The following is a 40,938-nucleotide window of genomic DNA, read 5'->3' on the forward strand; positions in this document are numbered from 1 at the left end:
ACCGCGGCGTCCCCGGCCAGGGAACCGGTGTGGGAGCTAGCGGATCGCTTCCCGACCGCGGATCGACCGCTCTTGCAAACGACGATCGGCGTTTCGGCCACGGTCTCTCGGGCCTCCTCGAGGAACGCTCTCCCGTCGGAGAACCCCTCGACGTAACAGATGATGGCGTCGGTGTCCGCCGTTCGCCGAAAGTACGGCAAGTACTCGTCGAACGAGAGGTCGGCTTCGTTTCCGACACCGACGTAGTGGCTGAACCCGACCGCCTCCCTGCTGGCTGCCTCGGTGAACAGCGCGATCGCGAGGTTCCCGCTCTGACACAGCAACGCGAGGTCCCCGGCCGGGACGTCCTCGGCGCCCACGAGATTCGCTCCCGCGGGAACGTTGATCATCCCCGACGTGTTCGGCCCGATCAATCGGACGTCGTGCTCCCGGGCGAGCGTGACGATCCGACGCTCGAGCGCCTCGCCGTCGTCGTCCGTCTCCGCGAAGCCGACGGCGATCACGATCGCCCCGGCGACGTCGACGTCCGCACAGTCCTCGAGCACCGACGGGACGACCGGGCCCGGAACGGCGATCAGCGCCAGGTCGATCGCCTCCGGGATCGCGCTCACGCTCGGATAGACCTCGAGCCCCCGGATCTCCTCCGCGGACGGATTGACCGGATACAGTCGACCGGCGAATCCGTTCGACTGGAGGGTCTCGATCGCCTGGTGGCCGCGCTTCGTCCGGTCGGTGGAGGCGCCGACGACGGCGATCGTCTCCGGTTCGAGGATGCGGTCGATGGTCGCTCGGTCGGGCACGGTCACCGCCCCTCGAAGACCGGCTCGCGTTCGTCCGCGAAGGCCTCGACGCCCTCGCGCCAATCGCGACTCTCCATGCACGTGAGGAGGGCTTCGACCTCGGCCGTCATCGCGAGCGAGGGGTCGACCGGCCAGCCGTTCAACAGCTCCTTCACCTGCGCGACGGAAATCGGGGCGTTCTCCGCGATCTCGGTCGCGAGCCGCACGACCGCCTCGTCCAGTTCGTCCGCGGGGACGACGTCGTCGACCAGACCCAGGTCCGCTGCCGTCTCGGCGTCGACCGTCGCCGCGGTCAACAGCAATCGCTTCGCCGTCGCTACACCGACTCGCTGTGGGAGCGTGTACGTCACGCCCCCGCCGACGAACGTACCGATGCTCGTCTCCGGGAAGCGGATCTCCGCGTCGGCAGCCATCACGACGAGATCAGCGCTCAGTGCGAGTTCGGCGCCGGCACCGATCGCGTACCCCTGCACTTTAGCGACCACCGGTTGCTCGTGGAGCTGGACGCGACGACACGCGTGTTGGGCCGCCCACGCGTAGCGACGCTTTTCCGCGGCCGTCCGGTCCGCCTCGTCGTGATTTTTCATGTCTGCGCCGACACAAAACGCGCGGCCCTCGCCCTCGAGGACGACGGCGCGCGCTTCGTCCGCGCTCGCGCTGGCGAGGGCCCCGCAGATTCCCCCGTACAGCTCCGCCGTTACCGCGTTGAGACGTTCGGGACGAGTGAGCGTAACGTACGCGAGCTGGTCGTCGAGGCGGTACTCGACTGCGTCGGTCTCGGTCGGTTCGATAGCGCCGACTCCGTGGATGTCCGTGTGTACCATATCTTCTCTCGGGATGTCCCCCGGCGGAGTGGAGGTGATCTGTGTGGCTATAATTTCTCCTACTGCACTTAGGTATTTCGGACAGATTTGCAAACATAGAGCTGGAATTTGTACTCAGGAGAAGATTTAAATATTCACTCCCCATACGGTTCAGCGGACCAATGCACAGGTGCAACATGGTAACACGCCGGAACGCGTTAGCGACGATCGGTGCGGGATCACTCGTCGGCGTCGCTGGCTGTCTCGGCTCGATATGGGGTTCCGGAGGGACCCTTCAGCACATCGACTTCGGCGGGAACACCCAGGATGCGCAGATGGAGATCATCGACCGGTGGGCCGAAGAATCCGATTACGACGTCGAGGCAACGGCCGGCGGCGGGACGACCGAGATGATCTCGATGATCAAGCAAAATCCCGGCGAATTCGACACCGTCGCCTTCAACGACACGGGGATCTCTCAGGCGAGACAGGAGGGGATTCTGGAGCCGATCGACCTCGGAGAGGTTCCGAACTACGAGGAGAACATTCGGGACCCCGCACGCGAGCTCGAGTTCCTCTTCGAAGACGGCGAGGTGATCGGTCTCATCCGCGAGAACGGCGGGACCGGATACGCGTACAACACCGAGCACGTCGACCGAGAGCTGACCTCCTGGCAAGACATCAAGGATCCCGAGTTCGAAGGGGAGCTCGCGCTGCTAGATCGTGCGATCGACCGGTTCGCTAACTGTGCGGTCGCCATCGACGTCGACATCAACGAGGCGGCCCAGGACGACGATCTCTTCGAGGAAGTCGTCGCGGAGGCCGAAGAGCAACACCAGAACACCTTCAGTTACTGGTCCGACGGTGCGACGTCGATACAGTACCTGCAACAGGAGAACGCGATGATCTGCGAGGCGTGGGGTGGTCGCGTCCTCGCGCTCCAGGAGGACGGATACGATCACATCGAGTACGTCATGCCCGAAGAAGGGACCATGGCGTGGACCGACACCCTCTCGATCGTCGAAGGGACCGAGAATCGCGAGGCCGTCCACGACCTGTTGAACTTCATCTACGAGCGAGAGAACCTGATCGATCTGTCCGATATGATGAACTACACGGTACAGATCAACGACCCTCCCGAGGAGATGCAAGCGCTGCCGGACTTCGCCCCGATCGAAGATCTCACGTTCTCCGACTGGGACGTCGTGTTGCCGAAACAGGACGAGTGGTCGGAACGATTCCAGGAAGTCAAACAGGGCTAACTCCACCCTGATCTTTCAACTCAACGATGCTCGAGGTCAACGGCCTTACAAAATACTACGGAGAACTGCTCGCCGTCGACGACGTCAGCTTTCGGATCGACGAAGGCGACTTCGTCACGCTGCTGGGCCCGTCGGGGTGTGGAAAGACCACGCTGTTGCACATGATCGCCGGGCTGCGAGAGCCCACCGAGGGGACGGTCGAACTTCGCGGCGAGGACGTCACCGAACTCCCGCCCGAGGACCGAAACATCGGGATGGCGTTCCAGTCCACGGCGCTATTCCCGCACATGACCGTCCGGGAGAACATCGGCTACGGGCTTCGAATGCACGGCTACGACGCCGAGGAGCGCGAATCCCGCGTGCAAGAGTTTCTCGAACTCGTCGACCTTCCGGACCACGGCGACCACCACCCGGACGAACTCTCCGGCGGTCAACAACAGCGCGTCTCGCTGGCACGGGCGCTCGCCTACGAGCCGGACATCCTGTTACTCGACGAGCCATTGACCGGACTCGATCGCGTCCTCCGCGAGGAGATGCGCGAGTGGTTGATGACGCTCCAGCGTGAGGTCGGGGTCACCTCCCTCTACGTAACGCACGACCAGGAGGACGCGCTGTCGATGTCCGACAGGGTGGTCGTTCTCGACGAGGGACGGACCCAACAGGCGGCTCACCCGCAGACCATCTACGAGCGCCCGGCCAACGAGTTCGTCGCGCAGTTCGTCGGAAAGTCGACACAGTTTTCCGGATCGGTGGCGCGCACCGAGCCACGCCCGGTCGTCGAGACCGGCGCGGTCGACGTCGCCATCACGGGCGAACACGAATCCGGCGAGGCGGTCTCGCTCTACGTCCGCCCGGAGGACATCACGGTCGAATCCGCCGCGGCGACCGCGGACGGCGGCGTGCAGGTGACCGGAGACGCGGAACCCGCGACACCGTCCGTGCCGGAGAACGCCTTCTCCGGAACCGTCGAGAAGATCGCCAACCTCGGCAACCGGACCGAGGTAACGGTCGCCCTCGAATCCGGAGAGATCGCCCTGGCGAACACCGACCGATTCCCGGACTTCGAGACGGGTGACGTGGTGACCGTCGCGTTCGAACCCGAGTCGGTGGTCGTCGTATGAGCGTCGTCGTCGAGCGCAGCCCCGTCCCGAGCTGGATAACCGAACGGGTGACGAATCGCCACCTCGCGGCCTTCGGCGTCGGCTGGGTGGCGTTCTTCTTCGTCGTCCCGATCCTGTTTCTCGTCGTCGAGAGCTTGAACTTCGGCGACGGGGGGCTCTTCGACGCGTACCGCCGGGCGACCCGCGGCGTTTACGTCGACGCCTTCGTTCGATCGTTCGTGTACGGCATCGTGACGACCGTTCTCACGCTCGTCCTGGCCTACGTCCTCTCGTACTACCTCGTCTTCTCGAGCAAGCGCGTTCGCCTCCTGATGACGCTCGTCATCGTCCCGCTGTGGATCGCGTACATCATCCGGTACTTCGGACTGTTGTTGTTCTTCTCGCCGACGGGGCCGATCACTCACCTGCTCGACGTTCGAATCGGGTTGTTGTTCACGTCGACGGCGGTGGTGATCGGTTTGACAAATGCGTTCCTTCCGTTCGCCGTGTTACCGATCTACAACTCGCTGAACGCGATCCACCACGAGACGATCGACGCCTCCCGTACCCTCGGGGCGAGCCAGTACCGGACCATTTACTCGGTCGTGTTGCCGCTGAGCCTCCCCGGAATCGTCGCCGCGGGCGTGATCGTGTTCATCCTCGCGACGGGTTCGTTCCTGGCTCCCGCCGTCCTCGGCGGGCCCGGACAGACGATGATCGCCAACGAGATCGCTCGTTCGTTCCTCGATGCGTTCAACATTCAGCTGGCCTCGGCGTTGGCGGTGATCTACACCGTGTTGCTGATCGGCTTCATCGCCGCGTTCAACTCGCTGTTCAACCTTCAGGAGGCACTGGGTAAGCTATGAGCGCTACCGGAACCTTCCGCGCCACGGGGTTGCTCCGACGGGGTAGCTTCCTTCTCGTGATCCTGGCGATCTACGTCTTCCTGCTCGTCCCGGTCGCGATCGTCATGATCACCTCCTTTACGGAACGATCGTTTCCGGCCATTCCGTACGACGGCATCAGTCTTCGCTGGTACGTCGAGCTGATGAGCGATAGCCGGTTACTCGGCGCGCTGGTGACCAGCCTCATCGTCGCGACCGGCGCCTCGATCCTGTCCGTCGCGTTCGGGACGGCCGCGGCGGTCGGCTTCGTTAGGGCCGAGTTCCCGTACAAGGAACAGATTTCGACGATCATGCTGTTACCGATGATCATCTCTCCGGTGATCACCGGTATCGCCATGATCCGATTCTTCGGGCTGGTCGACATCTCCAGCGGGTACCCCGCACTCGTCGTCGGCCACTCGATCATCACGATCCCGTACGTCTTCCTGCTGGTACGCTCGGAGCTGCTGACCTTCGACGAGGACCTCGAGCAGGCTTCGCGCGTCCTCGGGGCCGATCCGACCGTGACGTTTACGAACGTGACCGCGCCGCTGATCGCTCCGGCGCTGCTGGCCGGGTATTTCGTCGCGTTCGTCGTCTCCTTCGGCGAGTTCACGGCGACGCAGTTCCTCATCGCCCCCGGCACGAGCACCGTGCCGGTGGAGATCTACACGATGATGACGACCGGCCTCTCGCCGACGATCAACGCGCTCTCGACCGTGCTGGTGGTCATCATGATCGTCGGTGCGCTGCTCAGTCGGTACCTCGCCCGGTAACGGCGCCTCGATCGTCTCGAGGCGGCGTCGCCGCCGTTCGACGGGAACGACATCCTGAGGGGCGACCGCCTCCTTCGATGCTCCGCGAACCCGGCGTCGCGTCGAGGCGGGACTGGGTGGAAACCGACTCCGAGCCACGGATTCGGCCGATTCGTCGTTCCGATGACGCCGTTCGCGACGGTCCCCTCCGAGGCGATCCTCCGGCCAGCCCGGCGAACTGGCACGGACGCTCGCGGGCCCGAGTGACAACGTCGTCCACCCCAGATTAACGAACCAGGCCGACGTAGCGACGTCGCGAGACGACGTGACCGAGGACGAGAAACGCCGGTGGGAAGCGCGCGCCGAGCGCGACGGCTTCGACCCGTCCGCGGGGCCCGCCGACCTCGTCCGGGAGTCGGCGGCCGACCTCCCGTCGGGTCGCGCGCTCGACGTCGCCACGGGCGAGGGACGAAACGCGATCTTCCTCGCCGAGCGGGGCTTCACGGTCGACGCCGTCGACATCTCCCGGACGATGCTCGACCGAGCGCGCGGACGTGCCGCCGAGCGATCCGCGTCGGTCAACTGGATCCTGGCCGACGTCGACGACTACTGCTTCTCCGCGGCGGCGTACGACGTCGTGACGATCAGTTACTTCGACGCCCGTGACCGCCTCGACGCGGTCAAACGAGCGCTCGCACCGGGCGGCGTCCTCTGCTACGAACACCACCTCACGACCGACTCGGACGACGTCGCGGATCCGAGCGCCCGCTACCGATTCGAACCCGGCGAACTTCGGGAAGCCTGTTCGGACCTGACGATCGACCGCTACGAGGAGGATCGAGACGCGAAGCTGGTTCGGATGGTGGCGCGCAACGAATAGCGGTCCGGATCCCGGTCGGGACGGGACGGACTCAGGCCAGCCCGATCTGTTCGGTGTACGACCCGTACTGCTCCTCGAAGACCTCCATGATCTCGCCCATCGTCGCGTAGGCCTTGACGGCGTCGACGATGTAGGGGATGGTGTTCTCGTCGCGCTCGGTCGCCTCGGCGAGCGCCTCGAGAGCGTCCTCGACGGCGGCTTCGTCGCGCTCGGCTTTGGTCTCTGCGAGTCGGTTGAGCTGGCGTTCCTTGGTCGCCTCTTCGTCGATGTGGAGGATGTCGGGGCTGGTGTCCTCTTCGAGCGTGTACTTGTTGACGCCGACGACGACCTCCTCCTCGCGCTCGACGCGCTCCTGGTACTCGTAGGAGGCCTCCTGGATCTCCCGGAGGAAGAAGCCGTCGTCGATCCCCTGCAGGATGCCGTCGCGTACGGAGCCGTCGCCCATCTCGCGGATTTCGTCGATGTACGCCATCGTCTTTCGCTCGACCTCGTCGGTGAGCGCTTCGACGGCAAAGGATCCCCCGAGCGGGTCGATGATGTCCGCGGTGCCGGACTCGTCCGCGATGATCTGCTGGGTGCGCAAGGCGACGCGGACGGCTTCCTCGCCCGGCAGCGCCAGCGCCTCGTCGAAGCTGTTCGTGTGCAGCGACTGGGTCCCACCCATCACGCTCGCCAGCGCCTGGATCGTCACCCGGACGACGTTGTTCAGCGGCTGCTGGGCGGTCAGGCTCTGGCCGGCGGTCTGGGTGTGGAACTTCAACCGCTTGGATTCTGCCTTCTCGGCGTCGTACCACTCGTCCATGACGCGGGCGTAGATCCGACGGGCGGCGCGGAACTTCGCGACCTCCTCGAAGAAGGAGTTGTGGCAATTGAAGAAAAAGGACAGACGCGGCGCGAACTCGTCGACGTCGAGCCCGCGATCGATGGCGTCTTCGACGTAGCCGAAGCCGTCGGCGAGCGTGAACGCGAGTTCCTGGACGGCCGTCGAGCCGGCCTCGCGGATGTGGTACCCCGAGACCGAGATCGGGTGGAATTTGGGGGTCTCTTCGCTGGAGAACTCGACGACGTCGGTGACGAGTTTCAGCGACGGATCCGGCGGGATCACCCACTCTTTCTGCGCGATAAACTCCTTGAACATGTCGTTCTGAAGGGTCCCGCGGATCTCCTCGCGCGGAACGCCCTGCTGGTCGGCCAGCGCGACGTACATCGCGTAGATCACCGGCGCGGAGGGGTTGATCGTGAAACTGGTCGAGATCTCGGAGAGGTCGATGCCGTCGAAGAGGATCTCCATGTCCCGGAGCGTGTCGACGGCGACGCCCTCTTTGCCGACCTCGCCCTCGCTCATCCGGTGGTCGGAGTCTAAGCCCATCAGCGACGGCATGTCGAACGCCGTCGAGAGCCCGGTCTGGCCCTGCTCGATCAGGTAGTGAAAGCGCTCGTTGGTCTCCTCGGCGGTGCCGAAGCCGGCGAACTGGCGCATCGTCCAGGTCCGCCCGCGGTACATCGTCGGGTACGGCCCGCGGGTGTAGGGCTCCTCCCCCGGGAAGCCGAGGTCACCCTCGTAGTCGAGGTCGGCGACGTCGTCCGGGGTGTAGAGCCGGTCGACCTCGAGGTTCGAGACGGTCGCGAACCGATCGGCGCGCTCACTGTGGCGCTCCAGCACCGGCTCCAGCGTCTCCGCCTCCCACCGGGACTCGGCCTCGCGGATCTCCGAGAGGTCCTCCTCGTCGTACATGCTGGAAATTTTTGCCGACCGGCAACGTAAGGATTCCGGGACCGGCGAGATCGGTCCGCGACCCGCGCGGCGGCGCGACCGGGTGGCGCGTGCGAGGCGTGTCGCCGGCCGAAACGGGTCGATAGGCGGACGAGGGACGTCTAAACGGTGCGATAGGCGGACGAGCGACATCCGAAACCGTGCGATAGGCGGACGACTCTGAGAGGCGGCGGGGACCGGACGAGGTCCGGAACCGGCCGGCGGGAGCGGCGACGCGCCGCGAGGACGCGCCACCGAATCCGCCCGCTGGCGGCTACGCGTGCAGGAACTGCGGCTCGAGACCGACTCGCTCGGCGTTCCAGTCGACGTCCACGAGGCGCTGCGGACTCCCGCCCAGCCCGTCGCGACTGACGACCTCGAAGGTGCGGTTCCGGGCGTCCCGGGTGAAGGGGGCTGCGGCCATCAGGCAGGCCACGTCCGCGCGCGGGATCGACCCTGAGACGGAGTCGCCGCCCTCGCCGACGAGCACTTCGCCGCTGGGCGGGTCGTTCGTCAGCCGACCCGGCCGCAAGATCGTGTACGCGAGTCCGGACCGTCGGAGCGCGGTCTCGGCGTCACGCTTCGCCCGGAGGCTCCCGCGGATCGCCAGCCTGGCCGGCAGCGCCATTCCGGACTTCGAGCTGCCGACGCCGATGGCGCTCTCGAGGACGAAGTGTTCGACGTTCGTGGCGATGGCGGCGGTGATCAGGTTGATCACGCCCGTCCGATCGACGACTTTTCCCCCCAGAAAGTGCCGCGGGCTCGGCGGCGTTCCGAGCGTCGAGAAGACGACGTCGCAGCCGTCGACCGCCGCCACGGCGTCGGCCGACTCGAAGAAGTCCGCGACGACGACCTCGTCGGCGCCCTGTCGCTCGAGCCGGTCGGCCGCGGCGAACGATCTCGTCGTGGCGCGCACGCGGAGGTCGGTCGGCCGGAGGACCGACAGCAGTTCGCTTCCCGTTCTCCCAGACGCGCCGGCGATGAGCGCCCGCTGCGCTGTCGTTGTCATCGCCGAGGTTACCGCTCCGACCGAGTTAAGTCCGCGCAGCGGTCGGGTTTCTTGACGGTATCTCCCGGCGGGGAACGTCGATCGGAACGACGGCCTCGAGACGAGCGGCGAGCCATTTCGACGGCGCGCGACTGTCGGCTCGCCCGACACGAACGATGGAAGACGCTTTCAGCGCGGTCGCGTCCCATCACGGCGAGTGGCCGGGACGAGCCTACGCGCCGGTGGACCGCGAGGTAGTCCGCCCCGAGGTGGAACGGCAATGCGACGACGGCGCAGTTCCGGCCGTCCGGGCTGGTGACTCCGTTCACTCCCCGTCCGACTGCAGCCGCTTGGTCGTCTCCACCAGGGGGTGTCGGGCGTAGTCGACGACCTCGATGTCCTCGAGCGTGGAGAGCTCCTCCTTCTCGGCGGTCCGCATCATGCCGAGGTCGACCCGGCTCTCGGTGAGGATGACGTAGGCGTCCATCTCGTCGATTCCGAGCCGGTCGGCCGCGAGCGTCCGGTGGTGGCCGTCGGCCAGCAGCAGCGTGCCGGCGTTGTCGATCACGACCAGCGGCTCCGCCAGCCCGTGCTCCAGCTCGTACCGTCGCCCCTCCAGCTCGTCGGCGTAGACCCGGCCCTGGGTGGGGATGAGTTCGCGGAGCGGGACGGTCCGACGCTCCTGGTCGAGTTCGATCCCGTGGATGTTCTCCAGCGTGCGGATCAGCTTGCCCACCTTCTCGGGGGTCGCGCGCTCGATCTGGCTGCGGATGACGTCGGCGTTCGAGATGATGCCGACGAGGTTGCCGGCGTCGTCGACGACCGGCAGCTTCTGGATGCCCGACCGGAGGATCACCCGGGCGGCGTCGGTCACCTTCATCTCCGGGTGGGCGACGATGAGGTCGGTCGTCATCACCTTCCAGATCGGCTCCTCGGGTTCGGCCAGCAGCAGGTCGCGCGCCGTGACGAACCCCTCGACCCGCCGGCGCTCACAGACCGGGTAGCCGCTGTGGTCGTCGCTCTCGGCGATCCGGACCGCGACCGCCTCGACCGACGCTTCCGGCGAGACCGTCGCCACGTCGCGGGTCATGTACTCCGCGACCTGCGGTTTGCTCCCCCGCCAGGCCTCTTCCATGTCCGGGCGGTAGGTCGTCCCGGCGCAAAAACCCTCCCCACGGCGTCGGCCGCGGGCGACCCGATCGATCGGCACTCCGACGGTCTCGGCGCGGTCACTCCTCGTCTTCGAGCTCCGGGGCGAACAGCAGCTCGCTCTCGCGGCTGTGGGCGCCGACGGGCGTCCCCGGCTGACTCTCGACGGCCTCGAAAAAGCGGTTCTCGATCACCTCCTCGGCGGCCTCGACGATCGTGTCGACGTGACCCTCGTCTTCGATGCCGCCGAGGACGCCGATCTCGAGCTGGGCGCCCGCCATGTCGTTGTGACCGCCCGCGCTGCCGATCGGGCCGAAGGCGTCCCGGACCGCCCCGCCGAGGTCGAGGTCGCCGCCGCGCGAGCGCGCCGAGAGGTAGACCATCTCGTCCATGAACCCGTAGACGAGCGTCGTCGACACGCCCTCCATCGACAGCAGCTGCTCGGCCGCCTGCGGGAGCGCGTCCCGGTCGCGGATCGGGCCCGCGCTCGCGACCACGACGTTCCCGCGACGCGCGCGATTCTTGATCGCCCGCGCGATGGTGTCGACCGTCTCCCCGCCGACCGTCGGCGCTTCGATCTGCTCGAGGACGTCCTGGTCGGCGCGTTCGAGCAGCGTCGCCGCGGCCCGAAAGTCGAGCGCGGAGGTCTCCCGCGTGAAGTCCTTCGTGTCCACCCGGATGCCGTAGAGCAGCGCCGTCGCCGTCCGACGGTCGATCTCGACGTCGAACCGTCGGAGGTAGTCGGTCATGATCGTGCTCGTCGCGCCCGCCAACTCGCGCAGGTCGACGAACCGGCCCGCCACCGGCCCCCGCGGCGGGTGGTGGTCGATGACGACGTCGGGGACGAGCTCGGTCGGCAGCTGATCGTTCACGCCGGGTCGGGAGTGATCGACCAGGGCGAAGCCCCCGTACGCCGAGAGCGAGTCCTCGGGCGAGAGGTTCCGGAGCTCGATGTCGAGGAGGTTCACCATCGCGCGGTTCTCCTGGTGGGTGATCTCGCCGTAGTAGCAGGCGTCGGCCTCGACGCCGACGGCCCCGGCCAGGTCGACGAGGGCGATCGCGCTCGCGATGGCGTCCGGATCGGGATTGTCGTGGGTGAGGACGGCCAGCCGGCCGTCGATCTCGGCGAGGCGTCGACGGAGTCGGCGGGCGTTCTCCGCGCCCGGACTGACCGTCCCGTCGAGGACGGCGTCGGCGATCGCCCGGGCGGGGTCGATCGCGGCGTCGGCCGCGTCCGCGAGCCGCGTTAGCGCGTCCGGCGAGGGGTTCCCGCCGGCGTAGGCCAGCAGCCAGGCGTCGGGAAACCGCTCGCGGGCGCGCTCGGTCGCGAGCACGTTCCGGTCCGTCCGATCGCCGGCGACGACGACGAGCGCCGGCTCGTCGACGGTCGCCAGCCCGGCGATGTCCGTGGGATCGCGCGCCGTCGCCGGGATCGACTCCTCGCGGAGCGTCTCGATGATCGCGGGATCGTCGTCGACGACGAGCAGCCGGTCGGTCCGCCCGCCCATCCCGCCGACGATCCGCTGCCCGACCGCGCCACAACCGAGGACGAGCCGGGTCGCCATGCTCGCGGGTACCGAGCGGGACGGGTAAAAGCTACCGGGTCCCGACTACGGCAAGATCGCGTCGGCGGCGCCGATCGCCGCGTCGACGACCGGCCCGAAGCCGGGGAGGATCGCGACGGTCATCACGGCCGCGAAGACGATCGCCGCGTAGAGGCCGACCGGCTGGGAGAGCCGGTCGACCGAGAGCACCGGCTCCTCGATCCAGAGAGCCTTCACCAGTCGCGCGTAGTAGTACAGCGAGAGCGCGCTGTTGACGACGAGCGCGCCGGCGACGACCAGCATGGTCGTGGTGCCGACGCTGACCGCGCCGGTGAACAGGAAGTACTTGCTCCAGAAGCCGCCCAGCGGCGGGATGCCGGCGAGGCTGAACATGAAGATCGTCATCGCCAGGCAGGCGATCGGCGCCTGCTTCGAGAGGCCGTTGTAGTCGGCGAACGTTCGGCCGACGCCCCAGTACTCGGCGAGCGCGACGAAGAGGAATGCGCCGGTGTTCATGAACGCGTAGACGAACAGGTGCATCATCGCCGCGCCGAGCACCAGCTCGCCGGCGCCGGCGCCGGCGCCGGCCAGCCCGATCAGCGCGTAGCCGGCGTGGCCGATCGACGAGTACGCGAGCATCCGCTTGACGTTGTCCTGGACGGCCGCCGCGAAGTTGCCGACCGTCATCGTCGCGATCGCCAGGATCGCGAACGCGATCGTCCAGTCGAAGCCGATGACCGCGGCCGTCTCTCCGAGCGGGAACGCCTCGGCGAAGACGCGGAACGCGACGACGAAGCCGGCGGCCTTCGAGGCCGACGAGAGGAACGCCGAGACCGGCGCGGGCGCGCCCTCGTAGGCCTCCGGCGCCCAGAAGTGGAACGGGACGCTCGCGGTCTTGAACGCGAAGCCGCCGATCAGCATCAGGATGCCGACGCCGAGGATGCCGTCGTAATTGCCGATCTCGTGGCCCTCGACCGGCGTCTCCTCGCCGGCGACGACCTCCGCGATCGCCTCCAGCTGGAGGTGACCCGTCGCGCCGTAGACGAGGCTGATACCGAAGACGAAGATGGCCGAGGAGAGCGCCCCGAGCAGGAAGTACTTCAGTCCCGCCTCGACGCTCCCGCGGTTGTCCTTGAGGATGGCCACGAGGGCGTACGACGGCAGGCTGGCGAGCTCGAGGGCGATGAAGACGGTGACGAGGCTGTTGGCCGCCGCCATCGTCGCCATGCCGGTCGCCGCGAGCGCCACCAGCGTGTAGTACTCGGCCTGGTAGGCGTGGCCGTCCATGTAGTCGTAGCTCGCGATCGCGACCAGCGCGGTGACGACCGCGACGACGATCATGAAGAACAGCGCCAGCTGGTCGACGACGAGCTGGCCGCCGAAGACCGAAATCTCGCCGTGACCGTCGGGCGTCGGGGTGCCGACGCCGGCGAGCAGGAACCAGACGGCGACGCCGAGGCTCGCCAGCGCGCCGACGGCGGTCGTCCCCGCCAGCAGCGCCCGACTGCTCTTGCCCGGGTTGAGGCCGTCGATCAGGAACAGGACGCCGGCGGTCGCCGCCAGAATCAGCGCGGGCGCGAGCGCCGCGGCGTCCGGCAGTTGAACGGGTTCGATCATCACGCGTCACCTCCCTGGAGCTCGACGATCGGGTCGGCGGCGTCGGTGATCATCTCGAAGATGAGCTCCGGCGCGACGCCGAGCAGGACGATCAGCCCGAGCAGGACGAACATCGGCGCGACGTCGTGAACCGGCGCGGGGCCGACGTCGTAGTCGGTCTCCAGCCGGTACGGGCCGAAGAGGCTGCGCTGGATCGCGAACAGCAGGTAGCCCGCGACGATGACGATGCCGAACATCGCCAACGCCGTGAATATCGGCGCGTAGGCGAGCAGCTCCGAGCCGAACGCGCCGTAGAAGATGGCGAACTCGGCGTAGAAGCCGCTCATCAGCGGCAGGCCCATGTAGCCGAAGGCGCCGGCGATCAGGATCCAGACGGCGACGGGCATCTTCGAGGCGAGCCCGGACATGTCCGTGACCATCCGGGTGTGGGTCGCGTTGTAGATGACGCCGACCGCCATGAACATGAGCCCGGAGATCAGCCCGTGGCTGACCATCTGGAACGTCGCTCCGCCGACCCCGAACTGGGTGTACGCGACCAGCCCGAGGATGACGTAGCCCATCGAGGAGACCGACGAGTAGGCGACGATCCGCTTGAGATCGGTCTGGGCCAGCGCGAGCATCGCGCCGTAGATGACGCTGATCACCGCGATCGCGGCGATCGGGATCGCGAACGTCGACACCTCGTTCGGGAACATGGTGAAGTTGAACCGCAACAGGGCGTAGGTCCCCATCTTCAGCAGGACGCCAGCCAGCAGCACCGACGCGGGCGTCGGGGCCTCGACGTGGGCGTCCGGCAGCCAGGTGTGGAAGGGGACGACCGGCACCTTCACGGCGAAGCCGAGGAACAGCGCGACGAAGACGACCGACGCGAGCGTCGTTTCGCCCAGCCCGAAGACGGACTCCTGGAGCCCGTCGCCGTTGACCATCGCGTCGGCGATCTCGGGCAGCGCGAAGCTGGTCACCGCGTCGCCCAGCCCGAAGACGAACGCGATGAATGCGCCGAACATCACCAGCGAGGCGACGTTCGTGTAGACGAAGAACTTGATCGCGGCGTACTTCCGGCGCGGGCCGCCCCAGACGCCGATCAGCAGGTACATCGGGATGAGGACGGCCTCCCAGAAGATGAACCAGAGGAAGAAATCGAGCGCGACGAAGACGCCGATGAGGTTCGCCTCGATGAACAGGACGAGACCGTAGAACTGCGATTGGCGCTCGTCGATGGGCGTCCAGGAGCTGAGAATCGCCAGCGTCGTGAGGACGGTCGTCAGGACGACCAGCGGCAGGCTGATGCCGTCGACGCCGACGAACCAGGAGATCTCGTAGTCGGCGAGCTGGATCCACGCCGCCCGGGACTCGAACGCGAGATCGCCCTCGAGTAAGGCGTTGCCGCTGCCGTCGAACGCCGTGAACATCCAGAGGCTCAGCGCCGCCGGCACGAGGCTGATCGCGAAGGCCAGCCGGCCGGCGACCCGGTTCGGTGCGAGGAACGTGACGGCCGCGCCGACGAACGTGACCGCGAGTAGCAGCTCGATCATCATTGGAACCACCCTCCGTAGAGGCCGAGAACGACGAGGAGCGCGACGAACCCGAGCACGAGCAGCGCCGCGTAGTTGGTGACGAGTCCGGTCTGGAGGCGCTTGACGGCGTTACCGCCGAAGAGGCTCACGCGCCCGACGCCGTCGACGGCACCGTCGATCGCCGTCTGGTCGAACCGATCGGTCCGGCGGGCGAGCGGGAGCGTGAACCCGCGGGCGAGCCAGACCTGGAGCTCGTCCTGGTAGTAGTTGCTCCGCAGCACCGTGTACGCAGCGCCCAGGCGCTCGGTGTGGCGTTCGGGTTCGGGCACGTTGTACAGCTTCCAGGCGACCCCGGCGCCCGAGAACGCGAGTGCGAGCGAGAGCCCGGCCGCGATCAGGACGTCGAACGGCTCGAGGCCCGCGAGTTCGGTCGCGTAGACGTCGCCGATCATCTCGCTGTAGGCGACGTAGGTCGTCCCCTCGACGCCGCCCTCCAGCCACTGGTGGAGGAACTCGATGTCGGCACCGGTGAGCTTCGCGACCGGCGCGAGGTTGGCGACGCCGGCCACGACGGCGAGCGTGCCGAGGACGACCAGCGGCACCTTCGCCGGGAGGCCGATCCCGTGGGGCTGCTCGGCCGCCTCCGTTCGCGGCTCACCGTGGAAGGTCAGGAGGACCATCCGGAAGGTGTAGAAGCCGGTGAAGAAGACGGCGAGCAGACCCATGGCGTACGCCGCGAGGATCAGCGGCTCGTTGACGCCGACGACCATCGCGTCGTAGAGGATCTCGTCTTTCGACCAGAATCCCGAGAACGGGATGATGCCCGCGAGCGCGAGCGCGCCCGCCAGGAACGTCCAGTAGGTGACTGGCATCTTCTCCTTGAGCCCGCCCATCTTCCACATGTCCTGTTCGTGGTGCATGGCGATGATGACCGCGCCGGCCCCGAGGAACAACAGCGCCTTGAAGAAGGCGTGGTTCATCAGGTGGAAAACCCCGGCGACGTAGCCGCCGACGCCCAGCGCGAGCATCATGTAGCCGTACTGGCTGATCGTCGAGTACGCCAGCACCTGCTTGACGTCGTCTTTCACGCAACCCATGGTCGCCGCGAACAGCGCCGTGAAGCCGCCGACGAACGCGACGATCGCGAGCGCGGTCGGCGAGACGGCGTAGTAGCCGAACATCCGGGCGACGAGGTAGACCCCTGCCGCGACCATCGTCGCGGCGTGGATGAGCGCCGACACCGGCGTCGGGCCCTCCATGGCGTCGGGCAGCCAGGTGTGCAGCGGGAACTGGGCGGACTTGCCCAGGACGCCGCCGAGCACCAGCAGGCCGGTGATCGTCACCCAGGTCTCGGCGCCGAGGCCGCCGGGGACGTCGAGGTCGGTCTCGCCGGCGACCGCCGCCTCGGCGGCCGCGACGAACGACTCGTCGCCGGCGAACTGCAGCGTGCCGAACGTGGCCGCGATGGCCACGACCCCGACGAGGAAGAAGTAATCCCCGAAGCGGGTGACGAGGAACGCCTTCTTCGCGGCCGAGGGCGCCGACCGCGTCTCGAACCAGTGGCCGATCAGCAGGAACGAGCACAGGCCCACGAGTTCGAAGAAGATGAACGCCATCAGCAGGTTGTCGGCGACGACGAACGCCAGCATGCTGAAGGAAAACAGCGAGAGGCCGGCGTAGTACCGCGGGAGGCCGGGTTCGCCTTCGGCGTTCATGTAGCTCAGGCTGAACACGTGGACCAGGAACGCGATCAGCGAGACGATCACCAGCATCAGCGCCGACAGCTGGTCGATCAGGATCCCGAAGTGGAACGTGATCTCGTCGGTCGCCACCCAGGTGTACAGCGATTCGTTGTGCGGGTCCGCCCCGCCGGCGAGGACGGCGACCATCACCAGCGAGAGGACGAGCGATCCTCCGGTCGCGACGATACCCGGGATCGCGCCCTTCAGCGGCAGGTGACGGCCGAACGTCACCGCGACGACGAACGTCACCAGCGGGAAGAGCACGATCGCGGGCGCGTAACTGAACAGTCCTTCCATCTTACCACCTCATCGTCGTCGGTACGGTCACGTCGATCGTGTCGTAGTTGCGGTGCAAGACCAGGATGATCCCGAGGCCGACGGCGACCTCCGCGGCCGCCAGCGCCAGCACGAACAGGGTGAACACCTGCCCGGTCAGGTTCCCGTAGTAGAACGCGAAGGCGACCAGGTTGATCGCCGCCCCGTTGACCATCAGCTCGACGGACATCAGGAACATCAGGGCGTTCCGGCGCGTGAGGATGCCGAACAGCCCGATGCAGAACAGGGCCGCCGACAGCAGGACGTAGTGTTCGATCCCGATCACGCGTCCTCACCTCCGTCGGTCGCCCCCTCGCGGTCGGCGGCGTCCGTCTCCAGACGCGCCTCGACGTCGCCGCCGTCGGTCACGGCCGTCCCGGCGCCGCCGGCCACCGGCCGGTCGTAGGCCGCCGGATGAGGCGTCTCGCCGTCTTCCTCGCGCGTTGCGAGGACCAGCGAGCCGTCCAGCGCCGCGTCGAGGACGATCGCGATCAGCAAGAACGCGATCAGGAACGGCTCGGTCTGGGCGAGGTTCCCCTCGTTCGATTGGAGCGCCCCGTAGTCGAACATCGCGTAGCCGATCTCGGCGGTGACCGAGATGCCGTCGGGGAAGCCGGCGAACTCCTCGAAGCTCGTCGTCAGCGCGACCGCCGCGAGCGCGCCGAACAGCGCCAGGGCCAGCAGCCCCGGCACCAGGCGCTCGCCGATCGGCACCAGTTTCGGCCGGTTCGTCATACGCCGGCCACCTCCGCCGGCTCGTCTTCGGGCTGGGTGAGCATCACCGCGAACGTGATCAGGATGAGCACGCCGCCCACGTAGACGAGGATCTGCATCATGGCCACGAACTCGGCCGCCAGCATCACGTAGTGGACGGCGACCGAGAGCAGCGAGACGCCGAGCATGAGCGCCGAGTGCCAGGGGTCCCGGAGGAGGACGACGCCCACGGCGCTGCCGAGCGTGATGGCCGCGAACAGGCCGAACGCCAGCGCGTACATCATTGGTAGTCCACCTCGCCTTCGCCCTCGCCGACCCACCCGCCGCGGTCGGGCTCGCGGGCCTCGAGCGGATCGATGTCCTTGTACCAGGGCACCGCCTTCAGCTGCTCTTTGTTGTAGACCAGGTCGTGTTTCGTGTCGCCGGTGAACTCGAAGTTCTGGGTGAGCAAGATCGCGTCCACCGGACACACCTCCTCGCACAGCCGGCAGTAGATGCACTGCCCGATGTGGAGGTTGTACTGTTCCCCGTTGCGCTGGTCGTCCATCACGATCTGGATCGTATCGTTCGGACAGACCTTCTCGCACTGGCGACACCAGATACAGCGCTCCTGGCTGAACTTGTGGACCCCGCGGAATCGCGGCGAGACGTCCGGCGCCTCGTCGGGGTACTCGACCGTGAACGTCGAGCCGTCCAGTGCGTGTCGCATCGTCGTCGCCATCGATTTGAGTAGTCCGATCATGCAATCACCCCGGTCGTCTGCAGGACTGCGACGAGGATCGCCGTCAACACGAGGTTGACGAACGACAGGATGAGCAGTCCCTTCCAGCCGATCTCGATCAGCTGGTCGATCCGCACCCGCGGGAGCGCCGAGCGCAGCCACTGGGTCAGCAGAAAGATTCCCCAGATCTTCACGAGGAACCAGACCAGTCCCAGCTCCGCCGGTCCCGGCCCGGCCGGCCCGCCGAGGAAGACGGTCGCGACGATCGCGCCCCCGAGGAAGATGTGGATGAACTCCCCGAGGTAGATCAGCACGAAGTACACCGACGAGTACTCGGTCTGGTAGCCCGCGACGATCTCGGTCGGGGCTTCCGGCGTGTCGAACGGGTTCCGACCGATCTCGGCGAAGTTCGCGATCAGGAACAGCACGAACGCGAACGGGTTCACGAGCGCGAACCACGCCGGAATCGTCACGACGCCGAGGTCGATCAGGGTCTGGGCCTGGACGTCGACGATCGTGCTCATCCGCAGGCTGCCCGCGAAGACCACGACCGACATCCCGGTCACGACGAGCGGAATCTCGTAGGCGATGTTCTGGGCGACCGCCCGAAGCCCGCCGAGCATCGAGTACTTGTTCGCGGAGGCGTAGCCGGCCATCACCAGTCCGACGCTGGCGATGGAGGCGACCGCGAAGACGAACGCCAGCCCGACTTCGGGGTCGGCGAGGTGGATCCCGCTGCCCATCGGGATCACCGCGAACCCGAGCAGCGCCGAGCTGGCGATCACGAGCGGCGCCAGGTCGAACGCCGGCCGGTCGGCGTTCTCGGGGATGATGTTCTCCTTCGAGAGCAGCCGGACCGAGTCGGCGACGATGATGCCGATGCCGCCCGGACCGATCTGGTTGACCGCGATCCGATCGGTGAACGCGGCGGTGATCTTCCGTTTCGCCCAGGGACCCGCCAGCGCCGTCATCGCCAGCATCAGATTGCCGATGAGGAACGCGGCGAGAAGCGTCGCGAGCAGCTCTCCAGCCAGGCCGAAGCCCTCGAGCCGGAGGAGGTCGACGAGGCGCTCGGGTAGAAGGATCGTTCCGTCGTCCGCCTGCAACACCGTCTCGCTCGCGGCCTGCAGTCCCGTCTCGCCGACGGCACCGGCGGCGGTATCGACTCTCCCGGCCACCGACGCGCCGACGGTCGCCAGCGCGCTCATCTATCGATCCACCTCCCCGAGGACGATGTCCAGGCTGCCGAGCGAGGCGATCAGGTCGGGGATGTACTCGTCCTCGACCATCCGTTCGAGCGCCGAGAGGTTGTGGAAACACGGGCTGCGGATCTTGAACCGGGCCGGCTTCTGCGTGCCGTCCGAGCGGATGTAGATTCCGAGCTCGCCTTTCGCGCCCTCGACGGCGCGGTAGGTCTCGGCGTCCGCGTCCGGCTTCAGCGTCCGGGGCACGTTGCTCTGGATCTCCCGCTCGTCTTCCGGCCACTCCTCGAGGAGGTCGAGACACTGTTCGATGATCCGGGCCGATTGCTCTACTTCCTGCATCCGGACGAGGACGCGGCTGTAGTTGTCACAGCCGTCCATCGTGACGACGTCCCACTCGAGTTCCGGGTAGTAGCCGTAGGGATCGTCGCGTCGCAAGTCGTAGTCGATGCCCGAGCCCCGCGCCACCGGGCCCGTACAGCCGTACTGTTTCGCGTCCCACGGTTCGAGGATCCCCGTGTCGACGCAGCGGATCTGGAAGATCTCGTTGGTCACCAGCAGGTCCTCGTACTCGTCGATCTTCGCCGGCAGCTCGTCGAGGAAGTTCCGGCTCTTCTCGAAGAACTCCTCGCGGGGTTCGGGCAGGTCCCAGGCGACGCCGCCCAGCCGGAAGTAGTTGAACATGAGCCGCTGGCCGGTGAGGTCCTCCAGGATGTCCTGGACGACCTCGCGGTCGCGGAACGCGTACTGGAAGACGGCGGTGAAGTCGCCGAAGACGTCCAGGGCGAAGGTACCGAGCGCGAGGAAGTGACTCGCGATCCGGCAGAGTTCGGCGCCCATGGTTCGCAGGACCTGGGCGTACTCGGGAACCTCGATGTCCGCCAAGTCCTCCGCCGCGCGGGCGTAGGCCCACTCGTTGAGCAGCCCCGCCGAGACGTAGTCCCACCGGTCCGGGTAGGGCATGATCTGGTGGCGGTAGGTGCCCTGCTGGCACATCTGCTCCTCACAGCGGTGGAGGTAGCCGACGTCCGGATCGACGTCGACGACCTGCTCGCCGTCCAGCACCGCCTTGATGTGGAGCACGCCGTGGGTCGCCGGGTGGTGTGGGCCGATGTTGAGGAACATCGTCTCCGACTCCGCGTCGTGCTCGTCGGGCTGGATCGGATTCTCGTGTTCGGAAAAGCGGACGATCTGGGGCTTGTCCTGGTCGTAATCCAGCGAGAGCGGGTGGCCCTGCCAGGTCTCGGGCAGGAGGATCCGGCGCGGGTCGGGGTGACCCTCGTACTCGATCCCGACGAGGTCGTAGGCCTCCCGCTCGTGCCAGTCGGCGGTCCGGAAGGCCGGCTCGACCGACTCGCTCACGGGCTCGTCGACCGACGTCGGCACGACGATCGACACCTCCTGGGTGGGGTCGGCGTACTTCTTGAGGTGGTAGATCGACTCGTACCGGTCCGCGTACTGTTGGGCGGTCAGACACGAGAGGTGATCGAAGCCCAGCTCGTCTCGCAGGTCCACGACGACGTCCCTGACGTCGTCCGGCCGGATCACGAATCCGGGCGCGTTCAGGTGGTCGTCGCGAGCGAGCGCCCGCTCGCCCAGCACGGTCTCGAGGTCGGCTTCGGTGACCGACTCGTCGCCGGCGTCCGCCGGATCGAGTTCCGATCCCGCGCTCATGGCGAATCAGCCCAGTTGTACCGCATGACGAGGTCGTCTTCGTCGATCTCGTCGGCCAGTTTCTGTACCAGTTCGTCCCGCGGCAGGTCGCCGAACTCCTCCAGTTCGTAGGGCTTGACGACGACCGGCGAGGACTCGCCGTTCTTGATCTGCTCTTGCAGTTTCAGGACGCCGTAGATCAGCGCTTCGGGTCGGGGCGGGCAGCCGGGAACGTGGATGTCGACGGGAATGATCTCTTCGGCGCCCTTGACGACGTTGTAGCCCTCCTGGAACGGGCCGCCGGAGATCGTACACGACCCCATCCCGACGACGAACTTGGGTTCGGGCATCTGGTCGTAGACGCGCTTCATGCGCGGCCCGAACTTGGAGACGATCGTCCCCGGGACGATGATGACGTCCGCCTGGCGCGGCGACGCTCGCGGGACGCCGGCGCCGAAGCGGTCCAGGTCGTGCTTGATCGCGTAGGTGTGGATCATCTCGATGCTGCAACAGGCGATTCCGAACTGCAGCATGAACATCGAGTTGCCCCGGACCCAGTTCATGAACTCGTCGAACTTGGTCAGGATGAACGGGGTCGAGCCGAACGCCTCCCGCAGCTTCGAGTTCATCCGGTCGTCGACGCCCGCGCCCATCCTCGCGTCGCGCGTGTCCGTCGACGGCGCTGTACTCTCGTAGATCTCTTGTCGTGGTTCGTTGCTCATTGACGATCGGCCTCCGGGTCGACTCGGGGGCTCTTGGCCCACCGGACGGCGCCCTTGCGCCAGGCCCACGCGAGTCCGACGAGGAGGATGCCGACGAACAGGAGCATCGGGCCGAGCGCGCGGACGATGCCGTACTCGTCCAGGGCATCCAGGTACGTGACCGCCCACGGGAACAGCAGGACGGTCTCGATGTCGAAGACGACGAAGAGGAGGGCGACCATGTAGTACTGGATGTTAAAGCGGATGCGCGTCCCGCCCGTCGGGACCTCCCCACTCTCGTAGGTGGCGCGTTTACTCGTTTCGGGTACGCTCGGTCGCAGCAGGTACGACACGGCCATCATCCCCAGCGGGATGCCGACCGCGACGAGACCGAGCGCCCCAATCGCTATCCAATCGTTCATCTCGGTAACGTGCGGGGGTTCGAAACGCACCCATATAAGGGTTGATTCTTCGGTTTTCGCCGAAATCCGGCCGCCTGCGGCGGGACTGGACCGATCCGTCGTTATAAATGGTCCCGAATATTCGGGTCGAGCGACGACAGATCAGGGGATGATTCACTCGTCGATGGATGAACGTCTCTTCGGCCTGCGGCCGTCGCTCGGCGGACGGAGGGATCGGTCACTCCGCTCGATCGGTCACTCCCGCCCGTCCAAAAACGCGCGAGTGCCCCCGTCGTGGAGCGCTCGGGAGACGTCGCCGACCTCGTCCCGCAGCCGCTCGTGGTAGTCGACGAGTCGAGCGCGAAGCTCCTCGTGCTTCCTGGCCAGGATCTGGACGGCCGAGAGCGCCGCGTTGAACGACTTGCCGGCGTCGACGGCGACGATCGGCGCGCCCGTCGGCATTCCGATGACGCTGTCGACGGACTTCTCCTGAACCGGCACGCCGATGACGGGCAGCGGATAGGCGATCGACGCCGTCATGTTCGGCAGGTCGGCGGACTTCCCGCCCGCGCCCGCGATGATCACCTCGATTCCGCGGTCCTCGGCGGTCTCCGCGTACGCGGCCATCAGATCCGGGGTCCGGTGGGCCGAGGTGACGTAGGTCTCGAAGGTGAACCGGGCCTCGGGCGGCGACTCGAAGTCGGTCTGTTCCGCGAACCCGAGCTCGTCGACCAGGGCGTCGTAGGCGCCCCGGCGGCGACCGCCGGTCATCATGACCTCGAGGTCGGAGTCGCTGCCCATGACGATCCCGACGTCGGGGGTCTCCTCGGGCGGTCTGTCCTGGTCGGCCTGGCGGCGCAACCTGTCGATCAGGTCCGCGACTGCGTCGGTCATGCCCGTCGCTTCCGTCGCGGAGGCAATGAAAGGCGTTGATTCGTCCCGGCTCAGCGCGATCCCTTGCATCCGCCGCGCAACCGGCTGCACGCCGATCGTCGCGTCCGGAGGCAGAGATCCGTCCCTTCGTATTCCTCGGCCAGCACGTCCTCGAGGAGGTCGATCTCGCGCTGGCCGAAGCCGTCGTTCGCGAGGAAGTACGGGACGAGGTGGTCCTCGCCGACCCGTCGGCCGCACAGTCCCTCCGCTCTGAGCCGCTTCACCGCGTCCCGAATTTCGGCTTCGGTCGGTTCCCGTTCGAGGTCGATCCGCGATCCTCGGCCGCTCGACAACCGGTCGACGACGGCGGTGGCATCCATCATGTCCCCGTGTATCGTGGCTCTCTATGTATAGTCTTTTCCGGGGTAGCAGCGCTCTTCCCGGCGATTTCGGCCAGAAACGGCTAGCATGTTCGGTTCCGGTCCGGACGTCGTGGCCGCGGTCTTACGAGAAGGTGACGACATCACGGAGCGAGCGGGCCCGCTCGAGCAGCCCGTCGAGGGACTCGCCCGTCGTCCCGCCCACGGTCACGTGCCCCATCTTTCGCAGCGGACGCGCCTCCGCCTTGCCGTACCAGTGGAGGTGGGCGCCCGGCTCTTCCAGGAGCCGATCGACGCCGGCGAGCGCGGCGGGCGCGGGCTCGTCGACGTCGGCGAGCAGGTTCGTCGAGACGGTCGGCCCGCGAAGGTCCGTCGATCCCAGCGGCCAGCCCAGCACCGCCCGGACGTGCTGTTCGAACTGGGAGGAGACGGTCCCCTCGATGGTCCAGTGGCCGGAGTTGTGGGGTCGCGGTGCGATCTCGTTGAGCAGGATCTCGCCGCCACCTCGCGAGCTGCGCCCGCTCGATCGTTCCGAGTCGCGGGGCGCCTCGCGCGTTTCGAACAGCTCGATCCCGTACACGCCGCGGCCCTCCATCAGGTCCAGCACGTCCAGGGCGACCTCGCGCGCCCGTTCTCGCACGTCGTCGCCGGAGCGCGCCGGCGCGACCGTCTCCCGGAGAATCTCTTCCTGGTGGATCGTCTCGGTGACCGGGAACGTCGCCGTCTCGCCGTCGCCCTTGACGGCGATCACGGATACCTCGCGCGCGTAGTCGACGAAGGCCTCGACCATCGCCGGTCCGGCGACGGCGTCGAGGGCGCCCTCGGCGTCGTCCGCCGATTCAACGGGGACGTTCCCGCGGCCGTCGTAGCCGCCGGTGCGGGCCTTCAACATTACGGGTGCGCCGAACTCGTCGATCGCCGCCCGGACGTCGTCGGCGTCGTCGACCCCGCGGAACCTGGGGACGGGAATTCCGGCCTCACGGAGTTCGCGCTTCTGGACGAGCTTGTCGTGGATCAGTTCGAGGGTAGCCGGCTTCGGGTGGATGGGCACGCCCGTCTCTTCTTCGACCCGATCCATCGCGTCCTGATCGGCCAGCTCGATCTCGAAGGTGAGCGCGTCGGCGCGCTCGGCGAGCTCGCGGATCGCCGCCTCGTCGTCGAAGTCGGCGACGATTTGATCGCGAGCGACGAGCGAGGCCGGACACTCCGGCGTCGGATCGAGCACGATCAGCTCGACGCCCAGCGGCGACGCCGCTTCCGCGAGCATCCGGCCGAGCTGCCCGCCGCCGACCACGCCCAGCGTCGGTCCCGGCGTTCGGAGCGTCGTCATCGGTCGGCGGTTGCGCGGGCCGGCGCATAAGGATTCGCAAACGCCGCGGCGCGGAACCCGCACGGGTCCGCTCGCCCGGCCGGGAAGCGCCCGATCGGTCGGCGTCGACGCACGGTTCGCGGATAACGGTACCTCTTTTTACTCCCTCGACCACCGCTGACGTATGACCGCGCTCGGACTGGTGGTCGCGCAGTTCAACCGCCCGATCACCGAGGAGATGGAGGCGAGCGCCCGCGAGGCGGTCGAGGACGCGGGCGCCGAACTCGTCGAGACGGTCCGCGTCCCCGGCGCCTACGACGCGCCATTGGCCGCCGACCGGCTGGCCCGCCGCGCCGAGGTCGACGCCGTGGCCGTGATCGGCGCGATCATCACCGGCGACACCGACCACGACCGGGTCATCGCCGACGCGACGGCCCGGCGACTCGCCGACGTCTCCCTCGAGCGCGACACCCCCGTCACCCTGGGCGTGATCGGGCCGGGCATGTCGGCTGCGGAGGCCCGCGAACGGACCGGCAAGGGCGGCGACGCCGTCGAGGGCGCGATCGACCTCGTCGAGGAACTACCCGACCCCTGACCACGCCGCACGCGTCGATACCACCGACTACACTCACCATGGAATTCGCAGACCGCGTCACGAGAGTCGAACCGTCCGCCACGCTCGCGATCTCGGCGCTCGCCTCCGAGCTGGTGGCCGAGGGCGCCGACGTCGTCGACCTGAGCGTTGGCGAACCGGACTTCCCCACGCCCGAGAACGTGATCGAGGCCGGACAGGCGGCGATGGACGCCGGCCACACCGGCTACACCACCTCCAAGGGAATCCCGGAACTCCGGGCGGCCATCGCCGAGAAGCTGCGCGCCGACGGCCTCGATCACGACGCCGACGACGTGATCGTCACGCCGGGCGCCAAGCAGGCGCTGTACGAGGTCGTCCAGACGCTGGTCGACGACGGGGACGAGGTCGTCCTGCTCGACCCCGCCTGGGTCTCCTACGAGGCGATGGTCAAGCTGGCCGGCGGCGCGCTCGTCCGCGTCGACCTCTCGCCGTACGAGTTCCGGCTCGAACCCGCCCTCGGCGACCTCGAGAACGTGATCTCCGAGGAGACGGAGCTGCTGATCGTCAACTCCCCGTCGAACCCCACGGGCGCCGTCTACTCGGACGCGGCCCTCGAGGGCGTCCGCGACCTGGCCGTCGAGCACGACGTGACCGTGATCGCCGACGAGATCTACGACGAGATCACCTACGGCACCGAGCCGACGAGCCTCGGCACGTTCGACGGGATGGGCGACCGCACGGTCACCGTCAACGGCTTCTCGAAGGCTTACTCGATGACCGGCTGGCGGCTCGGCTACTTCGCCGGCCCCGCGGAACTCGTCTCGCAGGCCGGGAAGCTCCACTCTCACTCGGTCTCCTGCGCCACGAACTTCGTCCAGCACGCGGGCGTCGAGGCGCTGGGGAACACCGACGACGCCGTCGCGGAGATGGTCGAGGCGTTCCGGGAGCGCCGGGATCTGCTGGTCGATCTCTTCGCCGACGAGGGCGTCGACGTCCCCGTCCCCGACGGAGCGTTCTACATGATGCTCCCGGTCGAGGGCGAGGCGCGGCGCGCCTCGGGATCCGCGAGCGGCGGCCAGCCGCGAGTGAGCGACGCGAAGTGGTGTGAAGGCGCCCTCGAGGACGCCCACGTCGCCACGGTCCCCGGGAGCGCGTTCGGCGCGCCCGGCTACGCCCGCCTCTCCTACGCCGCGAGCGAGGAGCGACTTCGGGAGGGCGTCGAGCGTCTGGCCGACGAAGGCTACCTCTGAGCGGGCTGGGCGATCGGTCGCTGACTGGACTGCGCCGTCGGTCGCTGACGGAACTGCGCCATCTATTCTGGACGGTACGTCGGGATTCGAGCGGTGCTCGCGTTCTCGCCGCACCGGCCCGCGTCGCAGGCGCACCCCCGAGGCATAACTGGTCGCCGCGCGTACGACGAGTATGAGTTACCAGACGACACTCGGGTGGTCGCTCGTCTCCTCCGGACTGGTCACGCTCTTGCTGAAGCTCCTGCCCTTCGACTCGCTGTGGTGGGGACTCGCGCTGCTCGTCGTCGGGGTGTGGGTGCTGTACGTCAGGCGGACGTGAGCGACGCGTCCGAAAAATCGATCCCGCCTCGCCGGCACGCGTCGCGTTCGATTCTTCACTCCCGGCGCTCCAGGATGCGCTCGACGATCTGCCGAGACGAGAGGACCTCTCCTGCGTCCGGTTCGCGGGCGCTCGCCCGTCGGACCTCGCAGTCGATCCCGCGCCGGTCGAGTTCGTCGACGATGGCCGCCTCCTCGTGGTGCTGATCGTGGCCGAGGGCGATGACGTCCGGGTCGAGCGCTTCGATCGGGACGAAGATGTCCTCCTCGTGACCGAGGATGGCCTCGTCGACGGCCGCGAGGGCGTCGACGACCGCCCGACGCTGTTCGGCCGAGCAGATCGGCGCCGGCTTGTGGTCGACGTTCGATCGGCGGGCGACGATCACGACGAGCCGGTCGCCCATCCCGGCGGCCTCTTCCAGGTAGTGGACGTGACCCGGGTGGACGATGTCGAACGTCCCCTGGGCGACGACGGTCCGGCTCACGGTGACGCTCCCCCCGCCCGAGTTTCCGCCGCGGCTCCGCGATCCCGCATCAGTCCCATCGTAACTCCTCGTCGATGTCCGCCTGGGTGAAGTGAAAGAAGTCCTCGGTGTCCGGGAGGTCCACGTCGATCACATTCAGCTGGGTGGGTCGACCCTGGGAGTCGAACGCCTGCCAGTCGTGGCGACCGTAGGGCGCGCCGACGATGATGTGTACCGAGCCGCGCCCGAAGGTCTCGAGGTCGGCCTGGCTCGGGCGGATCACCCCGTTCGGGTGGGAGTGGACGCTACCGAGCGCCTTCGTGTCGTTCGGGATGGTGCTCGTCTTGACGGTCGCGCTCACGCTGTTCTGTTCGGTGCCGGGCATCACGAGGATGTCCGTGATGATCAATCCGTCCCGGTCGAGGCCGAGCCGGGTCGCGTCGGTCCCGCGGAGAAAGCCCATGTACTCGTTCGGGTGGCTCGCCTCCGAGGACTCGATGGCGAACTCGAGGGTCTCCTCGGCGATGCCGAGAATCTCGCTCGAGCGGAACAGCGCGTCCAGCAGACCCATGGCTACCCATCTGGGCTTGCCGTTGCTAAACGTTGCGGAAGGCGTCGTCGGCGCGGTGGCCGACCGGCTCGGCTCCGTCGCCGACGGCCCGTCGGGGTTCGGTCGGCGGTCCGAGTCCCGGTGCGCTCACGATGGGCGGACTCGGGAGTCACCGGCCGCCCTACGGCGGGTCGTTTCGGGAGTCACCGGTCGCCCTACGGCGGGTCGTTTCGGGAGTCACCGGCCGCCGTCGTAACGCGCCAGCTCCAGGGTCACGACGTTGCCGCGCGGCTCGTTCCGCTCGAAGGACAGCGAACCGCCCGATCGGCGGACGATCCACTCCACCAGCCACAGTCCGAGACCGGTTCCGTGAAAGAGCGGTTCGGGCTCCCGATCGCCCGTCAGCACGTCCAGTTCCATGTCGGGGATCGGCGGCCCCTCGTCGGCGACCCGGACGGCGACGGTTCCGCCGCGACGCTCGACGTCGACCGAGACCGACGGCCGCTCGCTGTCGCTGTGGACGACCGCGTTCTCGATCAGTTCGGTGACGGCGCGCTCCAGTTCGGCGATCGCGACGACCGACGCCGACGCCTCGTCGGTCACGTCCAGCTTCGCGTGAGGGTGTCTGTTCTCGATCGCCGCCACGGCGCGCTCCAGGGCGTCGCCGACGTCGACGACGGCGCGCTCGCGGGGGCTGGTCAGGACGTCGACGATCGGCTGGGTCTTGTCGACGGTGGTCAGCAGGTCGTCGATCCGATCCAGGATGACGCTCGCCTCCTCGTCGAAGCGCTCCGTCTCGGCTTCGAGCATGCGTGCGTACCCGCGGACGACGGTCATGTCGTTGCGGAGGTTGTGGCGCAGCAGGTGACTGATCACCTGGAGCTGTTCGGCCCGTTCCCGCCGCTCGGTGACGTCGGTGATGAACCCCTCGATCCGCGGCTCGTCGTGGGCGGCGGACTCGATCCGTCGGCCCCGTTCCCAGACCCACTTCGCCGTCCCCTCGCGAGTCACGATCCGGTAGGTGAGCTCGAAGGAGCCTCCGCTCTCCAGTTTCTTCTGGACGGCGTCCCAGGTCCAGGCGCGGTCGTCGGCGTGGAGGATCTCCGTTCCCCAGACGACATCGCCGCGCTCGAGGGCGTTCGCCCGGTAGCCGGTCAGCTCCTCGCAGCCGCCTCTGACGTACTCCATCGGCCACCCGTCCGCGAGCCGACAGCGGTAGACGATCCCGGGCAAGTTCCCCAGCAGCGTCTCCTGCCGTCGCGCGCGTTCGGCCAGCGCGGACGACGCCCGACGCTCGTCGACGGCGGCTTCGATCCGGGCGGCGAGCAGGGAGCCGTCTCCCGCTTCGTCGCGGAGACGGTGGAAGGCCGTGACACCACCGGCGCCGACGGCAACTGCGGCGTCGGCCGGCGGGACGTCCGCGCCGTAGCAGACGAACGGGAGGTCGGGGTCCGTCTCGCGCACGTCCGCACAGAGCGCCAGCGGATCTCGGTCCGGGAGGTCGTACGCGGCGACGACGCAGTCGACGCGACCGGATGCGATTCGGCCGAGAAGCGCGTCCGGTTCCTCGACAGCGTCGACCGCGATGCGGTCGCTCGCCGATTCCAGCCCCGACGCGATCGACGCCGCATCATCCCGATCGGACGGGACGAGACGAACGGCGACCGGGCCGACCGCCTCCGCGGCCGTCCCGTCGCCGCCCGGCGGCGGTCGGGGCTGGCGAGTCATACCGCGCCTTCGCAACTGACGTGCAAAAGGTTAGTGGCGTACCGGCTCGCGGCACGCCAGCGACGATCGCTCCTGGCGGCCGTCGCCGAATCTGGCCGGGAGGCGAGTCCACCATCCCGGGCCGCGATCGGGGGATCGACCGCCTCAGCACCGCTCGACGATCGTCGCGATCCCCTGGCCGAATCCGATGCACATCGCCGAGAGGCCGTAGCGCCCCCCGGTTCGCTCCAGCCCGTGGGCGAGTTTCGTCAGCAGCATCGAACCGGTCGCCCCGAGCGGGTGGCCGTGGGCGATCGCGCCGCCGTCGACGTTGACGTCCTCCCAGGAGGCGCCGGTCTCGTCCAGCCAGGCGGCGACGACCGAGGCGAACGCCTCGTTGACCTCGAACAGGTCGACGTCGTCGACGGAGAGGCCGGCCCCTTCGAGGACGCGTTCGGTGGCCGGGATCGGTCCCGTCAGCATGGTCACCGGGTCGACCCCCACGACCTCGGTCTCGACGATGCGGGCCATCGGCTCCCATCCGCGCTCGTCGGCCGCGTCCGCGCTCGCGACGAGGACGGCCGAGGCGCCGTCGACGATCCCCGAGGAGTTGCCCGCGTGGTGTACGCCCTCGCCCGCCGGGCGGAACGAGAGCGGCAGGTTCGAGAGCGTCTCGAGGTCGGTCTCCGGCCGCGGGTGCTCGTCCCGGTCCACGACCACGGACTCGCCGTCGAGTTCGGTTTCGACCGGGACGACCTGGTCGTCGTAGTGACCCGCCTCCCAGGCCTCCCCCCAGCGGCGCTGGGAGTCGACCGCGAGCTCGTCGAGCTCGCTTCGGGAGAAGCCGTACTGCTCGGCGATGCGCTCTGCGCCCTCGCCTTGCGTGGTGAGCTCCTCGAAGTGCTCGAAGTACGTCTCCGTCACGCTCGACCCGTCCGATCCCATCGGGACGCGAGTCATGTGCTCGACGCCGCCGGCGATCAGGACGTCGTGGTAGCCCGCGGCGACGTTGGCGGCGGCGAAGTTGACGGCCTGCTGGCCGGAGCCGCACATCCGGTTGAGCTGGACGCCGGGGACGCCGTCCCCCCAGCCGGCGACCATCGGCGCCAGACGGGCGACGTTCAGCCCCTGCTCGTCGATCGGCGTCACGCAGCCGTAGATCACGTCCTCGATCGTTGCCGGGTCGAAACCGTTGCGTTCGCGCAGCGCCCGCAGCGGGGCGGCGGCCAGATCCTGCGGGTGCGTGTCCCGGAAAGAGCCGTCGCGCTTCCCGAACGGCGTCCGCACGGCGTCGACGATGACTGGATCGCTCATCTGTTTCGACTCCGAATTGTACCCGGTCGATCATAGCGATTTCGTGGCCGAACGGTGACGCGGCGATCGGTGGTTCGGCGATCGATGACCGTGCGAACTGCGCTCGGGCGATCGATGACCGTGCGAACTGCGCTCGGGCGATCGATGACCGACAGAACGGCGATCGGCCAGTCGGTCGGCGCGGACGGCCGCTCCGACGAACTCGCGTCGGCTCGTCCCCGAGTCGGCCCAACCGCCGACACGCCGGCCCGCTGGGCCCGCTCGGGGAATCCGTCGGATCGTCGCTTGACAAGCGTTATACGCCACGGTCGCAAACGACCGGCAACGATGACACGCGAGACCGCCGGCGAGGCCGGCGACGCGCGAGAGCCGGTCGTCTACGATCTCGCCTCGGAGTGTACCGCCGAGGACGTCGAGACCGAGACGCCGTACCTCGCCGAGATCAACGGTATCGTCGACTACGGCGTCTTCGTCGACCTCACGGAGTCCGTCTCCGGACTGGTCCACGAATCGGTGCTCGAAGGAACCTACCGGGTCGGCGACGAGCTCGTCGTCGAGCTGGAGACCGTCCGCGACAACGGCGACCTCTCGTTCGAGCCCGTCGACGTCGAGGAGTACACCCTCCAGCACGTCGCCCACGACTTCACGCTGACCGGGACCGACCGACTGGAGGCGAACGTCGGCGAGCAGATCCACGTCGAGGGCGAAGTCGTCCAGATCAAACAGACCGGCGGACCGACCATCTTCCACGTCGCCGACGAGTACGGGGTCGTTCCCTGTGCGGCGTTCCAGGAGGCCGGCGTCAGGGCATACCCCGCCGTCGCGGTCGGCGACGTCGTCCGGGTGACCGGCGTCGCCGAGCGCCGGGAGGGGGCGATCCAGCTCGAGGTGGACGGTCTCACGGCCCTGGACGACGAGGCCGAGCGGGAGGCCCGCGTCCGCCTCGCGGACGCTCTCGATCGCCGCGCCGAACCCCACGACGTCGAGCCGCTGATCGACTGGCCCGCCTTCGAGAAGCTCCGTCCCGGGCTCCGGGAGGTCGCCGAGCTCCTGCGGCGGACCGTCCTGCAAGGTCGGCCGATCCGGGTGCGCCACCACGCCGACGGCGACGGCATGTGTGCCGCCGTCCCCCTCCAGCTCGCCCTCGAGCGGTTCATCGCCGACGTCCACGAGGACCCGGAGGCGCCGCGACACCTGATCAAGCGCCTGCCGAGCAAGGCGCCCTTCTACGAGATGGAAGACGCTACGCGCGACCTCAACTTCGCCCTGGAGGACCGCGCCAAGCACGGCCAGCAGCTGCCGCTCCTCCTGATGCTCGACAACGGTTCGACGGCCGAGGACGTGCCGTCCTACGAGACGCTGGCCCACTACGACATCCCCATCGTCGCCGTCGACCACCACCATCCCGACCCGGAGGCCGTCGAGGACCTCCTCGACGCGCACGTCAACCCGTACCTCCACGACGAGGACTACCGGATCACGACCGGGATGCTGTGCGTCGAACTGGCCCGGATGATCTACCCCGATCTCACCGACGAGATCCGCCACGTCCCCGCGGTCGCCGGCCTCGCGGACCGCTCGAAGGCCGACGCGATGGCCGATTACCTCGCGCTCGCCGCCGAGGAGGGGTACGACGAGGAGCGCCTTCAGGACGTCAGCGAGGCGCTCGACTACGCCGCCCACTGGCTGCGCTACAGCGCCGGCGATCACCTCATCACCGACCTCCTCGGCATCGACTGTGAGGACTCCCACCACCGGAATCTCGTCTCGTTCTTCGCGGCGGGAGCCCGGGAGGCGGTCGAGGAGCAACTCGACGCCGCGATGGCCCACCTCGAGCACGAGGACCTCGACAACGGCGCCCACCTCTATCGGATCGACGTCGAGAACTACGCTCACCGCTTTACCTACCCCGCGCCCGGAAAGACCACCGGCGAGATCCACGACCGCAAGATCGCCGAGACCGGCGACCCGGTCATCACCGTCGGCTACGGCCCGGACTTCGCCGTCCTCAGAAGCGACGGCGTCCGTCTGGACATCCCGGAGATGGTCGCGGAGCTCAAGGCGGAGATCCCCGGCGCCGGCGTCTCCGGCGGCGGCCACCTCGTCGTCGGCTCCATCAAGTTCGTCAAAGGAAAGCGCCGGGAGGTCATCGAGGCCCTGGTCGAAAAGATGGCCGACGCCGACATCGACGAGGCGCTCTCGAGCGCGGCGCCGCTCGACGACTGAGACGACGAACACGGTCTTTTCGACCTCACGCTCCAGTTCGAGGTCGGACGGTTCAGCGGCGCTCGGTGACGGACGATCCACTGTCGCTCGACGACGAGCGACTCGTTCGGACTCGGTGACGAGCGTTCGGATTCCCGTACCGGTGACCGGTTCGGAATTCCTCGCCGACGCACCGTTCGCGTTCGATACGAATTACGCAGACGGGAACTCCACGACTTCCCGGTACCACTCCTCGGCGAGCGCGTCCAACCGCGCCTCGGCGTCGCTCGCCTCCAGCACGTCGCCCGTCCCCTGCCACTCGATCGAGAGCTTCGAGAGCGGGGCGAGCGCGAGTCCCCGGACGACGACCGGTCCGGACGCGGTCCGGATCGTCCACTCGGTTCCCGTCAGTCCGGCGGACCCGCTGACGCTCTCGATTCGCGCACCGTCCGCGTCCCAGCGTTCTGCCAGTCCCGTCGTGATCCGCCGGAGGCGCCGTTCTCCGAGCGCGTGGGCGGCCAGCCCGCCGGCGGTCAGGAGAACGAACGCGCCTGCGGCGAACGCCGGCCCGCCGTGGGGAAGGTTGAACGACGCGGCGAGGGCGGCGAGGACGACGACGAGGCCGACGACCCGCCAGTCGAATGCGCTGGGAACCGTTCCGTCCCAGGACGCGGCGGCGGTCGTTCGTTCGACTTGCATGGTGATCGGTCGCTGTAGCGACCGGGTCCGGTTATGCCCCCGCCTGTCCCGATTGCCAACTTATGTGCGATCGTCCGCCGGCCCGTTCGTTCGACGCCGCTCGCTCGAGGGGTTCTTCCGTCCCCGGACGCTGCCGGACGCGGTGTCCGCCGACTCGTCCGTCACCGCGGGAACTCCACCGGAAACGGCGTCGTCCGCCCCGTTCGCCTCGGCATCTCCGTAGCCGTCGCTCTCATCCGAACGTCTGTCGTCCTCCGTCTCGTTCGACCTGGCACCCCCGTAGCCGTCGTTCTCTCCATGCCGTCCGACGTCCTCCGCCCCCGACGCCTCTGACCCTGCCGGTCGAATCGTCACGGGGACCTGCGCTCGCGGATCGGCGGCCGTCCGCGTCGTCGGGTCGACCCGGACGTATCGTCGCCCGAGGACGAGGACGATCGCGAGTCCGGTGAGGACGGCGAGCACCAGTTCCACCGGGAGCTGCCAGTCGCCGTCGCTCGCCCAGTCGGCGTCGAACGCGTCGGCGTAGTAGGTCCCGACGTCGTCGCCGTGAAGGACGAGCGCGACCTCCCGATTTTCTCGGAGCGATTGGTCGTTCCAGTTGAGGCTGCCGACGACGGCCGTCTCCTCGTCGACGACGATCCCCTTCGCGTGGACCTTCTCGAATCGGCTCCCGCCTTCGGCGAGGCGAACCTCGAGCGACAGTTCCTCCCGCTCCGCGATCGAATCGAGTCGGTCGGCGAGCGCCCGATTTTCCTCCGCGACGTACCAGGAGTCGTCGAGCAAGATCCGCACCTCGGCTCCGTCCCGGGCGGCTTCGAGGGCGGCGTCGAGCAGGACGAAGTCGGGGCCGTCGATTCGCACCTGGACGATCCGGAGGGAGTCTTCGGCTCCCTCGATCAGCTCGCGCAGTCGGTCCTCGGCGTTGTCCGGCGCGACCAGCAGTTCGGCGCGCTCGGCCGTCACCGTCTCGGCGTCGCGCCCGCGCTCGAACGACCCCGCGGCGGCGTCCTCCTCTACGAAGGTGGTGCGCTGCCGGAACGCGCTCCAGTTCGTCGTATCGGGTCCGTCCGCGTCCGCGTCGAAGACGGTGGCCAGCTCCGCCGCGAGGTCGGCGTCGTCGACGATGACGCCCCAGCCCCGACTGGAGGCCCCGCCGACCCCTGCGGGTTTCCAGTTCTCGGAGGTCACCAGGACGGCGTCGTCGATGACGGCGTACTTCGGGTGGTGGAACCCGTAACGGGCGCCTTCGCCCCCGATCGCGCGCACCGTCGCTCCGGATCCCTCGAGTTCCGAGAGCAGCGGCTCGGTCTCTTCGGGAATGCCGCCGACGGGACCGGCCTCGACGAGCACCTCGACCTCGACGCCGCGGTCGAGCGCCGCCTCCAGTTCGGCGGCGATCTCCTCGTCGGTGAACGTGTAGCCGGCTACCCGGATTCGCTCCTCCGCGCCGGCGATCGCCTCCAGGGGCACCTCCGGCGTGTCCGGGAGAACGAACGCCGTCGCCTCGTCGATCGACCGCGTCGACGGTTCCAGACACGTCGCGTCCCGGGGCCACCAGTCGCCGCTGACGGGCGCCGTCGACTCGTCCTCGGATCGGCTCCCGATCGCGTCCCCGGTGCGGTACCAGATTTCCCCCTCGGCTGCGCGGCCGTAGACGATCGCGTCCGTGGTCCCCGACTCGTTCGCGAGGACGAGTTCGTCACCGTCCGCGGCGAGTCGAAGGTACCCGTCGAACTCGACCACGTGGTCGTCGGTCAGCTCGGCGGTGACGTTCGGATCGAGGCTCGCGGCCACCCGACCCGGGGGCCTGTCGTCGGGGATCGCGGTGCTCGCGTGTCCGTCGGTGACCGTCAGGTTCTCCGTCGGTCCGCCGGGGTCGTCGATCACGAGGTACTCGCCGACGTTACCGTCGGTCGTCGGGTTCGGGTACGCCTCGACGATCCGCGGCGACGACGCGTCGTCGGTCGACCGCGCTCCGGCCGCCGGACAGGGCTCGTCGGCGACCGACGTCGTGGCGTCGGTCCCACCGGGACCGATGAGGGACGCCTGCGGGGGTCCCCGGTCGCCGGTCATCGTCGGTGGCGCGTGGGAGTTCGCCGGGAGTTTCGGTGTCGGCTGGACGGGCGGTTCCGGTATCGGCTGGACGGGCGGTTTCGGGGTCGGCTGGACGGACCCTTCCGTTGCCGACGGGCCGGTCACCGCGGCCGTTGCCATCGGTGCCGCCAGAACGGCCTGCAGCAGCGCTCCGACCAGAACGGCGATCAGCAGCGTTGCGACCGAAACGGCCCGTCGGCTGGTTCCGGCTTCGACGGGGAGTCGAGGGACGGGGCGCCGTCGCACGCGACGGCCTGGCCGCGTCCTCGTACGTAAAGGATCGGATTCGGGGTCCGGAACGTTCGAGAATCGGCCGCCCGATCAGCCGACGAGCTGGGCCTCGGCCCGCTCGGCCTCCGCCTGGACGAGGTAGGCGCGGTCGTCGGCGTACTGGGTGACGGCGTCGAGGGCGTCCTCGGTGCCGATCTGTCGGAGCGCCCAGGCGGCGCTGGCGCGGACGGTGTCGTCCTCGTCGTCGTCGAGCAGCGCCGCGAGCGGGTCGATGGTGCGGGTGTCGCCGAGCAGGCCCAGGCACCGTGCGGCGTGGCTGCGGACGCTCGGGTCGTCGTCGACGAGCTGTTCGGCGACCGGCTCGACGGCCTCCGGCGCGCCGATCTCGCCGAGGGCCCGGAGCGTGTGCTTTCGCAGCGACAGATCGCCGCCGTCGACGTAGTCGACCAGCGTGTCCACGACGCGCTCGTCGGCGACGCCGATCGAGCCGAGGACGGCGATGGCGTCGGTGTTCCGCCGGTTCGCCAGCTGGAGCATCGGATCGATCGCCGCCTCGTCGCCCATGCGCCCGAGCGCTTCGATACAGTGCTCCTCCATGAAGTCGGAGTCGAACGAGTCCAGGGCCAGCAACACCATCTCGACGTTGCCCTGCTTCTCGTGGACCTTCAGCGCGTGCCACTCGGGCGGGAAGTCTTTGACGTGGTCGAGGACGTCGTAGAACCCTTCGCGGCGGAGCTGTTCGCGGACCTCGAGGTCGTCCCAGGCGGTGGCGTCGTCGACGCCGGACTGGAGTTCGTCGGTCGTCTCGAGCAGGGCGTCGATCGTCTCGGCGTCGGTGTCCGGATCGAGCCCGGCCTCGTCGATCTCCGTGCCGACGCGCTCGAGGGTTTCGACGAGCGCGTCGACCAGCTCCTCGTCGTCGGCGAGCGAGAGCGAGGTGCCGAGGATCTCGCTGATCTCCGCGAGGGCGATCCCGACGACCTCGCGGAGTTCCTCGCGCCCCTCCTCGGTCCACCGCGTGGACTCGACGTCGCCGGCCGCGCTCTCGACCTCGTCGATCACGTCCTCGGCGTAGGGACCGCGCTGGTCCGCGACGCCGGATTCGACGTCGTCGAGGTCGTTTTCGAGTTCCTCGTGACGGTCCCTGACCTCCTCGTACGGATCCTCGGGCGTCTCCTCGTCTTCGTCGTCGGGTTCCTCGGGGGGTTCGGGGATCTCGATCGCCTCGAGGTCCTCGCTGACGTCTTCGAGGTGGGCCTCCACGTCGTCGAGGTCGTCCTCGGTATCCGCCGCCTCGAGTTCCGACGCGAGCTCGTCGGCGCGCTCGGAGACGGCCGCCAGCTCCGCGTCGATCTCGTCGACGTCGGGATCCGGCGTCGCGTCTTCGTCGCCCTCCTCGGTCGCCTCGTCGCTCATGGCGTCACCCGCCGGCGGGTGGCCGACCGCGGTCTCGTGGGCGTCTGCATGCGCGTATCTGGGTGCAGAACCCCCCTAAGAGTTTCCATACACCCGCGCCGCGAACGCGCCGCCCCGCCAGTAGAGCCACGGGCCCAGGAGCAGGTAGGCGATGCCGAGGGTCAACAGGGCGTAGGGGAAGGTGCGGCCGGCGACGTCGGGGATCAGGATCGCGAGGACGTGCACGACGCCCATCACCATCGCGTCGCGAGCGAGCAGGTCTGGGTATCGGATCCGCGAGACCATCAGGTAGCAGAACGCGGCCGTCGCCCCGAGGATCAGCCACGGGTCGGTGACGCCGGCGAGAACCGCGGCGCCGATGATCGTCGCGGCCAGCGTCGTCTGGACGCCCTCCGTGAACTCGTCGCCGGCGTCGTAGACCGTGTACAGTCCCAGCCGGGCGACCGCCATGGCGACGAACAACGCGCAGACCGCGCCGACGCCGATCGCCTCGGGGCCCGCGGACGAAAACTCGACGCCGAGGCCGTCGGTGACGACGACGAACGCCAGGGCGGCGGGTGCGACGGCGAAGGAGGCGACGTCGGCCAGCGAGTCGAGGTGGGGCCCGACGGGCGTGCCGCCGTACCGTCGGGCGAGCACCCCGTCGAGCCCGTCGAGCACCGCCGCCAGCAGGACGAGCCTGGCGGCCAGGTGGACGTCGACGAATGCCACCACGACCGCGAGAAACCCCAGCGCGGCGTTCGCGATCGTGACCGCGTCGGCCACGCCCAGGCGGCCGACGAACCGGGGAAGCATACTCCCCGGTTCGGGGGGCGCCCACCTTACGTGTTTCCGTCCGCGATTCGAGCCCGGAGCCGACGGTGCCCTCGTCCGGGCCTGCCGCGGGACATCGCGGACGTTATATCGGCACGCTCCCAATCGGCGCGTATGCGACGACGCGCCTACCTCGCGGGCGTCGGGGCGACCGGAGTCGCCGCGCTCGCGGGCTGCACGGCGCTCGCGGACACCGCGGACGACCTCTTCGGCGGCGAACCGTACGACATCGGGATGTCGCGACACTCGTTCGAACCCGAGGAGTACGAGACGACCGTGGGCGACCCCGTCGTCTGGAAGAACACGAGCGAAGCGGACCACACGGTTACCGCCTACGAAGACGGGCTGCCGGAGGGCGCCTCGTTTTTCGCCTCCGGCGGGTACGAGACCGAGGCGGAAGCGAGCGACGCGTACTGGAACAACTTCGGCGGCGCGTTCAGCACCGGGGAGACCTACGAGCACACGTTCGAGGTTCCCGGGACCTACGCCTACTACTGCGTCCCGCACGAGAAAGACGGCCGTGGCGACGGTCGGATGATGGGGCTCGTCCACGTCGAGGAGTGATCAACCGTGTCAGCGGCCGAACGGTTGGGTTCGTCCGCGTCAGCGAGTGATCGCTCGTCCGCGTCAGCGAGCAAGTGCTAACGTCGACGAATACTTGCCGCCGCCCGACCGGAACCGTCGTCTATCGCAGTTGACCGAACGCATCCGTCGGCGCCTCTTGACCCTCTCGGCGCATCCGTCGGCGCCGATGATCGCGACCGCGGCGCCGTCGTCGAACGCGACGCTCCTCGTCCCCGCTCGAGAGAAATTGCGAACTCGACGCCTCAGTCGTCGGTGGCGACGTCGGCCTCGTCGACGTCGACCGAGGTCTCTTCCTCTTCGGCGACCTCCTCGGGGTAGGCCTCCAGGGTGGCCTTCTGGATCTCGACCCGCCGGAGCGGATAGATCGTCTTGGCCTCGCCGTAGATGGCCGAGGAGAGTCGGCCGTGGACGACGCCGTCGATCAGGTCCTCGAAGTCGCGCTCCGCGGCCGCGGACTCGACCATCTCGACCATCGTCTCGCGGATGGCCTGCTCCTGGCTCGCGTCGGCCTTCTTCGTCGTGAAGGCCACCGGCTGGATCTGGACGCGGTAGTCGTCGGTCGTGAGGACCGTGACGTAGGCCTCGATCTTCGAGGCGCCGCGTCGGACCAGCGATCGGAGGTAGTCGCGCGTGAGCGCGTGCTCTTTGAATTCGGTGTAGGCCGCGTCGCTGCCCACGTCCGTGATCCTGAACTCGAGTTTCGTGTTGTTCTCGCTCGCGTTGTTCGTTAGCTCGCCGAGCGTCGTCTCGATCGTTCGGTCGAGCACCTGTTCCGGTTCGTCAGCGGGGGTCTCGCCGAGCTCTTGCCGGTCGAACTGCTCCGGTGCGAGCACGGTGTACCACCGCTTTTCCTGCTTCGCGCGTGAAACGGATCGTTCACTCATGTGTATCGGTTGTTGTCGTCGTATCTGCGTGGTTCGCGTCGTTCGCGTCCGGTACCTCTCGTCCCGTCGCTCGGGCCGCGACTCCGTCCGCCACGTCGAGGTTCACGAGGTAGTCGTCGACCGTCGAGTGGAGGCCGCCGGTCGTCTCCCGCTCGATGCGGGTGAGGACCGCCGTGCGTTCTCCGTCCTCGCCCGACGGGTCGTCGCTCGACGACTCGTCCTCGCCGCGTTCCGGGTCACGGTCGCCGTTCTCCGGGTCACCGTCGTCGCGTTCCGGTTCGCTACCGTCGCCCGTCGTCACCGACACGACGGTCTCCATCTCGTCGGTGTTGTCGGGGGCGATCGCCGCAGCGACGAGCGCGGCGTCCGCGTGGGTCGTCCTGACGATCGCCCGTCGCCTCATAGCGCACCCCTCGCGGTCTCGATCGCGTCGTCGGGGTCCGGGTCGACGTCGCGGAGCGCGCCGGCGGTCGGGCCGTAGTCGTAGGCGGCGCCGATCGTCCGGGCGAGGCGCTCACAGAGCGGGCCGAGCGATCGGTCGTCGGTCGCGGCCACGCCGATCGCGTCGTCGGCGACGGCGAGCACGACCGGCTCGGGGCTCCGCGTCGCGGCCGCGAGCCGGGCGACCGACTCGACGGCTCCGTCCCGGGCGACTTCGGGGACGTCGGCCCCGTGCAGTCGCAGGACGAACACCCCGTCGTGGCGGGACGACGTCGCCGCCTCGAGCGCCGCGTGAACGGCGCGCCCGTGGGTCCGCCAGGCGTCGAGGGC

40 protein-coding genes and 1 pseudogene are annotated in these 40,938 nt (G+C 68.3%); 10 read left to right on the forward strand and 31 right to left on the reverse strand.

Annotated elements, in window-relative coordinates:
• Both QZT59_RS13070 and QZT59_RS13075 read right to left on the reverse strand, forming a co-directional pair.
• Window positions 1-800: CoA-binding protein (locus QZT59_RS13070; protein ID WP_290817017.1), on the reverse strand; the 800-nt coding region annotated here is incomplete at its 3' end.
• Between the two features lie 2 nt (window positions 801-802).
• The gene (locus tag QZT59_RS13075) at window positions 803-1,624 is read right to left on the reverse strand and encodes an enoyl-CoA hydratase/isomerase family protein (protein ID WP_290817020.1); all 822 of its coding nucleotides are present in this window, start codon (window positions 1,622-1,624) and stop codon (window positions 803-805) included.
• 161 nt (window positions 1,625-1,785) lie between these two features.
• Here QZT59_RS13075 and QZT59_RS13080 point away from each other — a divergent pair, with 161 nt between their 5' ends.
• From QZT59_RS13080 to QZT59_RS13100, 5 genes are all read left to right on the forward strand, one after another.
• Entirely contained in the window at window positions 1,786-2,865 is a 1,080-nt protein-coding gene (locus QZT59_RS13080; protein WP_290817022.1) for a PotD/PotF family extracellular solute-binding protein, read from the forward strand.
• A gap of 26 nt (window positions 2,866-2,891) precedes the next feature.
• Window positions 2,892-3,986, forward strand: a complete 1,095-nt coding sequence (locus QZT59_RS13085; RefSeq protein ID WP_290817025.1) for an ABC transporter ATP-binding protein — start codon at window positions 2,892-2,894, stop codon at window positions 3,984-3,986.
• Window positions 3,983-4,831 (forward strand): ABC transporter permease, encoded by an 849-nt coding sequence (locus QZT59_RS13090; protein WP_290817029.1) that lies wholly within the window; start codon window positions 3,983-3,985, stop codon window positions 4,829-4,831. The genes QZT59_RS13085 and QZT59_RS13090 overlap by 4 nt, the downstream gene beginning before the upstream one ends.
• Entirely contained in the window at window positions 4,828-5,625 is a 798-nt protein-coding gene (locus tag QZT59_RS13095) for an ABC transporter permease (RefSeq protein ID WP_290817032.1), read from the forward strand. Before QZT59_RS13090 ends, QZT59_RS13095 begins: the two co-directional genes overlap by 4 nt.
• 304 nt (window positions 5,626-5,929) lie before the next feature.
• On the forward strand, window positions 5,930-6,484 hold the full coding sequence (locus QZT59_RS13100) for a class I SAM-dependent methyltransferase (protein ID WP_290817035.1): 555 nt from the start codon (window positions 5,930-5,932) through the stop codon (window positions 6,482-6,484).
• A 31-nt stretch (window positions 6,485-6,515) separates the two neighbouring features.
• On the opposite strand, the gene QZT59_RS13105 is transcribed toward QZT59_RS13100, so the two are convergent.
• The 18 genes from QZT59_RS13105 to QZT59_RS13190 form a co-directional block, all read right to left on the reverse strand.
• On the reverse strand, window positions 6,516-8,219 hold the full coding sequence (locus QZT59_RS13105) for a methylmalonyl-CoA mutase (protein ID WP_290817038.1): 1,704 nt from the start codon (window positions 8,217-8,219) through the stop codon (window positions 6,516-6,518).
• A 292-nt stretch (window positions 8,220-8,511) separates the two neighbouring features.
• The gene (locus QZT59_RS13110) at window positions 8,512-9,246 is read right to left on the reverse strand and encodes an NAD(P)-binding oxidoreductase (protein WP_290817041.1); all 735 of its coding nucleotides are present in this window, start codon (window positions 9,244-9,246) and stop codon (window positions 8,512-8,514) included.
• A gap of 304 nt (window positions 9,247-9,550) precedes the next feature.
• Complete coding sequence (locus QZT59_RS13115) at window positions 9,551-10,360, reverse strand: CBS domain-containing protein (RefSeq protein ID WP_290817043.1); 810 nt, start codon at window positions 10,358-10,360, stop codon at window positions 9,551-9,553.
• 94 nt (window positions 10,361-10,454) lie between these two features.
• Window positions 10,455-11,939, reverse strand: a complete 1,485-nt coding sequence (locus tag QZT59_RS13120; RefSeq protein ID WP_290817046.1) for a DHH family phosphoesterase — start codon at window positions 11,937-11,939, stop codon at window positions 10,455-10,457.
• Between the two features lie 45 nt (window positions 11,940-11,984).
• Window positions 11,985-13,535 (reverse strand): NADH-quinone oxidoreductase subunit N, encoded by a 1,551-nt coding sequence (locus tag QZT59_RS13125; RefSeq protein WP_394348659.1) that lies wholly within the window; start codon window positions 13,533-13,535, stop codon window positions 11,985-11,987.
• Window positions 13,535-15,073 (reverse strand): NuoM family protein, encoded by a 1,539-nt coding sequence (locus tag QZT59_RS13130; protein WP_290817049.1) that lies wholly within the window; start codon window positions 15,071-15,073, stop codon window positions 13,535-13,537. The genes QZT59_RS13125 and QZT59_RS13130 overlap by 1 nt, the downstream gene beginning before the upstream one ends.
• Window positions 15,070-17,091 (reverse strand): NADH-quinone oxidoreductase subunit L, encoded by a 2,022-nt coding sequence (nuoL, locus tag QZT59_RS13135; RefSeq protein ID WP_290817051.1) that lies wholly within the window; start codon window positions 17,089-17,091, stop codon window positions 15,070-15,072. The genes QZT59_RS13130 and nuoL overlap by 4 nt, the downstream gene beginning before the upstream one ends.
• 1 nt (window position 17,092) lies before the next feature.
• On the reverse strand, window positions 17,093-17,395 hold the full coding sequence (gene nuoK, locus QZT59_RS13140) for an NADH-quinone oxidoreductase subunit NuoK (protein ID WP_290817059.1): 303 nt from the start codon (window positions 17,393-17,395) through the stop codon (window positions 17,093-17,095).
• Window positions 17,392-17,844 carry a hypothetical protein gene (locus tag QZT59_RS13145; protein ID WP_290817067.1) on the reverse strand — a complete coding sequence of 151 codons (453 nt, stop codon included), beginning with the start codon at window positions 17,842-17,844 and terminating at the stop codon, window positions 17,392-17,394. The genes nuoK and QZT59_RS13145 overlap by 4 nt, the downstream gene beginning before the upstream one ends.
• A complete protein-coding gene (locus tag QZT59_RS13150; protein WP_290817070.1) occupies window positions 17,841-18,107 on the reverse strand; it encodes an NADH-quinone oxidoreductase subunit J in 267 nt (88 codons plus the stop codon). The genes QZT59_RS13145 and QZT59_RS13150 overlap by 4 nt, the downstream gene beginning before the upstream one ends.
• On the reverse strand, window positions 18,104-18,565 hold the full coding sequence (locus tag QZT59_RS13155) for an NADH-quinone oxidoreductase subunit I (RefSeq protein ID WP_290817073.1): 462 nt from the start codon (window positions 18,563-18,565) through the stop codon (window positions 18,104-18,106). The genes QZT59_RS13150 and QZT59_RS13155 overlap by 4 nt, the downstream gene beginning before the upstream one ends.
• Window positions 18,562-19,674 (reverse strand): NADH-quinone oxidoreductase subunit H, encoded by a 1,113-nt coding sequence (locus QZT59_RS13160; RefSeq protein ID WP_290817156.1) that lies wholly within the window; start codon window positions 19,672-19,674, stop codon window positions 18,562-18,564. The genes QZT59_RS13155 and QZT59_RS13160 overlap by 4 nt, the downstream gene beginning before the upstream one ends.
• 78 nt (window positions 19,675-19,752) lie before the next feature.
• The gene (locus QZT59_RS13165) at window positions 19,753-21,420 is read right to left on the reverse strand and encodes an NADH-quinone oxidoreductase subunit D (protein WP_290817076.1); all 1,668 of its coding nucleotides are present in this window, start codon (window positions 21,418-21,420) and stop codon (window positions 19,753-19,755) included.
• Window positions 21,417-22,121, reverse strand: a complete 705-nt coding sequence (locus QZT59_RS13170; RefSeq protein ID WP_290817079.1) for an NADH-quinone oxidoreductase subunit B — start codon at window positions 22,119-22,121, stop codon at window positions 21,417-21,419. The genes QZT59_RS13165 and QZT59_RS13170 overlap by 4 nt, the downstream gene beginning before the upstream one ends.
• A complete protein-coding gene (locus QZT59_RS13175; RefSeq protein WP_290817082.1) occupies window positions 22,118-22,522 on the reverse strand; it encodes an NADH-quinone oxidoreductase subunit A in 405 nt (134 codons plus the stop codon). The genes QZT59_RS13170 and QZT59_RS13175 overlap by 4 nt, the downstream gene beginning before the upstream one ends.
• A 234-nt stretch (window positions 22,523-22,756) precedes the next feature.
• A complete protein-coding gene (gene purE, locus QZT59_RS13180) occupies window positions 22,757-23,395 on the reverse strand; it encodes a 5-(carboxyamino)imidazole ribonucleotide mutase (protein ID WP_290817085.1) in 639 nt (212 codons plus the stop codon).
• A gap of 50 nt (window positions 23,396-23,445) precedes the next feature.
• Window positions 23,446-23,757: a hypothetical protein gene (locus tag QZT59_RS13185; RefSeq protein ID WP_290817088.1), complete on the reverse strand. Its 312-nt coding sequence runs from the start codon at window positions 23,755-23,757 to the stop codon at window positions 23,446-23,448.
• Between the two features lie 121 nt (window positions 23,758-23,878).
• The gene (locus QZT59_RS13190) at window positions 23,879-25,084 is read right to left on the reverse strand and encodes a 5-(carboxyamino)imidazole ribonucleotide synthase (protein ID WP_290817091.1); all 1,206 of its coding nucleotides are present in this window, start codon (window positions 25,082-25,084) and stop codon (window positions 23,879-23,881) included.
• Window positions 25,085-25,247: 163 nt separating this feature from the next.
• On the opposite strand from QZT59_RS13190, the gene ribH reads away from it, so the two are divergent.
• The 3 genes from ribH to QZT59_RS13205 all read left to right on the forward strand — a co-directional run bounded on the left by ribH (window position 25,248) and on the right by QZT59_RS13205 (window position 27,206).
• The gene (gene ribH, locus QZT59_RS13195; protein ID WP_290817094.1) at window positions 25,248-25,658 is read left to right on the forward strand and encodes a 6,7-dimethyl-8-ribityllumazine synthase; all 411 of its coding nucleotides are present in this window, start codon (window positions 25,248-25,250) and stop codon (window positions 25,656-25,658) included.
• Window positions 25,659-25,696: 38 nt separating this feature from the next.
• On the forward strand, window positions 25,697-26,887 hold the full coding sequence (locus QZT59_RS13200) for a pyridoxal phosphate-dependent aminotransferase (RefSeq protein WP_290817097.1): 1,191 nt from the start codon (window positions 25,697-25,699) through the stop codon (window positions 26,885-26,887).
• Between the two features lie 172 nt (window positions 26,888-27,059).
• Window positions 27,060-27,206 carry a hypothetical protein gene (locus QZT59_RS13205; protein ID WP_290817100.1) on the forward strand — a complete coding sequence of 49 codons (147 nt, stop codon included), beginning with the start codon at window positions 27,060-27,062 and terminating at the stop codon, window positions 27,204-27,206.
• Window positions 27,207-27,261: 55 nt separating this feature from the next.
• Here the strand turns inward: QZT59_RS13205 and QZT59_RS13210 are convergent, their stop codons facing one another.
• From QZT59_RS13210 to QZT59_RS13225, 4 genes are all read right to left on the reverse strand, one after another.
• Window positions 27,262-27,690 carry an FAD synthase gene (locus QZT59_RS13210; protein ID WP_290817103.1) on the reverse strand — a complete coding sequence of 143 codons (429 nt, stop codon included), beginning with the start codon at window positions 27,688-27,690 and terminating at the stop codon, window positions 27,262-27,264.
• Window positions 27,691-27,739: 49 nt separating this feature from the next.
• A complete protein-coding gene (locus tag QZT59_RS13215) occupies window positions 27,740-28,240 on the reverse strand; it encodes a Mov34/MPN/PAD-1 family protein (protein ID WP_290817106.1) in 501 nt (166 codons plus the stop codon).
• A 216-nt stretch (window positions 28,241-28,456) separates the two neighbouring features.
• Window positions 28,457-29,947 carry an ATP-binding protein gene (locus QZT59_RS13220; protein ID WP_290817116.1) on the reverse strand — a complete coding sequence of 497 codons (1,491 nt, stop codon included), beginning with the start codon at window positions 29,945-29,947 and terminating at the stop codon, window positions 28,457-28,459.
• Between the two features lie 144 nt (window positions 29,948-30,091).
• Window positions 30,092-31,240 (reverse strand): acetyl-CoA C-acyltransferase, encoded by a 1,149-nt coding sequence (locus tag QZT59_RS13225; RefSeq protein WP_290817126.1) that lies wholly within the window; start codon window positions 31,238-31,240, stop codon window positions 30,092-30,094.
• A 327-nt stretch (window positions 31,241-31,567) separates the two neighbouring features.
• On the opposite strand from QZT59_RS13225, the gene QZT59_RS13230 reads away from it, so the two are divergent.
• Window positions 31,568-33,466, forward strand: coding sequence for an OB-fold nucleic acid binding domain-containing protein (locus QZT59_RS13230; RefSeq protein ID WP_290817129.1), 1,899 nt, complete (start codon window positions 31,568-31,570; stop codon window positions 33,464-33,466).
• Between the two features lie 192 nt (window positions 33,467-33,658).
• On the opposite strand, the gene QZT59_RS13235 is transcribed toward QZT59_RS13230, so the two are convergent.
• From QZT59_RS13235 to QZT59_RS13250, 4 genes are all read right to left on the reverse strand, one after another.
• Window positions 33,659-34,144: a hypothetical protein gene (locus tag QZT59_RS13235; protein ID WP_290817133.1), complete on the reverse strand. Its 486-nt coding sequence runs from the start codon at window positions 34,142-34,144 to the stop codon at window positions 33,659-33,661.
• A 60-nt stretch (window positions 34,145-34,204) separates the two neighbouring features.
• Complete coding sequence (locus QZT59_RS13240; RefSeq protein ID WP_290817136.1) at window positions 34,205-36,217, reverse strand: phospholipase D-like domain-containing protein; 2,013 nt, start codon at window positions 36,215-36,217, stop codon at window positions 34,205-34,207.
• A 342-nt stretch (window positions 36,218-36,559) separates the two neighbouring features.
• Window positions 36,560-37,885 carry a HEAT repeat domain-containing protein gene (locus QZT59_RS13245; protein ID WP_290817139.1) on the reverse strand — a complete coding sequence of 442 codons (1,326 nt, stop codon included), beginning with the start codon at window positions 37,883-37,885 and terminating at the stop codon, window positions 36,560-36,562.
• A gap of 75 nt (window positions 37,886-37,960) precedes the next feature.
• Window positions 37,961-38,680 carry a protein sorting system archaetidylserine synthase gene (locus QZT59_RS13250; protein WP_290817142.1) on the reverse strand — a complete coding sequence of 240 codons (720 nt, stop codon included), beginning with the start codon at window positions 38,678-38,680 and terminating at the stop codon, window positions 37,961-37,963.
• A 132-nt stretch (window positions 38,681-38,812) separates the two neighbouring features.
• Between QZT59_RS13250 and QZT59_RS13255 the strand changes: the two genes are divergently transcribed.
• Window positions 38,813-39,262: a plastocyanin/azurin family copper-binding protein gene (locus QZT59_RS13255; RefSeq protein ID WP_290817145.1), complete on the forward strand. Its 450-nt coding sequence runs from the start codon at window positions 38,813-38,815 to the stop codon at window positions 39,260-39,262.
• Window positions 39,263-39,525: 263 nt separating this feature from the next.
• Here the strand turns inward: QZT59_RS13255 and QZT59_RS13260 are convergent, their stop codons facing one another.
• From QZT59_RS13260 to QZT59_RS13270, 3 genes and pseudogenes are all read right to left on the reverse strand, one after another.
• Window positions 39,526-40,167, reverse strand: coding sequence for a 30S ribosomal protein S3ae (locus tag QZT59_RS13260; RefSeq protein ID WP_290817148.1), 642 nt, complete (start codon window positions 40,165-40,167; stop codon window positions 39,526-39,528).
• On the reverse strand, window positions 40,160-40,570 hold the full coding sequence (locus QZT59_RS13265; RefSeq protein ID WP_290817150.1) for a KEOPS complex subunit Pcc1: 411 nt from the start codon (window positions 40,568-40,570) through the stop codon (window positions 40,160-40,162). Before QZT59_RS13265 ends, QZT59_RS13260 begins: the two co-directional genes overlap by 8 nt.
• Window positions 40,567-40,938, reverse strand: a pseudogene (locus QZT59_RS13270) (hypothetical protein); the annotation flags it as partial. The pseudogene QZT59_RS13270 and the gene QZT59_RS13265, both read right to left, overlap by 4 nt.

The sequence above is a fragment of the Halovivax sp. genome, assembly GCA_007119345.1.
Taxonomy (GTDB): domain Archaea; phylum Halobacteriota; class Halobacteria; order Halobacteriales; family Natrialbaceae; genus Halovivax.

What these genes read in the sequence shown, in the direction of transcription:
- QZT59_RS13205 (WP_290817100.1), top strand. Translation starts at nt 27,060, where the DNA reads ATGAGTTACCAGACGACACTCGGGTGGTCGCTCGTCTCCTCCGGACTG.
- QZT59_RS13145 (WP_290817067.1), bottom strand. Translation starts at nt 17,844, where the DNA reads ATGACGAACCGGCCGAAACTGGTGCCGATCGGCGAGCGCCTGGTGCCG.
- purE (WP_290817085.1), bottom strand. Translation starts at nt 23,395, where the DNA reads ATGACCGACGCAGTCGCGGACCTGATCGACAGGTTGCGCCGCCAGGCC.
- QZT59_RS13170 (WP_290817079.1), bottom strand. Translation starts at nt 22,121, where the DNA reads ATGAGCAACGAACCACGACAAGAGATCTACGAGAGTACAGCGCCGTCG.
- QZT59_RS13200 (WP_290817097.1), top strand. Translation starts at nt 25,697, where the DNA reads ATGGAATTCGCAGACCGCGTCACGAGAGTCGAACCGTCCGCCACGCTC.
- QZT59_RS13240 (WP_290817136.1), bottom strand. Translation starts at nt 36,217, where the DNA reads ATGACCGGCGACCGGGGACCCCCGCAGGCGTCCCTCATCGGTCCCGGT.
- QZT59_RS13190 (WP_290817091.1), bottom strand. Translation starts at nt 25,084, where the DNA reads ATGACGACGCTCCGAACGCCGGGACCGACGCTGGGCGTGGTCGGCGGC.
- QZT59_RS13085 (WP_290817025.1), top strand. Translation starts at nt 2,892, where the DNA reads ATGCTCGAGGTCAACGGCCTTACAAAATACTACGGAGAACTGCTCGCC.
- QZT59_RS13075 (WP_290817020.1), bottom strand. Translation starts at nt 1,624, where the DNA reads ATGGTACACACGGACATCCACGGAGTCGGCGCTATCGAACCGACCGAG.
- QZT59_RS13130 (WP_290817049.1), bottom strand. Translation starts at nt 15,073, where the DNA reads ATGATGATCGAGCTGCTACTCGCGGTCACGTTCGTCGGCGCGGCCGTC.
- QZT59_RS13105 (WP_290817038.1), bottom strand. Translation starts at nt 8,219, where the DNA reads ATGTACGACGAGGAGGACCTCTCGGAGATCCGCGAGGCCGAGTCCCGG.
- QZT59_RS13230 (WP_290817129.1), top strand. Translation starts at nt 31,568, where the DNA reads ATGACACGCGAGACCGCCGGCGAGGCCGGCGACGCGCGAGAGCCGGTC.
- QZT59_RS13120 (WP_290817046.1), bottom strand. Translation starts at nt 11,939, where the DNA reads ATGGCGACCCGGCTCGTCCTCGGTTGTGGCGCGGTCGGGCAGCGGATC.
- QZT59_RS13080 (WP_290817022.1), top strand. Translation starts at nt 1,786, where the DNA reads ATGCACAGGTGCAACATGGTAACACGCCGGAACGCGTTAGCGACGATC.
- QZT59_RS13215 (WP_290817106.1), bottom strand. Translation starts at nt 28,240, where the DNA reads ATGGGTCTGCTGGACGCGCTGTTCCGCTCGAGCGAGATTCTCGGCATC.
- QZT59_RS13175 (WP_290817082.1), bottom strand. Translation starts at nt 22,522, where the DNA reads ATGAACGATTGGATAGCGATTGGGGCGCTCGGTCTCGTCGCGGTCGGC.
- QZT59_RS13245 (WP_290817139.1), bottom strand. Translation starts at nt 37,885, where the DNA reads ATGAGCGACGAGGCGACCGAGGAGGGCGACGAAGACGCGACGCCGGAT.
- QZT59_RS13250 (WP_290817142.1), bottom strand. Translation starts at nt 38,680, where the DNA reads ATGCTTCCCCGGTTCGTCGGCCGCCTGGGCGTGGCCGACGCGGTCACG.
- QZT59_RS13155 (WP_290817073.1), bottom strand. Translation starts at nt 18,565, where the DNA reads ATGATCGGACTACTCAAATCGATGGCGACGACGATGCGACACGCACTG.
- QZT59_RS13095 (WP_290817032.1), top strand. Translation starts at nt 4,828, where the DNA reads ATGAGCGCTACCGGAACCTTCCGCGCCACGGGGTTGCTCCGACGGGGT.
- QZT59_RS13255 (WP_290817145.1), top strand. Translation starts at nt 38,813, where the DNA reads ATGCGACGACGCGCCTACCTCGCGGGCGTCGGGGCGACCGGAGTCGCC.
- QZT59_RS13115 (WP_290817043.1), bottom strand. Translation starts at nt 10,360, where the DNA reads ATGGAAGAGGCCTGGCGGGGGAGCAAACCGCAGGTCGCGGAGTACATG.
- QZT59_RS13265 (WP_290817150.1), bottom strand. Translation starts at nt 40,570, where the DNA reads ATGAGGCGACGGGCGATCGTCAGGACGACCCACGCGGACGCCGCGCTC.
- QZT59_RS13235 (WP_290817133.1), bottom strand. Translation starts at nt 34,144, where the DNA reads ATGCAAGTCGAACGAACGACCGCCGCCGCGTCCTGGGACGGAACGGTT.
- QZT59_RS13125 (WP_394348659.1), bottom strand. Translation starts at nt 13,535, where the DNA reads ATGATCGAACCCGTTCAACTGCCGGACGCCGCGGCGCTCGCGCCCGCG.
- QZT59_RS13260 (WP_290817148.1), bottom strand. Translation starts at nt 40,167, where the DNA reads ATGAGTGAACGATCCGTTTCACGCGCGAAGCAGGAAAAGCGGTGGTAC.
- QZT59_RS13185 (WP_290817088.1), bottom strand. Translation starts at nt 23,757, where the DNA reads ATGATGGATGCCACCGCCGTCGTCGACCGGTTGTCGAGCGGCCGAGGA.
- QZT59_RS13220 (WP_290817116.1), bottom strand. Translation starts at nt 29,947, where the DNA reads ATGACTCGCCAGCCCCGACCGCCGCCGGGCGGCGACGGGACGGCCGCG.
- QZT59_RS13090 (WP_290817029.1), top strand. Translation starts at nt 3,983, where the DNA reads ATGAGCGTCGTCGTCGAGCGCAGCCCCGTCCCGAGCTGGATAACCGAA.
- ribH (WP_290817094.1), top strand. Translation starts at nt 25,248, where the DNA reads ATGACCGCGCTCGGACTGGTGGTCGCGCAGTTCAACCGCCCGATCACC.
- nuoL (WP_290817051.1), bottom strand. Translation starts at nt 17,091, where the DNA reads ATGGAAGGACTGTTCAGTTACGCGCCCGCGATCGTGCTCTTCCCGCTG.
- QZT59_RS13165 (WP_290817076.1), bottom strand. Translation starts at nt 21,420, where the DNA reads ATGAGCGCGGGATCGGAACTCGATCCGGCGGACGCCGGCGACGAGTCG.
- QZT59_RS13225 (WP_290817126.1), bottom strand. Translation starts at nt 31,240, where the DNA reads ATGAGCGATCCAGTCATCGTCGACGCCGTGCGGACGCCGTTCGGGAAG.
- QZT59_RS13110 (WP_290817041.1), bottom strand. Translation starts at nt 9,246, where the DNA reads ATGACAACGACAGCGCAGCGGGCGCTCATCGCCGGCGCGTCTGGGAGA.
- QZT59_RS13150 (WP_290817070.1), bottom strand. Translation starts at nt 18,107, where the DNA reads ATGATGTACGCGCTGGCGTTCGGCCTGTTCGCGGCCATCACGCTCGGC.